Annotated in this window: 56 protein-coding genes, 5 tRNA genes and 1 pseudogene (2 of these 62 only partly in view); 34 read left to right on the forward strand and 28 right to left on the reverse strand. The window is 58.1% G+C overall.

Going from position 1 to position 55,824, the window contains the following annotated elements:
* Window positions 1-1,432, reverse strand: the 5' portion of a protein-coding gene (ascF, locus tag N037_RS10980) for a PTS cellobiose/arbutin/salicin transporter subunit IIBC (protein WP_032640842.1). 20 nt of this gene lie to the left of the window's left edge; only the first 1,432 of its 1,452 coding nucleotides appear in the window; its start codon is at window positions 1,430-1,432; its stop codon lies beyond the left edge, outside the window.
* Window positions 1,433-1,646: 214 nt separating this feature from the next.
* On the opposite strand from ascF, the gene N037_RS10985 reads away from it, so the two are divergent.
* The 4 genes from N037_RS10985 (at window position 1,647) to N037_RS11000 (ending at window position 6,587) form a co-directional block, all read left to right on the forward strand.
* The gene (locus N037_RS10985; protein WP_032640844.1) at window positions 1,647-2,660 is read left to right on the forward strand and encodes a LacI family DNA-binding transcriptional regulator; all 1,014 of its coding nucleotides are present in this window, start codon (window positions 1,647-1,649) and stop codon (window positions 2,658-2,660) included.
* 134 nt (window positions 2,661-2,794) lie between these two features.
* Window positions 2,795-3,340: an electron transport protein HydN gene (gene hydN / locus N037_RS10990; protein ID WP_023308960.1), complete on the forward strand. Its 546-nt coding sequence runs from the start codon at window positions 2,795-2,797 to the stop codon at window positions 3,338-3,340.
* 6 nt (window positions 3,341-3,346) lie between these two features.
* Window positions 3,347-5,563, forward strand: a complete 2,217-nt coding sequence (gene hypF, locus N037_RS10995; RefSeq protein ID WP_032640846.1) for a carbamoyltransferase HypF — start codon at window positions 3,347-3,349, stop codon at window positions 5,561-5,563.
* Between the two features lies 1 nt (window position 5,564).
* Window positions 5,565-6,587 (forward strand): HoxN/HupN/NixA family nickel/cobalt transporter, encoded by a 1,023-nt coding sequence (locus tag N037_RS11000; RefSeq protein WP_032640848.1) that lies wholly within the window; start codon window positions 5,565-5,567, stop codon window positions 6,585-6,587.
* A gap of 112 nt (window positions 6,588-6,699) precedes the next feature.
* Here N037_RS11000 and norW read toward each other — a convergent pair whose 3' ends face one another.
* The gene (gene norW / locus N037_RS11005) at window positions 6,700-7,815 is read right to left on the reverse strand and encodes an NADH:flavorubredoxin reductase NorW (protein WP_032640850.1); all 1,116 of its coding nucleotides are present in this window, start codon (window positions 7,813-7,815) and stop codon (window positions 6,700-6,702) included.
* Between norW and N037_RS11010 the strand changes: the two are divergent.
* Window positions 7,780-8,103 (forward strand): annotated as a pseudogene (locus tag N037_RS11010) (nitric oxide reductase transcriptional regulator NorR); the annotation flags it as partial. The gene norW and the pseudogene N037_RS11010 overlap by 36 nt on opposite strands.
* On the opposite strand, the gene gutQ reads toward N037_RS11010, so the two are convergent.
* The 7 genes from gutQ to srlA all read right to left on the reverse strand — a co-directional run bounded on the left by gutQ (window position 8,100) and on the right by srlA (window position 13,036).
* Entirely contained in the window at window positions 8,100-9,065 is a 966-nt protein-coding gene (gutQ, locus tag N037_RS11015; protein WP_023333193.1) for an arabinose-5-phosphate isomerase GutQ, read from the reverse strand. The pseudogene N037_RS11010 and the gene gutQ overlap by 4 nt on opposite strands.
* On the reverse strand, window positions 9,058-9,831 hold the full coding sequence (srlR, locus tag N037_RS11020) for a glucitol operon DNA-binding transcriptional repressor SrlR (RefSeq protein ID WP_032640855.1): 774 nt from the start codon (window positions 9,829-9,831) through the stop codon (window positions 9,058-9,060). Before srlR ends, gutQ begins: the two co-directional genes overlap by 8 nt.
* Window positions 9,832-9,894: 63 nt before the next feature.
* Window positions 9,895-10,254, reverse strand: a complete 360-nt coding sequence (gene gutM / locus N037_RS11025; protein WP_032640857.1) for a transcriptional regulator GutM — start codon at window positions 10,252-10,254, stop codon at window positions 9,895-9,897.
* A 93-nt stretch (window positions 10,255-10,347) separates the two neighbouring features.
* On the reverse strand, window positions 10,348-11,127 hold the full coding sequence (srlD, locus tag N037_RS11030) for a sorbitol-6-phosphate dehydrogenase (protein ID WP_032640859.1): 780 nt from the start codon (window positions 11,125-11,127) through the stop codon (window positions 10,348-10,350).
* Window positions 11,128-11,141: 14 nt separating this feature from the next.
* Window positions 11,142-11,504 carry a PTS glucitol/sorbitol transporter subunit IIA gene (gene srlB, locus N037_RS11035; RefSeq protein WP_023308951.1) on the reverse strand — a complete coding sequence of 121 codons (363 nt, stop codon included), beginning with the start codon at window positions 11,502-11,504 and terminating at the stop codon, window positions 11,142-11,144.
* A gap of 12 nt (window positions 11,505-11,516) precedes the next feature.
* Window positions 11,517-12,476 (reverse strand): PTS glucitol/sorbitol transporter subunit IIB, encoded by a 960-nt coding sequence (srlE, locus tag N037_RS11040; RefSeq protein WP_032640861.1) that lies wholly within the window; start codon window positions 12,474-12,476, stop codon window positions 11,517-11,519.
* Window positions 12,473-13,036 (reverse strand): PTS glucitol/sorbitol transporter subunit IIC, encoded by a 564-nt coding sequence (srlA, locus tag N037_RS11045; protein ID WP_023333189.1) that lies wholly within the window; start codon window positions 13,034-13,036, stop codon window positions 12,473-12,475. Before srlA ends, srlE begins: the two co-directional genes overlap by 4 nt.
* Before the next feature lie 253 nt (window positions 13,037-13,289).
* Here srlA and mltB point away from each other — a divergent pair, with 253 nt between their 5' ends.
* The 19 genes from mltB to N037_RS11140 all read left to right on the forward strand — a co-directional run bounded on the left by mltB (window position 13,290) and on the right by N037_RS11140 (window position 27,908).
* The gene (gene mltB / locus N037_RS11050; RefSeq protein WP_197278575.1) at window positions 13,290-14,390 is read left to right on the forward strand and encodes a lytic murein transglycosylase B; all 1,101 of its coding nucleotides are present in this window, start codon (window positions 13,290-13,292) and stop codon (window positions 14,388-14,390) included.
* A gap of 313 nt (window positions 14,391-14,703) precedes the next feature.
* The gene (locus N037_RS11055) at window positions 14,704-15,357 is read left to right on the forward strand and encodes a metal ABC transporter ATP-binding protein (RefSeq protein WP_023333187.1); all 654 of its coding nucleotides are present in this window, start codon (window positions 14,704-14,706) and stop codon (window positions 15,355-15,357) included.
* On the forward strand, window positions 15,354-16,214 hold the full coding sequence (locus N037_RS11060) for a metal ABC transporter permease (protein WP_023333186.1): 861 nt from the start codon (window positions 15,354-15,356) through the stop codon (window positions 16,212-16,214). Before N037_RS11055 ends, N037_RS11060 begins: the two co-directional genes overlap by 4 nt.
* A gap of 14 nt (window positions 16,215-16,228) precedes the next feature.
* Window positions 16,229-17,107, forward strand: coding sequence for a metal ABC transporter substrate-binding protein (locus N037_RS11065; protein WP_032640865.1), 879 nt, complete (start codon window positions 16,229-16,231; stop codon window positions 17,105-17,107).
* Window positions 17,108-17,236: 129 nt separating this feature from the next.
* Complete coding sequence (gene pncC, locus N037_RS11070; protein WP_032640867.1) at window positions 17,237-17,734, forward strand: nicotinamide-nucleotide amidase; 498 nt, start codon at window positions 17,237-17,239, stop codon at window positions 17,732-17,734.
* An 89-nt stretch (window positions 17,735-17,823) separates the two neighbouring features.
* Window positions 17,824-18,882 carry a recombinase RecA gene (gene recA / locus N037_RS11075; protein ID WP_023308943.1) on the forward strand — a complete coding sequence of 353 codons (1,059 nt, stop codon included), beginning with the start codon at window positions 17,824-17,826 and terminating at the stop codon, window positions 18,880-18,882.
* A 68-nt stretch (window positions 18,883-18,950) separates the two neighbouring features.
* Entirely contained in the window at window positions 18,951-19,451 is a 501-nt protein-coding gene (gene recX / locus N037_RS11080; protein WP_032640869.1) for a recombination regulator RecX, read from the forward strand.
* A gap of 131 nt (window positions 19,452-19,582) precedes the next feature.
* Window positions 19,583-22,210 carry an alanine--tRNA ligase gene (gene alaS / locus N037_RS11085; RefSeq protein ID WP_032640871.1) on the forward strand — a complete coding sequence of 876 codons (2,628 nt, stop codon included), beginning with the start codon at window positions 19,583-19,585 and terminating at the stop codon, window positions 22,208-22,210.
* A 241-nt stretch (window positions 22,211-22,451) separates the two neighbouring features.
* Entirely contained in the window at window positions 22,452-22,637 is a 186-nt protein-coding gene (csrA, locus tag N037_RS11090; protein WP_000906486.1) for a carbon storage regulator CsrA, read from the forward strand.
* Window positions 22,638-22,979: 342 nt separating this feature from the next.
* Window positions 22,980-23,072 (forward strand) — tRNA-Ser (locus N037_RS11095).
* A 4-nt stretch (window positions 23,073-23,076) separates the two neighbouring features.
* A tRNA-Arg gene (locus N037_RS11100) sits at window positions 23,077-23,153 on the forward strand.
* 64 nt (window positions 23,154-23,217) lie between these two features.
* Window positions 23,218-23,294, forward strand: a tRNA-Arg gene (locus N037_RS11105).
* Between the two features lie 29 nt (window positions 23,295-23,323).
* Window positions 23,324-23,400, forward strand: a tRNA-Arg gene (locus tag N037_RS11110).
* Between the two features lie 65 nt (window positions 23,401-23,465).
* Window positions 23,466-23,542 (forward strand) — tRNA-Arg (locus N037_RS11115).
* Between the two features lie 258 nt (window positions 23,543-23,800).
* Window positions 23,801-24,367, forward strand: a complete 567-nt coding sequence (gene yqaB, locus N037_RS11120) for a fructose-1-phosphate/6-phosphogluconate phosphatase (protein WP_032640873.1) — start codon at window positions 23,801-23,803, stop codon at window positions 24,365-24,367.
* Entirely contained in the window at window positions 24,364-24,792 is a 429-nt protein-coding gene (locus N037_RS11125; protein WP_008499541.1) for a YqaA family protein, read from the forward strand. The genes yqaB and N037_RS11125 overlap by 4 nt, the downstream gene beginning before the upstream one ends.
* Before the next feature lie 83 nt (window positions 24,793-24,875).
* Window positions 24,876-26,420, forward strand: coding sequence for a glutamate--cysteine ligase (gene gshA, locus N037_RS11130; protein ID WP_032640875.1), 1,545 nt, complete (start codon window positions 24,876-24,878; stop codon window positions 26,418-26,420).
* Window positions 26,421-26,573: 153 nt separating this feature from the next.
* Window positions 26,574-27,089 carry an S-ribosylhomocysteine lyase gene (gene luxS / locus N037_RS11135; RefSeq protein ID WP_008499539.1) on the forward strand — a complete coding sequence of 172 codons (516 nt, stop codon included), beginning with the start codon at window positions 26,574-26,576 and terminating at the stop codon, window positions 27,087-27,089.
* Between the two features lie 54 nt (window positions 27,090-27,143).
* Window positions 27,144-27,908, forward strand: coding sequence for an AraC family transcriptional regulator (locus N037_RS11140; protein ID WP_032640877.1), 765 nt, complete (start codon window positions 27,144-27,146; stop codon window positions 27,906-27,908).
* Here the strand turns inward: N037_RS11140 and leuA are convergent.
* From leuA to N037_RS11205, 13 genes are all read right to left on the reverse strand, one after another.
* Window positions 27,895-29,550, reverse strand: a complete 1,656-nt coding sequence (leuA, locus tag N037_RS11145) for a 2-isopropylmalate synthase (protein ID WP_032640879.1) — start codon at window positions 29,548-29,550, stop codon at window positions 27,895-27,897. The two genes, N037_RS11140 and leuA, sit on opposite strands and share 14 nt — an antisense overlap.
* A gap of 182 nt (window positions 29,551-29,732) precedes the next feature.
* Window positions 29,733-31,280, reverse strand: coding sequence for a multidrug efflux MFS transporter permease subunit EmrB (gene emrB, locus N037_RS11150; protein ID WP_032640881.1), 1,548 nt, complete (start codon window positions 31,278-31,280; stop codon window positions 29,733-29,735).
* 16 nt (window positions 31,281-31,296) lie between these two features.
* Window positions 31,297-32,469, reverse strand: a complete 1,173-nt coding sequence (emrA, locus tag N037_RS11155) for a multidrug efflux MFS transporter periplasmic adaptor subunit EmrA (protein WP_029742047.1) — start codon at window positions 32,467-32,469, stop codon at window positions 31,297-31,299.
* A gap of 126 nt (window positions 32,470-32,595) precedes the next feature.
* On the reverse strand, window positions 32,596-33,126 hold the full coding sequence (gene mprA, locus N037_RS11160) for a transcriptional repressor MprA (RefSeq protein WP_023333174.1): 531 nt from the start codon (window positions 33,124-33,126) through the stop codon (window positions 32,596-32,598).
* Between the two features lie 313 nt (window positions 33,127-33,439).
* A complete protein-coding gene (locus tag N037_RS11165) occupies window positions 33,440-34,624 on the reverse strand; it encodes an MFS transporter (RefSeq protein ID WP_023333173.1) in 1,185 nt (394 codons plus the stop codon).
* A 208-nt stretch (window positions 34,625-34,832) separates the two neighbouring features.
* A complete protein-coding gene (gene proX, locus N037_RS11170) occupies window positions 34,833-35,828 on the reverse strand; it encodes a glycine betaine/L-proline ABC transporter substrate-binding protein ProX (RefSeq protein ID WP_023333172.1) in 996 nt (331 codons plus the stop codon).
* 9 nt (window positions 35,829-35,837) lie between these two features.
* Window positions 35,838-36,908, reverse strand: a complete 1,071-nt coding sequence (gene proW / locus N037_RS11175; protein ID WP_023333171.1) for a glycine betaine/L-proline ABC transporter permease ProW — start codon at window positions 36,906-36,908, stop codon at window positions 35,838-35,840.
* Window positions 36,892-38,103 carry a glycine betaine/L-proline ABC transporter ATP-binding protein ProV gene (gene proV / locus N037_RS11180; RefSeq protein WP_023333170.1) on the reverse strand — a complete coding sequence of 404 codons (1,212 nt, stop codon included), beginning with the start codon at window positions 38,101-38,103 and terminating at the stop codon, window positions 36,892-36,894. The genes proW and proV overlap by 17 nt, the downstream gene beginning before the upstream one ends.
* Window positions 38,104-38,434: 331 nt before the next feature.
* Window positions 38,435-39,394 carry a class 1b ribonucleoside-diphosphate reductase subunit beta gene (gene nrdF, locus N037_RS11185; protein WP_032640885.1) on the reverse strand — a complete coding sequence of 320 codons (960 nt, stop codon included), beginning with the start codon at window positions 39,392-39,394 and terminating at the stop codon, window positions 38,435-38,437.
* Window positions 39,395-39,403: 9 nt separating this feature from the next.
* On the reverse strand, window positions 39,404-41,548 hold the full coding sequence (gene nrdE, locus N037_RS11190) for a class 1b ribonucleoside-diphosphate reductase subunit alpha (RefSeq protein WP_032640887.1): 2,145 nt from the start codon (window positions 41,546-41,548) through the stop codon (window positions 39,404-39,406).
* Window positions 41,521-41,931: a class Ib ribonucleoside-diphosphate reductase assembly flavoprotein NrdI gene (nrdI, locus tag N037_RS11195; RefSeq protein WP_021241965.1), complete on the reverse strand. Its 411-nt coding sequence runs from the start codon at window positions 41,929-41,931 to the stop codon at window positions 41,521-41,523. Before nrdI ends, nrdE begins: the two co-directional genes overlap by 28 nt.
* Window positions 41,928-42,167: a glutaredoxin-like protein NrdH gene (gene nrdH, locus N037_RS11200; protein WP_032640889.1), complete on the reverse strand. Its 240-nt coding sequence runs from the start codon at window positions 42,165-42,167 to the stop codon at window positions 41,928-41,930. The genes nrdI and nrdH overlap by 4 nt, the downstream gene beginning before the upstream one ends.
* 251 nt (window positions 42,168-42,418) lie before the next feature.
* Entirely contained in the window at window positions 42,419-42,745 is a 327-nt protein-coding gene (locus N037_RS11205) for a DUF883 domain-containing protein (RefSeq protein WP_023333166.1), read from the reverse strand.
* 160 nt (window positions 42,746-42,905) lie between these two features.
* Between N037_RS11205 and N037_RS11210 the strand changes: the two genes are divergently transcribed.
* Window positions 42,906-43,250 (forward strand): DUF2002 family protein, encoded by a 345-nt coding sequence (locus tag N037_RS11210; RefSeq protein WP_023333165.1) that lies wholly within the window; start codon window positions 42,906-42,908, stop codon window positions 43,248-43,250.
* 32 nt (window positions 43,251-43,282) lie between these two features.
* Here N037_RS11210 and alaE read toward each other — a convergent pair whose 3' ends face one another.
* Window positions 43,283-43,732: an L-alanine exporter AlaE gene (alaE, locus tag N037_RS11215; RefSeq protein WP_032640891.1), complete on the reverse strand. Its 450-nt coding sequence runs from the start codon at window positions 43,730-43,732 to the stop codon at window positions 43,283-43,285.
* A 494-nt stretch (window positions 43,733-44,226) separates the two neighbouring features.
* Here alaE and stpA point away from each other — a divergent pair, with 494 nt between their 5' ends.
* Window positions 44,227-44,631 carry a DNA-binding protein StpA gene (stpA, locus tag N037_RS11220; protein ID WP_032640893.1) on the forward strand — a complete coding sequence of 135 codons (405 nt, stop codon included), beginning with the start codon at window positions 44,227-44,229 and terminating at the stop codon, window positions 44,629-44,631.
* A 38-nt stretch (window positions 44,632-44,669) separates the two neighbouring features.
* Here the strand turns inward: stpA and N037_RS11225 are convergent, their stop codons facing one another.
* From N037_RS11225 to N037_RS11235, 3 genes are all read right to left on the reverse strand, one after another.
* A complete protein-coding gene (locus tag N037_RS11225; protein WP_023333163.1) occupies window positions 44,670-44,849 on the reverse strand; it encodes a hypothetical protein in 180 nt (59 codons plus the stop codon).
* 79 nt (window positions 44,850-44,928) lie between these two features.
* Window positions 44,929-45,450, reverse strand: coding sequence for a rhodanese family protein (locus N037_RS11230; protein WP_032640895.1), 522 nt, complete (start codon window positions 45,448-45,450; stop codon window positions 44,929-44,931).
* Between the two features lie 9 nt (window positions 45,451-45,459).
* Window positions 45,460-45,759: an ArsR/SmtB family transcription factor gene (locus tag N037_RS11235; RefSeq protein ID WP_032640897.1), complete on the reverse strand. Its 300-nt coding sequence runs from the start codon at window positions 45,757-45,759 to the stop codon at window positions 45,460-45,462.
* Window positions 45,760-45,938: 179 nt separating this feature from the next.
* Between N037_RS11235 and N037_RS23825 the strand changes: the two genes are divergently transcribed.
* A complete protein-coding gene (locus N037_RS23825; RefSeq protein ID WP_023308917.1) occupies window positions 45,939-46,097 on the forward strand; it encodes a YqaE/Pmp3 family membrane protein in 159 nt (52 codons plus the stop codon).
* Here N037_RS23825 and N037_RS11240 read toward each other — a convergent pair.
* On the reverse strand, window positions 46,094-47,023 hold the full coding sequence (locus N037_RS11240) for a LysR substrate-binding domain-containing protein (protein ID WP_032640899.1): 930 nt from the start codon (window positions 47,021-47,023) through the stop codon (window positions 46,094-46,096). The genes N037_RS23825 and N037_RS11240 overlap by 4 nt on opposite strands.
* 320 nt (window positions 47,024-47,343) lie before the next feature.
* Here N037_RS11240 and N037_RS11245 point away from each other — a divergent pair, with 320 nt between their 5' ends.
* The 7 genes from N037_RS11245 to N037_RS11275 all read left to right on the forward strand — a co-directional run bounded on the left by N037_RS11245 (window position 47,344) and on the right by N037_RS11275 (window position 55,768).
* A complete protein-coding gene (locus tag N037_RS11245) occupies window positions 47,344-47,949 on the forward strand; it encodes an ankyrin repeat domain-containing protein (RefSeq protein ID WP_032640901.1) in 606 nt (201 codons plus the stop codon).
* Window positions 47,950-48,056: 107 nt separating this feature from the next.
* Window positions 48,057-49,598 carry an acyl-CoA synthetase FdrA gene (fdrA, locus tag N037_RS11250; RefSeq protein WP_032640904.1) on the forward strand — a complete coding sequence of 514 codons (1,542 nt, stop codon included), beginning with the start codon at window positions 48,057-48,059 and terminating at the stop codon, window positions 49,596-49,598.
* Complete coding sequence (locus tag N037_RS11255) at window positions 49,598-51,013, forward strand: DUF1116 domain-containing protein (protein ID WP_032640907.1); 1,416 nt, start codon at window positions 49,598-49,600, stop codon at window positions 51,011-51,013. Before fdrA ends, N037_RS11255 begins: the two co-directional genes overlap by 1 nt.
* Window positions 51,014-51,024: 11 nt before the next feature.
* Window positions 51,025-52,575 carry a hypothetical protein gene (locus N037_RS11260; protein ID WP_032640909.1) on the forward strand — a complete coding sequence of 517 codons (1,551 nt, stop codon included), beginning with the start codon at window positions 51,025-51,027 and terminating at the stop codon, window positions 52,573-52,575.
* Entirely contained in the window at window positions 52,572-53,528 is a 957-nt protein-coding gene (locus N037_RS11265; protein ID WP_032640911.1) for a carbamate kinase family protein, read from the forward strand. The genes N037_RS11260 and N037_RS11265 overlap by 4 nt, the downstream gene beginning before the upstream one ends.
* Window position 53,529: 1 nt before the next feature.
* Entirely contained in the window at window positions 53,530-54,909 is a 1,380-nt protein-coding gene (locus tag N037_RS11270; RefSeq protein WP_032640913.1) for an amidohydrolase family protein, read from the forward strand.
* A 124-nt stretch (window positions 54,910-55,033) separates the two neighbouring features.
* Complete coding sequence (locus N037_RS11275) at window positions 55,034-55,768, forward strand: class I SAM-dependent methyltransferase (protein ID WP_032640915.1); 735 nt, start codon at window positions 55,034-55,036, stop codon at window positions 55,766-55,768.
* Here the strand turns inward: N037_RS11275 and N037_RS11280 are convergent.
* Window positions 55,762-55,824, reverse strand: the final stretch of a protein-coding gene (locus tag N037_RS11280; protein ID WP_032640917.1) for a short chain dehydrogenase. 540 nt of this gene lie beyond the right edge of the window; 63 of the gene's 603 nt are visible here — the last part of the coding sequence; the start codon falls outside the window, past its right edge — the gene reads right to left on this strand; it ends in the stop codon at window positions 55,762-55,764. The two genes, N037_RS11275 and N037_RS11280, sit on opposite strands and share 7 nt — an antisense overlap.

Here is a 55,824-nt window from a genome sequence, read left to right on the forward strand (position 1 = left end):
TCTGTACCGGTGCGGTCTGCAGGGCGCGCGCTTTTTCGGCCTCGTCTTCGACAGGAATATCCTCAAACCCTAAAAGCAGGGTCAGAACAAACGACAGCACCACTGCCAGCCCCATCACGCCGAACACCCAGACGATGGTCATCGGGTTGGCCGGATCGAAGAACTGCACGCTGGTGAACAGCCCCGGTGCCGCCATCGAGTGGCTGGCAAGACCGGCCATGCCGGCCACCGCGCCGCAGATAAAGCCGCTGATCAGGCTCGCAATCAGCGGACGCTTCAGGCGTACCGCCACGCCATACAGGGCCGGTTCAGAGATCCCTGCCATGATGGCCGAGGCCGCCGCGGCCAGCGCCGTCTGGCGCAGCTCCGGGTTTTTGGTTTTCCACGCAACCGCCAGCGACGAGCCGCCGAGCGACAGGTTGGCGCCGATTTCCGACGGCATCACCATCCCTTCTTTGCCCGTTTCGGCAATCGTCTGAATGATGGTCGGCGTAAAGACGCGGTGCATCCCGGTCATCACCAGCAGCGGCCAGAGCGCGCCCATGATGGCGACGGAGAGCCAGCCCAGGTAGCCGTGAATGGTGTAGACCAGCGCGGAGATGGCGCTACCGATCCAGATCCCCAGCGGGCCAATCAGCACGATGGCGAGCGGGGCGGCAATCAGCACGATCAGCATCGGCTTGAGGAAGTTTTTCGTCACCGCCGGGGTAATGCGATCCACCCAGCGTTCGATGTACGACAGGCACCAGGTCATCACCAGCGCGGGGATGACGGTGTAGGTGTATTTCACCGCCGTCACCGGAATAAAGGCGAACTCAACGTGCTCGCCCTGCGCGGCTTTCGCCATCAGCTCGATAAAGCTCGGGTGCACCAGCACGCCCGCGATGGCGATCGCCAGCGACATGTTGGTTTTGAACTTCACCGCCGCAGAGGCTGCCACCATCAGCGGCAGGAAGAAGAACGCGCCGTCGCCGATGACGGTCAAAATGGTGAGCGTCGGCGCGCTTTTTGGCAACACGCCGGTCATCTCGAGGATCATCGCCAGCAGCTTGACCATCGAACCGCCGATGATCGCCGGGATCAGCGGGGACATGGTGCCGATCAGCGCGTCGAGGATCCCGGCGCCAATGCGGCGCAACGTCATCTTCTGCGGACCTTCCGGCACTGCGGGCTGCAGGTCCGTGGGCAGCAGGCTCACCACTTCGCGGTACGCCTGTGAAACCGTGTTGCCAATAATGACCTGGCACTGGTTGTCGTTGCGCACCACGCCGAGGACGCCGCTGATGCCTTTCAGGCGTGCAGCGTCGGTCAGGCTTTCGTCTTTCAGTACGAAACGCAGACGCGTCATGCAGTGGGTGACGGCGACGATGTTCTCTTTGCCGCCCAGCGCGCTGATAACGTCGTTCGCCAGCGCAGCGTAATTTTTGGCCATCGGATGTGATCCTGTTATTGTTGTGAGACATGTAGGAAACCGGTTCCACATAATCATCATGAGTTTTTACCAATGAAACAAGATCGCTTTTTGACCATTTTTTCGTTTCGTGACGCGGATCGCAATGGGGTATCGAAAGCGTGATTTCACCGCTACGACAATTTCCCTGCGGTGCAGTACACTGCGCTCCATCAGATTCAGACGGAATAACAACATGACCACGATGCTTGAAGTGGCGAAGCGGGCAGGCGTTTCGAAAGCCACGGTGTCCCGGGTGCTGTCGGGAAATGGCTACGTCAGCCAGGAGACCAAAGACCGGGTATTTCAGGCCATAGAAGAGAGCGGCTATCGTCCGAATTTACTGGCGCGCAATCTGGCAACCAAACGTACCCAGACGCTGGGGCTGGTGGTGACAAACACGTTGTATCACGGCGTTTACTTTAGCGAACTGCTGTTTCACGCCGCGCGTATGACGGAAGAAAAGGGGCGGCAGCTGATCCTCGCGGACGGCAAGCACAGCGCGGATGAAGAGCGCGAGGCGATCCAGTACCTGCTCGACATGCGCTGCGACGCGGTGATCATCTATCCGCGTTTCCTGAGCGTGGAAGAGATGGATGAGATCGTCGAGAAGTGCGAGCAGCCCATAATGGTGCTCAACCGCCGCCTGCGGAAAAACAGCAGCCACAGCGTCTGGTCCGATCATAAAGCCTCCAGCCAGGACGCGGTGTCGCAGCTGATTGCGAAAGGGCACCGGGAGATTGCGTTTATCACCGGCTCGCTGGATTCCCCTACCGGGGTTGAGCGTCTCTCCGGCTACCGGGACGCGCTGGCGCAGCACGGTATTCCGCTGCGCGAGGGGCTGATTGCGCAGGGGAAGTGGAACCCCGCCAGCGGCGCGGCGGCAGTAGCCGAACTGCTTGCGCGCGGTGAGCGCTTTACGGCGCTGGTGGCGAGTAATGACGACATGGCAATCGGCGCGATGAAGCAGCTGCACGACAGCGGCGTTGCCACCCCTGACGCGGTGTCGGTGATCGGTTTCGACGACGTGGCCATCGCGCCTTACATCGTGCCGTCGCTTTCCAGCGTGCGTATTCCGGTGACGGAGATGATCAAAGAAACCATCAGCCGCCTGATCTTCATGCTCGACGGCGGTGAGTTTAAATATCAGCAAACCTTCTCCGGCGAGCTGGTGCTTCGCGACTCCGTTATTGACGGCCCGCACCGCTGATGTCGACAGCTGTCATCGTCATAAGTGACGATGACAGCACCGCCGTGATGTTTAAATTCATTTAAAATCAATGTGTTAATTATTGGCACGGTTTGTGAATATCTCCGCGCATAACTGTAATGCTGGAGAAGCAGATGAACCGTTTTATTATGGCCGATGCCAGTAAGTGTATTGGCTGCCGTACCTGTGAAGTGGCGTGCGTGGTTTCCCATCAGGCGGAGCAGGACTGCGCGTCGCTCACCCCTGACACCTTCCTGCCGCGTATCCACGTCATCAAAGGCGTGAATATTTCCACCGCCGCCATCTGTCGCCAGTGCGAAGACGCACCGTGTGCGAACGTCTGCCCGAACGGGGCGATTAAACGCGAGAAAGGCTTTGTGCACGTCATGCAGGAGCGTTGCATTGGCTGCAAAACCTGCGTGGTCGCCTGCCCGTACGGCGCGATGGAGGTGGTGGTCCGTCCGGTGGTCCGCAACAGCGGCATGGGGCTGAGCGTGCGCGCGGAGAAAGCCGAAGCCAACAAATGCGATCTTTGCTACCACCGTGACGCCGGTCCGGCCTGCATGGAAGCCTGCCCGACGCACGCGCTGGTCTGCGTGGATCGCGACAAGCTTGAGCAGATGAGCGCGGAAAAGCGCCGTCGTGCGGCGTTCGACACGTCGTCATCACTGCTGTTCTGATCCGCCATGAGCAGTAACGGCGTACAGCTGCGCGTGCGCGGCAAGGTGCAGGGCGTGGGGTTTCGGCCCTTCGTCTGGCAACTGGCGCAGGCGCTTCAGTTGACCGGTGACGTCTGCAATGACGGGAAGGGCGTGCTGGTGCGCCTCGCGGGTAATGGGGGGGCCTTTACCGCGAGGCTGCATCAGGACTGCCCACCGCTGGCACGCATTGACCACGTTGAAACGCAGCCGTTTACCTGGGCACAGGTGCCGGAGGACTTTACCATCCGCCACAGCGCGGGCGGGGCGATGGACACCCAGATAGTGCCCGATGCCGCGACCTGTCCGGCGTGTCTGGCTGAAATGCGCGACCCCGGCGAGCGCCGCTATCGCTACCCGTTTATCAACTGCACCCACTGCGGGCCGCGGTTTACCATTATTCGCGCCATGCCCTATGACCGTCCTGCCACGTCAATGGCGCCATTCCCGCTCTGCGTGCCGTGTGAGACGGAGTACCGCAATCCTGCCGACCGACGTTTTCACGCCCAGCCGGTAGCCTGCCCGGACTGCGGGCCCGCGCTGGAATGGCGCGCGGGCGACATCACCGCAGACCGTGAGCCTGCGCTGAGCGCGGCGGTGGCGATGCTGAAAAGCGGCGGCATAGTCGCGGTTAAAGGGCTGGGCGGCTTTCACCTCGTCTGCGATGCGCGTAATCCGCAGGCGGTCGCGACGCTTCGGGCACGCAAGCAGCGTCCCGCGAAGCCGCTGGCGGTGATGATCCCAAATGCGGACGGCGTGCCGGAGGCGATTCAGACGCTGCTCGGCTCACCCGCTGCACCCATCGTGCTCACGCCAAAAGCCTGGCTGCCTGACTTCCCTGAGGCTATCGCGCCGGGTCTGGATAGCGTGGGCATCATGCTGCCCGCTAACCCGCTGCAGCATCTTCTGATGATGGACTACCAGCGCCCGCTGGTGATGACCTCCGGCAACCTCAGCGGCAGACCGCCTGCCATCACCAACCGGCAGGCACTGGATGAGCTCAGCGGTATCGCGGACGGCTTCCTGCTGCACAATCGCGATATTCTTCAACGGATGGACGATTCGGTGATGGATCGGGACGGCGCGATGCTTCGCCGCGCGCGCGGTTTTGTGCCCGATGCCATTACGTTGCCCGCGGGCTTTGAGAATATCCCCGCCATGTTATGCACCGGCGCGGAGATGAAAAACACCTTCTGCCTGGTGCGTGGCAGCCAGGCGGTGCTGAGCCAGCATTTTGGCGATCTCGGTGACGAGGGTTCCGAAGCGCAGTGGCGCGGCGCGCTCTCGACGATGCAGGACATCTACGCCTTCCAGCCGGAGCGCGTGGTGTGCGACGCCCATCCGGGGTACCGGGTGCGCCAGTGGGCGCAGGCGCAGGGGCTGCCCGTTGAAACCGTGCTGCATCATCACGCCCACGCGGCGGCATGCCTCGCGGAAAACGGCTGGCCGCGGGAGGGCGGAGACGTTATCGCCCTGACGCTGGACGGGATCGGCATGGGCGAGAACGGCGCGCTGTGGGGTGGGGAGTGCCTGCGGGTGAGCTATCTCGCATGCGAGCGTCTGGGCGGACTGCCTGCCGTTGCGCTGCCGGGCGGCGATCTGGCGGCGCGGCAGCCGTGTCGCAATCTGCTCGCCCACTGCCTGGCGTTTGTCCCTGACTGGCAGCAGTACCCGGAAACGCGCGCGGTTCAGCGTCAAAACTGGCCGCTGCTGGCAACGGCGATCCGGCGCGGCATCAACGCGCCGCAGGCCTCGTCCTGTGGTCGCCTGTTTGATGCGGTCGCCTGTGCGCTGGGTATTGAAACCCAATCCTGGGAAGGTGAAGCGGCCTGCCGGCTGGAAGCGCTGGCCTCGCAGTGCGCGGGCGTCGACCATCCGGTGACGCTGTCTGTCGACAACCTCGCGCTTTTCTGGCAGAAGTGGCTGGCCTGGCAGGCGGAGCCCTGCGCGCGCGCGTGGGCGTTTCACGACGCGCTGGCAAAAGGGCTGGCGGAACTCGCCGCGCGCCATGCCCGCCACCTGTCGCTGTCGACAATCTGTCTCAGCGGCGGCGTGCTGCACAACCGTCTGCTGCGCGCGCGCCTGCGTCATTATCTTTCTGACTTTATGCTTCTTTTTCCTTCGCGCCTGCCCGCAGGTGACGGAGCGATCTCCTTCGGGCAGGCGGCGATCGCCGCAGCCCGGTCATGTTCACAAAGGACTTAAAATGTTACGACTCTTACGCAATGAACCTCGCGCCGCGCTTCTGCTGCTGGCTCTGGTAATGGCCAACCTGCTGGCCTGGGGATGGGCATGGCACGCATTTAGCGGCAGCACGGCGCTGATGGCCGCCAGCCTGCTGGCGTGGTGCTACGGGCTGCGTCACGCGGTGGACGCTGACCACATCGCGGCCATTGATACCGTGACGCGTAAGATGATGCAGCAGGGCAAACGCCCGTCCGGCGTAGGGGCGTGGTTCTCGCTCGGGCACTCCACCATCGTGGTACTGGCCTCGATTGCCATCGCCGCGACCACGACGGCGTTTCAGAAAAACATGGAATGGTTCCACGAAACCGGCAGCGTGATTGGCACCGCCGTTTCCGCCACCTTCCTGCTGGCGATGGCGCTGGTGAACATGGTGATCCTGCGCGGCGTCTGGCGCAGTTTTCAGGCGCTGAAAAACGGCAGGCCCGTGCAGGGCGACATGACGCTCCCTGCCCACGGGGGCGCCATGAACTGGCTGTTTGGCAAAACCTTCCGCCTGGTGAATAAAAGCTGGCAGATGTACCTGGTCGGTTTCCTGTTTGGCCTTGGCTTTGACACGGCCACCGAAATTGGCGTGCTGGGGATCTCTGCCGCCAGCGCCTCCAGCGGGATGTCGGTGTGGTCAATCATGATCTTCCCGGCGCTCTTCGCCAGCGGCATGGCGCTGGTGGATACCCTCGATAACCTGCTGATGGTCGGTGCCTACGGCTGGGCGTTTAACAAGCCGCAGCGCAAGCTTTACTACAACATGACCATCACCGGCACCTCCGTGGTGGTGGCGCTGTTTATCGGTGGGCTGGAAGCGCTGGGTCTGCTGATGGACAAATTCGCCCTCAGCGGCGGCGTCTGGGATCTGATTGCCGCGGTAAACGACAACCTGGGCAACGCCGGGTTTGTGGTGGTTGGGCTGTTTGTCGCCTGCTGGCTGATCTCCATGGTTAACTACCGCTGGCGCGGCTACGACGCGCTGGTGATGCGTTCCTGAACTACCCAGCCCTGTTTTTGCCCGGCGGCGCTACGCTTGCGCGGGCCTACAAGGTTTGCGTTTTGTTGTTGAGTCGGCCGGGTAAGCGGAGCGCCACCCGGCAAGACGAGGGTTAAGCAGGTAGCGATTTCAGCAGGGCGAAGACCTCCTTCATCCTGTCTTCGCTGACGACAAAGGCGCGCATCTGACCGTCAGTATCGGTGCCGCGCGCCACCATGCCCTGAGGCGAAAGGGCTATCTCCCAGTTCAGATCCTGACGCTGCGTTTCGCCCGCAAGATGCAGCGGCAATTCCGGCGTTTTGACCTTCACCAGCATGGCGGGTAATGTCAGCGGCGCGCTGCCGCCGAGCAGGTTTTTCGCCAGATACATCGCGCTTAATTGAATCGGCTGTAAAAAGGGCAGCACCTGACCGTTAATTTCAGCGCAGTCGCCCAGCGCGTAAATATCGGGTTGCGTGGTTTGCAGGTAGCTATTTACCTTCACGCCACGGCCTGTTTCGACCCCGGCGCGATGCGCCAGCGCGGTTTCCGGGCGCAGGCCCGTCGCCGCGATAACCGCATCCACCTCAACGCTGCGGCTGCGGTCGAGCGTGGCACGAATACCGCCTTCGGTTTTGGTCAGACTCAGCAGCTGCGATTTGAGCAGCAGATGCACCCCCATGTCGGTCAGGCGATGCTGTAAGCGACTGCTTACTTCTGCGGGCATCAGCGACGACAGAATACTCGCCGCGTGGTCAACCAGGGTGACGGATTTGCCCGCCCGGCAGAAATCCATCGCCAGCTCGGTGCCGATCAGCCCGCCGCCGATAATCATCACCCGCTGCGCGTCGCGAAGCGCCGTTTCGCTGGCCTGATACGCCTGCTGGCTGTTGAGGGTGAGCATCAGCTCGCGCCCCTCAATCGGCGGTACGAACGCAGAGGCACCCGTGGCGAGCACCAGCCTGTCGTACTGCCAGGTCTTCTCTTTTGCTTTCACCACGCGGCCGGCGGCGTCGATATCGGTGACCCAGGTGTAAGGGAACAGGCGCAGGTTAAACTGCTCTGCGAACGCCCCCGCCTTCTGGCGGGTGAGGTCTTCGGCGCGCTGATTCTGGCTGATGACGTGGCTTAAGTCAGGCTTGTTGTACTCGTCCATGCTGTCGGCGGCAATCACCGTCAGCGGCACGCTGGCATCCTGCTTGCGGATGTTTTTCACCAGCTGGCGGGCAACGTGCGCGAGCTGGAGCATGCGATCCACCGCGCGGTGGTGCTGGCGCGGGCGACGCGTTCGGGGAATGAGGTGGTGATTCACGCCCGGCACTTTGCGCTGTATGAGGAAAGCGCCCCGGCCGTGAAGGCTGCTGCGCCTGAGAGCGTAAACGAGAACCTGCGCGAGGCGACGGAAGAATTTCAGCGTCAGATGATTACCCGCGCGCTGGAGCAGAATAACCGCAGCTGGGCGGCGTGCGCCCGGGCGCTGGAGATGGACGTCGCCAACCTGCATCGGCTGGCGAAGCGTCTGGGACTGAAGGGTTAGATAATCCCGGCCTGATAGAAATCCTGCAGGTTGATGGCGCCGCACAGCCTGCCGGCGTCATCCACCACCGGCGCGGCGGTGATTTTGCGCTTCATCAGCACCTCTTTGGCTTCAATGGCGCGGCTTTCGGCGTTAAGCGTCAGCCCGCCTTTGGTCATGGCGTCCGACACGTTTGTTTCCAGCCTGCCGCCGCCCACCAGCCAGCGGCGCAGGTCGCCGTCGGTGAACACGCCCTTGACGCTCCCGCTGTCGTCGCACACCGCAACCAGCCCCAGGCCGGTGCGGCTCAGCTCCAGCATCGCGTCCATGACGCTGGTATCAAGTTTAACCTGCGGAATGGCATCGTCGGTGCGCATCAGGTGGTGAACTTTGTTGAGCAGGCGTGCCCCGAGCGCGCCCGCCGGATGCGAACGGGCGAAATCTTCTTCGTTAAAGCCGCGCGCCTGCATCACCGCCATGGCCAGCGCGTCGCCCATCATCAGGGTGTTAACGGTGCTGGAGGTCGGGGCGAGGTGCATCGGGCAGGCTTCACGCTCAACGGAAATATCCAGCGTCGCTTTGGCGGCCAGCGCCAGCGGCGAGCGGGATTTCCCGGTCATCGCCAGCAAGGCGACCGATTTTTCCTGCAGACGCGGAATAATGAGATCCAGCTCTTTGGCCGAACCGGAGTAGGAGATAAACAGCATCACGTCGCGGCTTTCTATCATCCCCAGATCGCCGTGCAGCGCCTCTGCCGGATGCACGAAGAACGCCGGGGTGCCGGTGCTGGCGAGCGTCGCGGCAATCTTTTTACCGATATGGCCGGATTTACCGATGCCCGCCACGATCACTTTGCCTTCGCAGTGAATAATGGTGTTGGCGGCGCGGACAAAATCCTCGCCCAGACGTTCCGGCAGGCGGCTGGCTTCCTGCAGTTCCAGCATCAGCGTCTGGCGGCCCGTTTCTAACAGAAAATCACTCATCTCTTTCTCCGGTTACGATCACGTCGATGCCTTTCTCTTCCAGCGCTTTTTTGAACGCCGGGTCGATACCCGCGTCGGTAATCAGCTTATCAACGCTTTCAAGGCTACAGACAATGTTGGGGCTTTTGCGGCCAAACTTCGACGAGTCTGCCATCAAAATCACTTCCCGCGCGGCGTTGCACATGGCTTTACTGACGCTGAACACCTCGTTGAAGGTGGTGACGCCCGCGTTCAGGTCGATGCCGTCGGTGCCCATAAAGAGTTTATCGAAGCTGAAGTGGTCGAAGGCATTCTCCGCCAGCTGGCCGTGAAACGACGCCGATTTTTTGCGGAAGGTGCCGCCGGGCATCAGGATAGTCTGCTCGCTGTCGAACTCCGACAGGGCGTTGACGATGTGCAGGCTGTTGGTCATCACCGTGATGTTGTTAAAGCGGCTGAGCAGCGGGATCATCTGCAGGACGGTGCTGCCTGCATCCAGAATGATGGAATCGCCATCGTGGATAAATTTAACGGCGGCTTCGGCAATCAGCGCTTTCTGGTGGGTATTGATCAGCGTTTTGTGATCGATAGGCGGGTCGGCTTCGTCCTTATTGAGCACCACGCCGCCGTAGGTTCGAATGACGGCGCCAGAGTTTTCGAGCAATACCAGGTCCTTGCGTATTGTCGTGCCGGTGGTGTCAAAGTAGTGGGCCAGATCCTCTACCGAACATTTTCCCTGCTTTTGCAGATGTTCGAGAATGGCCGCCTGCCGCTGACGAGGTTTCATAGGCGCTTCGTTCCTTAGGTTGCGAAATGATAATTTCGCAAGTCTATAGCTTTCACAACGAAATTATCCATGTTTCAGATTAAGCGCTAATGATAGTGCATTCTGACAGAGTGGATCATGGGGAAAGATCACATCAGGCCGTAATTCCTGCAGCGAAATGCCGTTGATTGCCTGGATCTTCACCGGACGGGCGAAGACGGTCATACCGCGCATGATGAGGGAATCGCAGACGTTATTGTTTTCATCCAGCGCAACGGCGACGACCACGCGCGGTTTGAAGCGTCCGCCGGAACGCCCGACCCCGACGCGACCTTTCCGGCACAGGGCATCAAACGCGCGGTTAAACTGGTGGATCTGCCAGCCGCCAAACGCCATCTGGCACAGCCATGCGAGGGCGGCGACGGTGATGAGTGCGGTTACCATATTTCACTCCTTAATTGCCGGGTGGCGGCTGCGCCTTACCCGGCCTACGGGGTTTTGTAGCCCCGGTAAGCGCAGCGCCACCGGGGAGTGAACTCAGAACATGACCTGCCCGCCGGTGACGTTAATCGACTGCCCGGTGCAGTACGAGGCTTTCGGGCTGGCGTAAAACAGCAGCATATTCAGCACGTCCTGATAATCGCACCCGCGCTTCAGCGGCACTTTATCGATGTAGTACTGCTCCACTTCTTCAGCCTTGATGCCGAGCTTGGTGGCATACTGCGGCAGCAGGGACTGGAACATCGGCGATTTCAGCAGGTTGCCCAGCATCAGCGAGTGAACGGTAATGCCGTACTCGGCCAGATCCAGCGCCAGAGACTGCGTCAGCCCCACGCCGCCAAACTTCGCCGCGCTGTAGCCGGAGTTATGCTTGCTGCCCACTTTCCCTGATTTTGAGTTGATCTGAATGATGCGTCCCTGAATGCCGTCGCGGATCATCAGGCGGGAAAACTCGCGGGCACAGAGGAAATAGCCCACCAGGTTCACCTGCAGCGAACGGTCAAAATCCCCCAGCTCGAAATCGCTGATAAAGGCCGCTTTCGCAATCCCCGCGCTGTAGACCAGCAGGTCAGTACGCCCGAAGATTTCGTCCACGCCGCGGGCCAGCGCCATCACGCTCAGCTCGCTGGTGGCGTCGGCACCAAACCCGTACGCCATCCCTTCACCAAACTCGGTGTTGATGGTGTCCGCCACGCGGGCGGCTTTTTCACTCTGAATGTCCACTACCGCCACGCGGTAACCCTCTGCGGCAAGCCCACGGCAGAGGAACTCGCCTAAGGTTTGTCCCCCACCAATGACAACGGCAACCTGACTCATGTGTTTCTCCTTAATTACGCAACAAATTTTAACGTGCAGCCTGGGGTGACAGCCTGCGGAACCGGGCCCGCTACGTGAACCGTACCGGGATACTCGGCCTGCGGCTGGCCGTCGAAACGCAGGGTGATGTGCCCCAGCTCGCGCAGGTTTTGCTCGGCCACGTCGCCGACGGCGGTGACGGCATAGCGCGCCTCGCCCAGCTCCAGCTGGCTTCCTGCCTTCAGCTCGCCCTTCAGCTCGCCGTGGCAGTGGATAAAACAAAACTCTTCGATATCCGCAGGCGCCCCTTCGCGGAAGGTGATCAGCATCTGGTCGCTCAGCGCGTCGGCTGCGCTTTGGCCGATGCGGGTAATGGTGGTCTGGTAAATGACGGTCATCGCAGGAACCTCTTATTGATAAATAAAGCCGGAGACAAACCAGGCAATCAGCACCGTCGGTGCGCCCGTCAGGAAACGGCTCACCAGCACGGACGGCACGCCCACGCGCACGGTGTCCTGGCGCGCTTCGGCCAGCGACAGCCCAACGGGGATGAAGTCGCACGCTGCCTGAGCGTTAATGGCAAACAGGGCGGGCAGGGCGAGGTGCGGAGGGATGTTCCCCATACCGATCTGCACGCCAATCAGCACGCCGATGACCTGGGCAATCACCGCGCCCGGGCCAAGGAACGGCGACAGCAGCGGGAAGGAGCAGATCAGCGCCAGCGTGACCAGCCCGAGCGGGTGGCTGGCGAGCGGGGCGAGGCCGTGGGCAATCCAGTCCCCCAGGCCGGACGCCATGATGATGCCGATCAGCGCCGAGACGAACGCCATAAAGGGCAGGATGGTTTTCAGCACCGTGTCGATGGTGTCGCGCCCGGACTGGAACAGCACCGCCACGGCGGAACCCATGCCCATCCCGACCTTCGCCAGCAGGCCGTCGCTCTGCTCGGTGATTTTCTTGCTGGTGTCGTACTCGCGCGGGGCCGCTTTTTGCGGCGCGGCAGTGCCATTCACCAGCGTGATGTTGTCCTCCTTCACGCCTGAAACATAAATGTCCTCAAGGATGTACTGCGCCAGCGGGCCGGATTTTCCGGTGGCGTGAATATTCACCGTCGGAATGCGGCGCTTCGGATAGATGCCGCAGCGCAGCGTGCCGCCGCAGTCGATCACCGCCACGCCGATTTCCGCTTCCGGCGGTTCGCCTTCTTTGAAGCCGTCGACCGCTTCCCAGCCGGTCAGCTCGCGCAGCCTGTCGACGATCGCCGGGCGCGTCCCTGCGGTGATGTAGACGATCTTTTTGCCTTCGGTGGCCTCGAACTCCAGCGGGCCGCCCCAGCCGCCCGTGCCTTTCTCAATGCGGATCCGGTTCATGCTGTGGCTCCTGAAAGATGGACTTTTTGTTCAAGCTGGATGCCCATTTTTTTCTCGAAAATGGCGGTGGTGAGGTCGGTCACCCAGCCGCGGAAGAAGTTGGTGACCAGGCCGACCAGCAGGTAGCTCACTGCGAGCGGGCCGAGCGGCAGGCCAAGGGTGGTGAGGCCGCTGGCAATACCGAGATAGACAAACAGCTCGCCGGGGTTGATGTGCGGGAACAGGCCGTTCATGGAATGGCAGCTGTAGGAGGCGGCGGCGTAGTAGCTCGGCTTGTACTTTTCCGGCATGAAGCGACCGAGGCTTAAGGTCATCGGGTTGCAGAACACGAAGGTGCCGATGAAGGGTAAAACCAGGTAGCGGGACAGCGGGTTTCCGGCGCAGCGCTGGGCGAAGCGTTCAATGCGCTGCTGGCCGATAAAGTTGATCAGCGCGTTCATGATCACCAGCAGGCTGATCAGCAGGGGCAGGATCCCGGTCACCATGCCGGTGAACACTTCTCCGCCTTTCTGAAACAGCCCGATGAACCACTCGGCGCCGTGGGTGATGGTTTCTATCATTCTTCTCTCCTGTGGGGCTTTTTTGTTTTTGTCTGACTGCGGTTAATAATAATCACTTTGAAAGATTTTAAAGTGTTAGTTAGATCTCACAATGAAAGAAAAATGGATTATTTTGAAAGTTTATTGATGGAGTGAATGGTTTTCGGTGGAAAAAAGCGCGGATTTGCGTGGAGGAGGTGCGTACCGCTTCCTTGAGGTGTCGCGGATGCTTTACCATACTGGGTTCTTATCGAACCCGTTAAATGGATGTCTCATGTTCAAGCGTCGTTATGCAGCGCTGTTGCCTGCGCTTATCCTGCTGTCTGCCTGTAGTAGCAAACCAAAGACCGAAGCCGTTCAGCAAACGGCGGGCGCGCCTTCCGGAGGATTCCTGCTGGAGCCGCAGCACAATATGATGCAGATGGGCGGCGACTTCGCGAATAACCCGGCGGCCGAGCAGTTCATTGATAAAATGGTGAGCAAACACGGCTTTGACAGGCAGCAGCTGCACGAAATTTTGTCTCAGGCCAGGCGGCTGGACTACGTGCTGCGCCTGATGGACAGGCAGGCGCCAACGGCCCAGGTGCCGAGCGGGCCGAACGGCGCGTGGCTGCGCTACCGCAAACAGTTTATTACCCCGGACAACGTGCAAAACGGCGTAGCGTTCTGGAATCAGTATGAAGATGCGCTCAACCGCGCGTGGCAGGTCTACGGCGTACCGCCTGAAATCATCGTCGGGATCATCGGCGTGGAAACCCGCTGGGGCCGCGTGATGGGTAAAACCCGCATCCTCGACGCGCTGGCGACGCTCTCCTTTAACTACCCGCGCCGCGCGGAGTACTTCTCTTCCGAGCTGGAAACCTTCCTGCTGATGGCGCGCAGCGAGCAGGACGACCCGCTGGATCTGAAAGGGTCGTTTGCCGGCGCGATGGGCTACGGCCAGTTTATGCCGTCCTCCTATAAGCAGTACGCGGTCGACTTTAACGGGGATGGTCACATCAACCTGTGGGATCCGGTGGATGCCATCGGCAGCGTGGCGAACTACTTCAAAGCGCACGGCTGGACGCCGGGCGGCCAGGTTGCCGTGCAGGCGAACGGCGAGGCGTTTGGTCTGGAAAACGGCTTCAAAACCAAATACAGCGTTGCGCAGCTGACGGCGGCAGGCTTAACGCCAACGCAGCCGCTGGGCAATGTCGATCAGGTGAGCCTGCTGCGTCTGGACGTGGGAACCGGCTATCAGTACTGGTACGGCATGCCGAACTTCTACACCATCACCCGCTATAACCACAGCACTCACTATGCGATGGCCGTATGGCAGCTGGGGCTGGCGGTATCGCAGGCCCGCGTGCCGGCAGCGTCGCCGTTTAGTCAGTAAGTTGCTCAGACGGGTAGGCCGGGTAAGGCAACGCCGCCACCCGGCATGGCTGCACGCACGGTGCGGCCTGATGCCCTCACCCTGACCCTCTCCCACGGGAGAGGGAAATTCTTCAGAAACATTTCGCCACACTCCCTTTTCAAACCCGCCATTTACATCTTAGCCGCCTTTCATTATTGTTATGTTATAACATTTATTTTGGTGTCGACATGTCAACGTCCCTTTTTTCTCTGTCTGCTCTGGTTCGGCTTTTGCTGGCGCTGGTGCTGGTTGTCTTTATCGGGCTGGCCGTGCGCTGGGCGGTGGCATTGCCATGATCGTGATGAACGAACTGGTCGCGGGCTATGACCGCCAGCCCGTTACGCGTCCTCTTTCGGGGGTGATCGAACGGGGGAGCATGACCGCCATTATCGGCGCTAACGGCTGCGGGAAATCGACGCTGCTGAAAACGCTGGCGGGGTTTATTCCTCCCGTCAGCGGCGGTTTCCGCTGGCGGGGGAAGCGCCCGGTAATCGGCTGGCTGGCACAGCGTCACGCGCTGGAGGCACAGTTTCCGCTGACCGTACAGGACGTCGTCAGCATGGGCTGCTGGCCGGGCATTTCGCTTTTTTCCGGGTTTCGTCGCGAAACGCGGCTGCGCATTGCCAGCGCGCTTGAGCGCGTCGGGCTTGAGTCCATGGCGTTATCCACCATTGATGAACTCTCCGGCGGTCAATTTCAGCGCATGCTCTTTGCCCGCGTCCTGGTGCAGCAGGCGCCGCTGGTGATGCTGGATGAACCCTTTACCGGCGTCGATGAGGGCACCTGCAACGTGCTGATGGATTTGATGCTGGAGATGTATAGGCAGGGGCAAACGCTGCTCGCGGTACTGCACGACAGCGAGCGCGTGTCGCGCCACTTCCCGCAGACGCTGCGGCTGGATGCTGACGTTCCCCAGTGGAAAACCGAGCGAGTGAGGGTGGCATGATCTGGCATCTCTTTTTTCAGCCGTTTATTGAGTACGGCTTTATGCGTCGCGCGCTGGTGGTTTGCCTGGCGCTTTCCGTTAGCACCACCGCGCTCGGCGTGTTTCTTCAGCTGCGTCGGATGAGCCTGATGGGCGATGCCCTTTCTCACGCCATTTTGCCGGGTGTCGCCGTGGGGTATTTGCTCAGCGGGATGTCGCTGCTGGCGATGAGTATTGGCGGTTTTATCGCGGGCATTACCGTGGCGCTGCTGGCCGGTCTCGTCAGCCGACGCACGCCGCTGAAAGAAGATGCCAGCTTTGCCGGGTTTTATCTTGGCTCACTGGCGTTGGGCGTCACGCTGGTGTCGCTGCGCGGGTCGAATGTTGATCTGCTGCATCTGCTGTTTGGCTCCATCCTCGCCGTGGATAACGACGCCGCGCTGTTTGTCACGGGCGTTTGTATGTTCACCCTTATCACGCTGGCGCTGCTTTATCGCGGGCTGGTCACTGAAGCGTTTGATACCGCCTGGCTGCAGGTGAACGCCCGCTGGCTGCCTGGCCTGCTGCACGGACTGTTTCTGGCGCTGCTGGTGCTCAACCTGGTGGCCGGTTTTCAGGTGCTCGGCACGCTGATGGCCGTCGGGCTGATGATGCTTCCGGCGGTGGCGGCGCGCTGCTGGGTGCGCACCTTACCCGGCTTGCTGTTGATGGCAGGAATTAGCGGCGTTATCTGCGCGTGGCTCGGGCTAAGCCTCTCCTGGGCGGCGAGTTTACCGGCCGGGCCATCCATCGTGCTCACCGCCAGCGGGCTGTTCTTTATTTCCATTTTACTGGGGACGCGAAGCAGGCTCGCTGGCAGCCTGCGGGCGTATTTTTAACGCAAGGGGAAACGATGAAACGTACAGGATTAGCAGTGGCGCTCGCGCTGGGGATGATGTCGCACGGCGTGATGGCGAAAACGCTGAATGTGGTCACCAGCTTTTCGATACTGGGGGATATCACGCAGGAGGTAGGCGGTGACCATGTGAACGTGACGACGCTGGTCGGGCCGGACGGCGATCCGCATACCTTCGAACCGTCGCCGAAAGACAGCGCGGCGCTGAGCAAGGCCGATGTGGTGGTGGTAAACGGCCTGGGGCTGGAGGGCTGGCTTGACCGCCTGGTGAAAGCCTCCGGATTCAAAGGACAGCTGGTCGTCGCCTCTACCGGGGTGAAAACCCACACGCTTGAGGAAGATGGAAAGACTGTGACCGATCCGCACGCGTGGAACAGCGCGGCGAACGGGGCGCTCTATGCACAAAATATTTTGACCGGGCTGGTGAAAGCCGATCCGGATGACAAATCCACGCTGGAAGCCTCTGGCAAAACGTATATCGCGCAGCTTAACCAGCTGGATAACTGGGCCAAAACGCGCTTTAGCGCAATCCCGCAGGAAAAACGTAACGTGCTGACCAGCCATGACGCGTTCGGCTATTTCAGCCGCGCCTACGGCGTGACGTTTATGGCGCCGCAGGGGCTGTCGTCTGAGAGCGAAGCCAGCGCGGCGCAGGTCGCTGAGATTATCAATCAGATCAAAGCCGACGGCGTGAAAACCTGGTTCATGGAGAATCAGCTCGATCCGCGTCTGGTGAAACAGATTGCGTCGGCGACGGGCGCGCAGCCTGGGGGCGAGCTTTACCCCGAAGCGCTGTCGGCAAAAGGTGGGGTGGCTGACACCTACGTTAAGGCGTTTCGCCACAATGTGAACACCCTCGCTGAGAGCATGAAATAACCTTTCCACCGCCGGTACGTCCGTACCGGCTTTTTTCTGAAGCCCCCTCGTAAAACCTGAAGTGCATCCCCACATCTGACGAGAAAGTGCTATCTTGTGCAGCACGTTTTTCTGATGCCTGGAGCGAGAATGACTGACCATGAATTGATGCAGCTTAGCGAGATCGTTGGCCTTGCGCTGAAGCAGCGTGGCGCGACCATCACCACTGCGGAATCCTGCACCGGCGGCTGGGTGGCGAAAGCGATTACCGATATTGCCGGGAGTTCCGCCTGGTTTGAACGCGGTTTTGTGACCTACAGTAACGAAGCTAAAGCCCAGATGATTGGCGTGCGTGAATCCACGCTGGAACAGCATGGCGCGGTCAGCGAACCGGTGGTGATCGAGATGGCCATTGGTGCGCTCAAAGAGGCGCGCGCAGATTACGCGATTTCCATTAGCGGCATTGCGGGCCCGGACGGCGGTAGCGACGTGAAGCCTGTCGGCACCGTCTGGTTTGGGTTCGCCACGTCCAACGGGAAAGGGATCACCCGCCGGGAGTGCTTCAGCGGCGATCGCGAAAGCGTGCGTCGTCAGGCAACCGTTTATGCGTTAAAAACGCTCTGGCAACAATTTCTACAAAACACTTGATACTGTATGACCATACAGTATAATTGCACCAACAGAACAGAAATCCACGGTGAAGCACAGTCGCTTCTCCCGGCATGACAGGAGTAATAATGGCTATCGACGAAAACAAACAGAAAGCGTTGGCGGCAGCACTGGGCCAGATCGAAAAGCAATTCGGTAAAGGCTCCATCATGCGCCTGGGTGAAGACCGTTCCATGGATGTGGAAACCATCTCCACCGGTTCGCTTTCTCTGGATATCGCGCTGGGCGCTGGCGGTCTGCCTATGGGCCGTATCGTAGAAATCTACGGGCCAGAGTCCTCCGGTAAAACCACCCTGACGCTGCAGGTGATTGCTGCGGCACAGCGCGAAGGTAAAACCTGTGCGTTTATCGATGCCGAGCACGCGCTGGACCCTGTTTATGCTCGCAAGCTGGGCGTGGATATCGACAACCTGCTGTGTTCTCAGCCGGACACCGGCGAGCAGGCGCTGGAAATTTGTGACGCGCTGGCGCGTTCTGGTGCCGTTGACGTTATCGTGGTCGACTCCGTTGCCGCACTGACGCCAAAAGCCGAAATCGAAGGTGAAATCGGCGACTCTCACATGGGCCTCGCGGCACGTATGATGAGCCAGGCGATGCGTAAGCTGGCGGGTAACCTGAAGCAGTCCAATACGCTGCTGATCTTCATCAACCAGATCCGTATGAAAATTGGCGTGATGTTCGGTAACCCGGAAACCACTACCGGTGGTAACGCACTGAAATTCTACGCCTCTGTCCGTCTGGATATCCGCCGTATTGGCGCGGTGAAAGAGGGTGAGAACGTGGTCGGTAGCGAAACCCGCGTGAAGGTTGTGAAGAACAAAATCGCCGCGCCGTTCAAACAGGCTGAGTTCCAGATCCTCTACGGCGAAGGGATCAACTTCCTCGGCGAGCTGGTTGACCTGGGCGTGAAAGAGAAGCTGATTGAAAAAGCGGGCGCCTGGTACAGCTACAACGGTGACAAGATTGGTCAGGGTAAAGCGAACGCGATCTCCTGGCTGAAAGAGAACCCGGCTGCGGCGAAAGAGATTGAGAAGAAGGTGCGTGAGCTTCTGCTGAACAACCAGGACTCCAAACCTGATTTCGTGGTGGATGCCGCGGATGCTGAAGAAACCAACGAAGACTTTTAATTCTTTCGTTTAAAAATGAAGGGCTGCTGATGCGGCCCTTTTTGCATTTCTGAATCAGCAGGTTTTTTATGAGTGAACCGACAACACGTCGACCCGCGTATGCACGCTTACTGGACCGCGCGGTGCGCATCCTTGCCGTTCGTGACCACAGTGAACAGGAGCTGCGGCGAAAACTGTCGGCACCGGTGATGAGTAAAAACGGGCCGGAAGAGATTGATGCCACGGCGGAAGATTATGACCGCGTCATCGCCTGGTGCTATGAGCATCGCTATCTTGATGACGAGCGTTTCGCCTCGCGGTTTCTCGCCAGCCGGGGCCGCAAAGGATATGGGCCCGCGCGCATCCGGCAGGAGCTGAACCAGAAAGGGGTGGCCCGGGAATCCATCGAAAAAGCGATGCGCGAATGCGACATTGACTGGTGCGAGCTGGCAAAAGAGCAGGCCATTCGTAAGTACGGCGAACCGCTGCCGCGTGAATTTTCAGAAAAAGTTAAAATCCAGCGCTTTTTGCTCTACCGCGGCTTCCTGATGGAAGATATTCAGGATATCTGGCGTAATTTTGCCGATTGAACGCATGCGGGATTTTACTTCCCACTAAAGAAAACTTATCTTATTCCCACTTTTTCCAGTAGCTGGTCTGTCCAACGGTTTACCGATACAGGCTGGCTACGACATTTCGTTAGCTTGATTTCAGGATAATTATGAGCAAGAGCACCGCTGAGATCCGTCAGGCGTTTCTCGATTTTTTCCATAGTAAGGGACACCAGGTTGTTGCCAGCAGCTCCCTGGTACCGAACAACGATCCGACTCTGCTGTTTACCAACGCCGGGATGAACCAGTTCAAGGATGTGTTCCTTGGTCTCGACAAGCGTAATTATTCCCGCGCCACAACCTCACAGCGTTGCGTGCGTGCGGGCGGTAAACACAACGACCTGGAAAACGTCGGTTACACCGCGCGTCACCATACTTTCTTCGAAATGCTGGGTAACTTCAGCTTCGGCGACTACTTCAAACACGATGCTATTCAATATGCGTGGGAACTGCTGACCGGTGAAAACTGGTTCAACCTGCCGAAAGAGCGTCTGTGGGTTACCGTCTATGAAACCGATGACGAAGCCTACGAAATCTGGGAAAAAGAAGTCGGGATCCCGCGCGAGCGCATTATTCGCATCGGTGATAACAAAGGCGCGCCATACGCGTCTGACAACTTCTGGCAGATGGGTGACACCGGTCCTTGCGGTCCGTGCACCGAGATCTTCTACGATCACGGTGACCACATCTGGGGCGGCCCTCCGGGCAGCCCGGAAGAAGACGGCGATCGCTACATTGAGATCTGGAACATCGTCTTCATGCAGTTCAACCGTCAGGCTGACGGTACCATGGAGCCGCTGCCGAAACCTTCCGTTGATACCGGTATGGGCCTGGAGCGTATTGCCGCGGTTCTGCAGCACGTTAACTCCAACTACGAGATTGACCTGTTCAGCACCCTGATCAAAGCCGTTGCCGAAGTGACCGGCGCGACCGATCTGAACAACAAATCGCTGCGCGTTATCGCGGACCACATCCGTTCCTGTGCGTTCCTGATTGCCGACGGCGTTATCCCGTCGAATGAAAACCGTGGCTACGTGCTGCGTCGTATCATTCGTCGCGCCATCCGTCACGGCAACATGCTGGGCGCGAAGGACACCTTCTTCTATAAACTCGTTGGGCCACTGATTGGCGTGATGGGTTCAGCCGGTGACGAGCTGAAACGCCAGCAGGCGCAGGTTGAGCAGGTTCTGAAAACCGAAGAAGAGCAGTTTGCCCGTACGCTGGAGCGCGGTCTGGCGCTGCTGGACGAAGAGCTGGCGAAGCTTAAGGGCGACACGCTGGACGGCGAAACCGCTTTCCGCCTGTATGACACCTACGGCTTCCCGGTTGACCTGACGGCTGACGTTTGCCGCGAGCGCAACATCAAAGTTGACGAAGCGGGCTTTGAAGCCGCGATGGAAGAGCAGCGTCGTCGTGCGCGTGAATCCAGCGGTTTCGGTGCGGACTACAACGCGATGATCCGCGTTGATAGCGCGTCAGAATTCAAAGGCTATGAGGCGCTGGAACTGACCGGCAAAGTGACCGCCCTGTTTGTTGACGGTAAAGCCGTGGACAGCATCAGCGCGGGTCAGGATGCGGTTGTCATTCTGGACAAAACGCCGTTCTACGCGGAATCCGGCGGCCAGGTTGGCGATAAAGGCGAACTGAAAGGCAACGGTTTCAGCTTCAGCGTCAGCGACACCCAGAAATACGGTCAGGCGATTGGTCACCAGGGCAAACTGGTTTCCGGTTCTCTGAAAGTGGGCGAGGGCGTACAGGCTAACGTTGATGAAGCACGCCGCGCGCGCATTCGTCTGAACCACTCTGCAACCCACCTGATGCACGCTGCCCTGCGCGACGTGCTGGGTACCCACGTTGCACAGAAAGGTTCTCTGGTTAACGACAAAGTGCTGCGTTTCGACTTCTCGCATTTTGAAGCGATGAAGCCGTCTGAAATCCGCGCGGTGGAAGATCTGGTGAACGCGCAGATCCGTCGTAACCTGCCAATCGAGACCCATATCATGGATCTCGAGGACGCGAAGAAAAAAGGTGCGATGGCGCTGTTTGGTGAGAAATATGACGACCGCGTTCGCGTGCTGAGCATGGGCGACTTCTCTACCGAGCTGTGCGGCGGTACGCACGCATCGCGCACCGGTGACATCGGCCTGTTCCGCATTGTTTCCGAGTCGGGTACGGCGGCAGGTGTGCGTCGTATTGAAGCGGTGACCGGTGAAGGTGCGATTGCCAGCCTGCATGCGCAGAGCGATCAGCTGCACGACATCGCGCAGCTGCTGAAAGGCGATAGCCAGAACCTGGGCGAGAAAGTGCGCGTTGCGCTGGATCGCACGCGTCAGCTGGAAAAAGAGCTGCAGCAGCTGAAAGAGCAGGCTGCGGCGCAGGAGAGTGCAAACCTCTCCAGCAAGGCTGTAGACATTAAGGGCGTCAAACTGCTGGTCAGCGATCTGGCGGGCGTTGAGCCTAAGATGCTGCGTACTATGGTCGACGATCTCAAGAACCAGCTTGGTTCTACCGTTATCGTGCTGGCGACAGTGGCAGAAGGTAAGGTTTCTCTGATTGCGGGCGTCTCTAAGGATGTGACCGACCGCGTAAAAGCAGGGGAACTGATTGGTATGGTCGCTCAGCAGGTGGGCGGCAAAGGTGGCGGTCGTCCGGACATGGCGCAAGCCGGTGGTACGGATGCGGCGGCACTTCCGCAAGCTTTGGCCAGCGTTGAAAGCTGGGTAAGCGCGAAACTGTAATAACTACAAAGCACAAGCAGACGCCATAGCGGTAACGTTGTGGCGTCTTGTTCACTGTGCTATCGATAACGATAAAGTCAGGTTGAGTTTGTGTATATCGGCTAAACTTACGTTTAACAGAATGTGATGCCGTGACTGCTTACACTTTACGTGTTTGTCATCGCTTACTTTTTGGCGTTATATGATGGATAATGCCGGGATACAAGAGACCCGACTCTTTTAATCTTTCAAGGAGCAAAGAATGCTGATTCTGACTCGTCGAGTTGGTGAGACCCTCATGATTGGGGATGAGGTCACCGTGACAGTTTTAGGGGTAAAGGGTAACCAGGTACGTATTGGTGTTAACGCTCCTAAAGAAGTATCTGTCCACCGTGAAGAGATCTACCAGCGTATCCAGGCTGAAAAATCCCAGCAGTCCAGTTACTGATATTGTCGCGTCTCGCTGTCGGGCGAGACGCAACCCTCCTGTCATTTTTCCTGCTCAACGTTACCGTTTAATTTCAAACGCTCTCTTTTTAACCACTCCGTTACCCTAAACTCGCCCTTACGCTGCCATTTCTGCAAAGGTTTTCTGTGAAGATGCCTACAAAATCCGCTTATAAAACACCCTCTTTGCGGCTTTTACATGCGAATTGCGTGTGATTTGTGCAAACGATAAAAGCTTTTGGAAAATTGTTTGACTTATAAGTCCCAGAAAGTAATATATGCGCCACGCAGCGACGAGAAGCTCTTAACGAGTCACTCGAAGCACTCGAAAGAGGCGTTGTGTGGTGAGGTGGCCGAGAGGCTGAAGGCGCTCCCCTGCTAAGGGAGTATGCGGTCAAAAGCTGCATCCGGGGTTCGAATCCCCGCCTCACCGCCATTTTGCATCCGTAGCTCAGCTGGATAGAGTACTCGGCTACGAACCGAGCGGTCGGAGGTTCGAATCCTCCCGGATGCACCATCTATTACTTCATATTGCTTTAGAAGTGATATGAATATCGAGCAGTACAGTAGTAAATCCCGATGCATCCGTAGCTCAGCTGGATAGAGTACTCGGCTACGAACCGAGCGGTCGGAGGTTCGAATCCTCCCGGATGCACCATTTACTATTTCTGAAAGCAGTACCCTGATGCATCCGTAGCTCAGCTGGATAGAGTACTCGGCTACGAACCGAGCGGTCGGAGGTTCGAATCCTCCCGGATGCACCATCTTTTACTTTGTGTTGCTTTTGAAGTGATACCGAGTATCAGCAGTAACAGTAGTAAATCCCGATGCATCCGTAGCTCAGCTGGATAGAGTACTCGGCTACGAACCGAGCGGTCGGAGGTTCGAATCCTCCCGGATGCACCATATTCTCCGAGATAATAGCAACGCTGTTGTTTCAAGGTCTGCGAGTTAATCGCAAGCACCAGGGAGGATAACGTTGCTTCAGCAACGGCCCGCAGGGCGAGGCGTAAGCCGAGTAATCCTCCCGGATGCACCATCTCTTCTGTTATTCCCTTCGATGTTTAGTTCTTAATCACTCTCGTAGTTATCACTTCGCAATCAGCGACAAAAATCACCATTTACGATAAAGTAATGCTTTGTTAATCGTTTAGCGAGAGCACGATGTACGCACAGTATGATGGTTTGATCTTCGATATGGATGGCACCATCCTGGATACCGAACCCACGCATCGTCAAGCCTGGACTGACGTCCTGAGCCGCTACGGTATGCGTTTCGATCTTCAGGCGATGATTGCCCTCAACGGATCCCCTACCTGGCGTATTGCGCAGGCCGTGATTGAACTGAATCAGGCCGATCTCGACCCGCACCTGCTCGCGCGCGAAAAAACCGATGCGGTAAAAGCCATGCTTTTAGATACCGTACGCCCTCTGCCGCTGATTGATGTGGTAAAAGAGTGGCACGGGCGTCGCCCGATGTCGGTAGGAACGGGCAGTGAAAGCGCGATTGCAGAAGCTTTACTCAACCATCTTGGCCTGCGCCACTATTTTTCTGCCGTGGTCGCCGCCGATCATGTTAAACATCACAAGCCCGCACCGGACACCTTCCTGCTTTGCGCAGAGTTAATGGGCGTCCCGGCGGCAAAATGCGTTGTGTTTGAAGATGCCGATTTCGGTATTCAGGCCGCGCGTGATGCCGGCATGGCCGCGGTGGATGTGCGCTTACTGTGAGTGACGCGCTGTCACTCGCCTCATTATTCGCCAGCAGTTTTTTAAGCGCCACGCTGTTACCGGGAAATTCGGAAGTGGTGCTGGTGGCGATGCTGTTGTCCGGCGTGAGTCAGCCCTGGCTGCTTGTATTAATAGCAACAATGGGTAATAGCCTTGGAGGGCTGACTAACGTTATTCTTGGGCGTTTCTTTCCGCTGCGCGAAAAATCGCGCTGGCAGGAAAAGGCAGTCGGCTGGCTAAAACGCTATGGCGCTGCCACGCTGTTATTAAGCTGGATGCCTGTAATAGGCGATTTACTGTGTCTGCTGGCGGGATGGATGCGCATCTCCTGGGGACCGGTGCTCTTTTTTTTGTGCCTTGGCAAGGCGTTGCGCTATGTTCTCGTGGCGTGGGCAACACTACAGGGTATGACGTGGTGGCACTAATTGGTGGAATGAATACGCGACCTTCAATCGTCAACCATTACAATTATGCTGAGTAACATTACTTTGACAGGCGGGAGGTCAATTTGATCCCGGACGTATCTCAGGCGCTGGCCTGGCTGGAAAACCACCCTCAGGCATTGAAGGGTATTCAGCGTGGTCTTGAGCGTGAAACGCTGCGCGTTAACGCGGACGGTAGCTTAGCGACGACGGGTCACCCGAAGGCGTTAGGCTCGGCGCTGACACATAAATGGATCACAACCGATTTCGCTGAGGCACTGCTGGAGTTCATCACGCCAGTAGAGGGTGATATTGATCATATGCTGACGATCATGCGCGATATCCATCGCTACACCGCGCGCAACATGGGCGACGAACGTATGTGGCCCCTCAGCATGCCGTGCTATATCGAGCAGGGCAAGGAGATTGAGCTGGCGCAGTACGGCACGTCAAATATCGGTCGGCTGAAAACGCTCTATCGAGAAGGGCTGAAAAACCGCTACGGCGCGTTGATGCAGACGATTTCGGGCGTGCATTACAACTTCTCGCTGCCAATGGCATTCTGGCAGGCGAAATGCGGTGAAACGGATAAAGACGCGATATCTGAAGGCTATTTCCGCCTGATCCGCAACTATTACCGTTTCGGCTGGGTGATCCCGTATCTGTTTGGTGCCTCCCCGGCGATCTGTTCTTCGTTCCTGCAGGGGAAACCGACCACGCTGCCGTTCGAGAAGACCGAGTGCGGAATGTACTATCTCCCGTACGCCACCTCTCTGCGCCTGAGCGATTTGGGTTATACCAATAAATCGCAAAGCAATCTCGGTATTACGTTTAACGAATTGCACGAATATGTGGCAGGATTGAAGCGGGCGATCAAAACTCCGTCGGAAGAGTACGAGAAAATCGGCCTCGAAAAAGACGGCAAGCGCCTGCAAATCAACAGCAATGTGCTGCAGATTGAAAACGAGCTGTATGCGCCTATTCGTCCTAAGCGCGTAACTCGCAGCGGTGAAACCCCGTCGGATGCGCTTCAGCGCGGCGGGATTGAATACATTGAAGTGCGCTCGCTGGATATCAACCCGTTCTCACCGATTGGCGTTGATGAACAGCAGATTCGCTTCCTGGATCTGTTTATGGTCTGGTGCGTGCTGGCGGATGCGCCAGAAATGAGTTCAGACGAGCTGCTCTGTACCCGTACAAACTGGAACCGCGTGATTCTGGAAGGGCGTAAACCGGGTCTGACGCTGGGTATCGGCTGCGAAACGGCACAGTTCCCGCTGACCAAAGTCGGCAAAGATCTGTTCCGCGATCTGAAGCGTGTTGCCCGCACAATGGACAGCATCGACGGCGGCGACGCGTATCAACAGATTTGCGACCAGCTGGTGGAATGTTTTGATAATCCGGAACTGACGTTCTCAGCGCGTATTCTGCGTTCTATGATCGATCAGGGCATTGGTGGCACGGGGCGTTCACTCTCAGCGGAGTACCGTGAGATGCTGATGCAGGAGCCGTTAGAAGTGCTGAGCGAAGCGGATTTTGTAGCGGAACGCGATGCGTCCGTTGTGCGTCAGAAAGAGGTTGAAGCGGCGGATACCGAGTCGTTTGAGGCGTTTCTGGCGAAGCAGGCTTAAGCAGAAAAGAAAAAGGCCACATCGCTGTGGCCAAAATATACATCTCTGAATTCAGGGATGATGATAACAAATGCGCGTCTTTCATATACTCAGACGCGCATTCTGTCGAAGAGTTCAGTTTATTTTAAAAAAAATCACTATCGGAGGTGACGTATGCCGTTATTAGATAGCTTTACTGTCGACCATACCCGTATGGAAGCACCTGCAGTACGCGTGGCGAAGACCATGCACACCCCGCACGGCGACACGATCACCGTCTTCGATCTGCGTTTCTGCGTGCCAAATAAAGAAGTGATGCCAGAGAAAGGCATTCATACCCTGGAGCACCTGTTCGCCGGTTTCATGCGTGACCATCTGAACGGCAACGGCGTTGAGATCATCGATATCTCTCCGATGGGCTGCCGTACCGGGTTCTACATGAGCCTGATTGGCCAGCCGGAAGAGAAACGCGTCGCAGATGCGTGGAAAGCGGCGATGGAAGACGTGCTGAAGGTGAAAGAGCAGAACCAGATCCCTGAGCTGAACGTTTACCAGTGCGGTACTTATCAGATGCACTCTCTGGAAGAAGCGCAGGAAATCGCGCGTCACATCATCGAGCGTGATGTTCGCGTGAACAGCAACGAAGAGCTGGCCCTGCCAAAAGAAAAACTGCAGGAACTGCACATCTAGTGCACCTTTTCCCTCTCCCTCAGGGAGAGGGTAGGGTGAGGGTGGTTTAATCCCATGACCACAACCGCAACCTTCTGCTTTACCCATCGTCCCCTCGTTCCGTTTGCCCATGATTACGTTCATGGCGACAGTGAGCCGTGGCATCAGCACGACTGCGCGCAGCTGTTGCACACCCTGAGTGGTGTGGTACGGGTGGATACCGCATCGGGCTGCTGGGTTGTTCCTCCGGGTCGCGGCGTCTGGCTGCCGGCGGGGACCCGCCACTCGCTTCGTATCACCGGCAACGTCGCAGCGCGAACGCTGTTCATCGATCCGCTGGCGCGGGCCGATCTCCCCGCAACCTGCCAGATCGTGCAGATCGCGCCGCTGCTGCGCGAGCTGATCCTCGTCTCCCTTGCTTTACCTGAATCGTACGCACCCGGAAGCCGGGATGAGCGCGTCTATGAGCTCATTCTCGATGAAATCCGCACTATGGCGGTGCTGCCGTTTCATCTGCCCGAGCCGGAAAGTGAGGCATTACGTCACCTGTGTCTGCAAATCCGGCAAAACGCGGGGGAAAGCTGGAGCGGCGCGCAGGCCGCGAGCCTGATGAACATGAGCGAGCGCACCCTGAACCGCCATTTTCAGCAGCAGACGGGATTAAGCTACGGCGAGTGGTTGAGAAGGGCGCGCCTGCTGGAAGCCTTAGTGCGGCTGGCGCAGGGCCAGCCCGTATTGCGCGTGGCGCTGGATCTGGGTTACGGCAGCCACAGCGCCTTTACGGCAATGTTCCGCCGGGTGATGGGCGTCTCCCCCAGCGATTACTTTAAGAACGACTGACGGCGTTTAAGAGCGCCTGAAGCGACGCGCGCGCCACGTCGCTGTCAATGCCCACGCCCCAGCGGCTGCTGCCGTCCTGGAACAGGCAGCGGATGTAGGCCACCGAGCGGCTGTCGCTGCGTTCGCCTAACGTATGCTCGTGATAATCCTTAATTACGAACGGGGCGTTGACCCAGCGGCTTAAGCCTTGAGCGGCGGCGGAGAGCAGACCGTTACCCTGACCTTCCAGCTGGCGCGTTCCCCCCTGCGTAGCGATGCTTGCCGTCAAACGCAGCTGGCCGTCCTGCTGGCTGTCGCTGCGGTAGGATTGCAGCGCAAACGGCGGCGTGGCTACCAGGCCGTAGCGGGTGCGGAACAGGTGCCACAGCGCATTCTGCGTCATCTCTTTTCCGTGGCGATCGGTTTCCTGCTGTACGTGCTGGCTGAAATCCTGCTGCAGGGCGCGGGGTAATTTCAGACCATGATTCTGTTCGATGAGCCACGCGCTGCCGCTTTTCCCTGACTGGCTGTTCACGCGGATCACCGCTTCGTAGGTGCAGCCGATATCCTGCGGATCGACGGGCAGGTAGGGCATCTCCCAGCGCTCGCCAGGCCTGCGGGCATCAAAGCCTTTTTTGATCGCGTCCTGGTGCGAGCCGGAGAAGGCGGTATAGGCCAGCCGACCCGCCCAAGGATGGCGCGGATGCACCGGCAGTTGGTTGCAGGCTTCCACCACTTCCACCACCCGGTTCATGTCGCTAAAGTCCAGATTCGGGCTCACGCCCTGGCTGTAGAGATTCATTGCCAGCGTCACCAGGCAGACGTTGCCCGTGCGCTCCCCGTTGCCAAACAGGCAGCCCTCCACGCGGTCTGCGCCCGCCATCACGGCCAGCTCGGCGCTGGCGACGCCGGTACCGCGGTCGTTATGCGGATGCACGCTGATGCAGACGTCGCGGCGGCGGCTGAAGTGGCGACAGAAATACTCGATCTGGTCGGCATAGACGTTCGGCGTGCTCACTTCGACGGTGGCCGGTAAGTTGATCACCATGGGCCGTTGGTCGCACGGCTGCCAGATCTCCGCCACGGCTTCACAAATCTCCAGCGCAAACTCTGGCTCGGTAAAGCAGAAGGTTTCCGGGGAATACTCATACTGCCAGCGGGTGTCCGGATTCTCTTCACACAGCTGACGAATAAGCCGCGTGGAGCGCGTCGCCAGCTCGACGACCTGCGCTTTCTCCATGCCGAACACCAGGCGGCGGAACAGCGGGGCGGTGGCGTTGTAGAGATGGACGGTGGCCTGTTTCGCACCGCGCAGGGATTCGAAAGTGCGATGAATGAGATCTTCCCGCGCCTGGGTTAACACCTGAATCGTGACGTCATCCGGGATGCGGTTCTCTTCAATCAGCTGACGAACAAAGTTGAAGTCCGTCTGCGAGGCGGAGGGAAAAGCGACCTCGATCTCTTTGAATCCGCAGCCCAGCAGCAGATCCCAGAACTGCAGCTTGCGGGTGCTGTCCATCGGCTCGGCAAGGGCCTGGTTGCCGTCGCGGAGGTCGGTTGAGAGCCAGCGCGGCGCGCGGGTGATGCGCTGCTCCGGCCAGCGGCGGTCGGGCAGGGAGAGGATCGGATAGGGTTGGTACTTGTCGGCGGGTGTGTTCAGCATGATGCGCTCCTGTTGTCTTTTCACTATCGTGAATTGATTTCAGGCGCGCTGCTTTATCGGAACTGACAACCGCTGTCGCGTTCTGGACACGGTGCGGTTTTTTGCCGGATGGCGGCTACGCCTTATCCGGCCTACGTTCGTAGGCCCGGTAAGCGCAGCGCCACCGGGCAACTGTCACAGGACTAGTGCGCCCCACCGCCGCCGCTACCGGCACCAAACGGGGGTTTAGCAAACCACACCAGCCCCAGCAGGACGATAAAGATCCCTGCCGATATCCAGAAAATCTCGTTGGCCGAGATAATCAGCCCCTGGTTGGTGATCTGCTGGGCAATCCACCCTGACGCCTGTTGCTCCGTCATGCCCATTCCCTGCAGCTGGTTGTACATCTGCTGAGAGTTCGGGTTGAACGGGTTCACCGCTTCGGTCAGCTGCGCATGGTGCATCGATTCACGGTTCGTCCACAGGGTGGTGGTGATCGACGTACCAATCGAGCCCGCCAGCGTTCGCGTAAAGTTCGACAGGCTCGATGCCGCCGCCATGCGCTCAGGCGGTAAACCGGAAAGCGTAATGGTGGTCAGCGGCATAAAGAAACACGCCACGGCAAAGCCCTGAATAAACTGCGGCCACGCGGACGCGCCAAAGTCCATTCCCGGTTCGAACGTATACGCGCGCCAGTAGAAGCACACGGCGTACATGATAAAGCTGAACGTCACCAGCCTGCGCATGTCGAGCTTGTGGGCGAAGCGGCCAATAATCGGCGACAGCAGAACCGGAATCAATCCAACCGGTGCCGAGGCTAAACCTGCCCAGGTTGCGGTATAGCCATATACCTCCTGCAACAGCTGCGGCAGCAGAACGATCGCGCCGAAGTAGAGCATGTAGGCGAGGCTGATACACAAACAGCCGATGGTGAAGTTTCGCGACTTAAACAGCGACAGGTCGACTATCGGATTGTCGTCCGTCAGCTCCCAGACAATCAGGAAGCTCAACGACACCACCGCGACAATCGTCAGGATGATGATCTCCCGGGAGTTGAACCAGTCCAGCTCTTTGCCCTGGTCGAGCATGACCTGCAGGCTACCGATGCCGACAACCAGCAGTGCCAGACCAATGGCGTCGATACGCCGCTGTTCCGTCCGGGTTTCTCTGCCGCGCAGCGTCTGGAGCGTCAGCATTACCACGATGGCACCAATCGGTACGTTGATGAAGAAGATCCAGCCCCAGTGATAGTTGTCGCTGATATAGCCGCCTAAGATAGGCCCGCAAATCGGGGCGACAATCACGGTCATCGACCACAGCGCCAGCGCAATCGAGCGCTTGGCGGGCGGGTAGTTGTTCAGCAGCAAGCTCTGCGACAGCGGGATCAGCGGCCCGGCGACAATCCCCTGAATAACGCGGAAGAAGATCAGCATCGTCAGGCTGCTGGACATGCCGCACGCCCAGGAGGCAAGAACGAACAATACCGTCGACCAGAGGAACAGCTTCACTTCACCGACGCGCTTTGCCAGCCAGCCGGTAATCGGAATGGAGATGGCATTTGCCACCCCAAACGAGGTAATGACCCAGGTCCCCTGGCTCAGCGACGAGCCAAGGTTACCAGCGATGGTCGGGATCGCCACGTTCGCGATGGTGGAGTCCAGCACCTGCATGAATGTCGCCAGCGACAGCGCGATGGTCATAATGACCAGCTGCGCGCCTTCCAGCGGTTTTTGCGGCTTTTGCTGTTGCATAACGCTCACCTTCGGATTAACCGGCGTTTGCCTTCACGATGTCATCGATCAGCTTGTTGACCGGATCGAGGCTAATTTCACGGGCGTTACTTTCATAAGCCGGGCTGCTGCGAACCTGGCTTGCCAGGATCTGACCGTCGCGGTTGGCGGTGTCGACCGTCACCAGCGTTGACAGGCCGATACGCAGCGGGTGATCCGCCAGCTGTTTGGCATCCAGCTCAATACGCACAGGCAGACGCTGAACCACTTTGATCCAGTTACCGGTGGCGTTTTGCGCAGGCAACAGGGAGAAGGCGCTGCCGGTTCCCATATCCAGGCCGACCACTTTACCGGTGTACTTCACGTCATCGCCGTAGATGTCGCTGACAACCGTCGCGGTCTGGCCGATACGCATATGGGCAAGCTGCGTCTCTTTAAAGTTGGCGTCTACCCACAGATTGTCTGCCGGCACGACTGCCATCAGCGGCGTGGTTGGGCTAATCTGCGCCCCTGGCTGGACGGAACGACGGGAGACGTAGCCGGTCATCGGGCTGACGATTTTGGTACGCTGCAGGGCAAGCCACGCGTTGCGCACTTCGGTCGCCGCCTGCTGTACGGCGGGCTGGTTTTCCAGGCTGGTGCCCAGCACCATCGCCTGGTTGGCGTTGTACTGTTGAATGGCTACATCCAGCTGTGCCTGAGCGCTGGCAACGGCGTCGCGGGCGTGCTGCAGCTCTTCACGGCCAATCAGGTTGGCGGTGCCGAGCGGAACGCGGCGGTTCAGGTCGCTCTGCGCCTGCGCCAGCGCCGTTTTCTGCACGTCGATGTTGGCCTGCAGCTGTTTGCTGTTGATCATCAGCTGGCGGGTCTGACGAACGCTGGAGGCCAGCGCGGTCTGTGCTTTTTCAAACGCCTGCTGGGCGTCGGTTGGATCGAGGGTCACCAACACATCGCCTTTTTGCACAAAGTCGGTATTGTCAGCCCAGACTTTCGTCACGCTGCCCGACACCTGCGCCATAATTTGTACCTGGTTTCCTGCCACGTACGCGTCGTCAGTCTCTTCAGCATGACGCAGTACTAAAAACCAATAGATCCCATATGCCACGGCAATAATGATAAAGAGCAAGGTCAACAGAAGAAGGGCGCTCTTACGTTTGCCTTTCTTGTTGCCCGGTTGCTGCGGGGTAGTGCTCTCCGCATTTGCGCTCATTGTTGTTCTCCACGATCTTCTTATTTTCACATCGGCTGAGCCGACCTGTTGTCAGAAAGGCCAGCAGTGTGACGTGCTGGCCTGTCGGTTTTCTTATAAATCTGGAATGGTGAGCGTGTCGTCGCGTTAGCGCAGCGCCTCAAGAACGGCGCCGTCTTCATCCATCTGGTCCAGACGGGTGAGCAGCTTGCGAGTGATGTGCTCAAGCTGGTCGCGCTCGGCGGTGCTGAGGACAGACCAGAGTTTGTGCAGGCAGTTGTGCTGTGGTGGCAGCACCTCGCGCAGGAACTGGTGACCTTTGTCGGTCAGTTGCAGATGCAGGCAGCGGCGATCGTTGTCACTTTCACGGCGCTCAATCCAGCCGCGCTTTTCGAGTTCATCGGCAATACGGGTCGCATTGGTACGGGAGGAGCCCAGTGCGCAGCTCAGTTCGGAAGGCTGAATGCTGTGATTTTCCTGAGACTCCAGCGTGATCAACGCCATAAACAACGTCTCGTTAATCCCTTGAGCTTTCAGCATTTTATTACGGTTTTCCAGTAGCTTACCCTGCATGTGCATGCACAGGCGAGTCAGCAGGATTTCCTGGTACGGGAAGTCCTCATGGCGACTGGCGCGGAATTTAAGCATTTGTTCAATGGGCGTAAACGAACTATCCATTTGGGCATAACCTCATTAATTACAGCCGATATAGTAACGATAGTGACAAATAATGTAAATGAATTATTTGTGCGGTTATATCCGCCAAACTTATGTCACCATCAGAAAGCGCCGGGTAAGTCCGTGACCCGGTGAGCACAGAAAGCGTAGGGGGTAAACCCGCTGAAGAGAGGATGTGAGGACGGGGGTCTGAACTATTCATGCCGATTGTAAATATGTCACCCACATTAAAATTTCTGGGATAAATGATTACGTTTACATTAACAGAGTGAAGGGCCTCTTAACACCCTAAGAGGCCAACGCAATGTAAAACTTAGTGAATTGCATCCTGACGATGGTAGCCGCGCCACCATACTAGCAGGTTAAGGGTGGCGACGATGGCCCCGATCGCGCATACCCCCGACCAGCCTGCATGCTGCCACGCCGACGCTGAAATAAGTGAACCCGCAGCGCCGCCGATGAAGTAGCTGGTCATGTATCCGGCCGTCAGGCGGTTACGCGCCTCTGGCTTCACGCGATAGATGACGGTCTGATTGGTGATGTGAACGCCCTGTACGGTGAGATCGAGTACCAGGATGCCGACGATCAGCGCCAGCACCGAGAGATGTCCGTACCAGATCGCCGCCCAGGAGAGCAGAAGTAAAACCAGCCCAGCGGAGGTGGTCAGGTGGGATTTGCCCTTGTCGGCCAGCCCGCCTGCGGGACGCGCGCCCAGTGCCCCTGCGGCACCGGCCAGGCCGAACAGGCCAATCACCCCTTCGGAATAATTGAACGGCGGGGCGGCCAGCAGAAACGCCATCGACGTCCAAAGAATGCTGAAGTTGGCGAAGGTGAAGCAGCCCAGCAGGGCGCGGGTGCGCAGAAGCTTATCCTGGGTGAACAGACTAAAAACGGAGGCCAGCAGCTGCGGATAGTTCAGGTGGTTTTCCTGCTTAACCTTTGGCAGCCCGCGCCACAGCGCCAGCGCCATGACGACCATCAGCACGCTCGCCACCCAGTATACGGTGCGCCAGCCGCCGAGGCTTGCCAGCAGCCCGGCAACGGTTCGCGCCAGCAAAATCCCCAACAGCAGGCCGCTCATGATAGTGCCCACTACCTTGCCGCGTTTTTCCGGGGAGGCGAGGGTCGCGGCGAGCGGGACCAGGATTTGCGCCACCACGGAGAACAGCCCCGTGAGCGCGGTACCGACGATCATCATCGTCAGCGACTGGCTGCTGGCGGTGATCAACATCCCACCGGCGGCCAGCAGGGTCATGGAGACGATCAGCATTCGGCGTTCAAACATATCGCCGAGCGGCACCAGGAACAGCAGCCCGGCGGCATAGCCCAGCTGTGCTGCGGTAACGATAAAGCCTGCGGAGCTGGCGGAGAGATTGAACGCGCGGGCGATAGTGTCGAGAAGAGGCTGCGCGTAATAGTTGCTGGCGACTGCCAGACCCGTTGCCACGGACATTAAAAGGATGAGCGCGGGGCTAAGCCCCTGAGGTGTTTTGGTCATTAGTTTCAGGAATCGTTAGTTGAGTGATTATTTTTCCGGAAACCATAATAGCGAATGATTGTGAAAGTTGGGGGATTGTTGGGTGATGTATTGTGCGGTTTAGGGGGATTGTGCGGTTTGATCCCCTCACCCCGGCCCTCTCCCTGTGGGAGAGGGAGGTCATCGTCCCCTCTCCCTTTGGGAGAGGGTTAGGGTGAGGGAAAATGTTTTACTTCTGCGCCGCAAGCGCCTCTTTCACCCAGCCGTCAAACTGCTGCTGGTGGGCTTTGATCCAGCCGTCCACGTGGCCTTTCACATCCGCTTCAGACGATTTGCCCGCATGCATCATCGCGTTCTGGGCGTTAATGTCAGCCAGCGGGAGCTTCATCACCGAGAACAGCTTCGCCGCCGCCGGGTTTTTCTCCGCCCAGGCTTTGTTGGCCACGATATGCATGGTGTTCACCGGGAAGCCGTAGTTCATGCCGTTCGGCAGCTTGGTGTCGATATCTTTCTGCTCGCCCGGCAGGGAGGAGAACGGCACCTGCAGCCACACCACGTCTTTACCCGGCTTCAGCACGTCGCTCACCCAGTACGGCGTCCAGGTGTAGTAGATCACCGGTTTACCCTCTTTGAAGCGGGCAATGGTGTCGGCCATCATCGCGGAATAGTTGCCGTGGCTCACGTCGACCGTTTTCGCCAGATCAAACGCTTTGTTCTGGTGGTTAATCACCGCTTCACAGCCCCAGCCCGGCGAGCAGCCCATCATGTCAGCCTTGCCGTCACCGTTGGTGTCAAACAGCTTGGCGATCTTCGGATCCTTCAGCTGTTCAATGTTGGTGATGTGATACTTATCGGCGGTTTTCTTGTCGATCAGATAACCCTGCGCCGCACCCGTCACGAAGGTACCCTCGCGATAGAATTTCTTGTCGCCACCGGCGGCGGCATACATATCGTCATGCAGCGGCTGCCAGTTCACCGCGGTAAAGGTGGCGTCACCGGAGGCAATCGAGGTATAGCCCACGTTGTAATCCACTTCGCTCGGCGTATTGACCGTATAGCCCAGCTTCTCCAGCGCGCGGCTGACGATCAGGGTCTGGAAGCTCTCTTCCGAAATGGTGCTCTGCACCGGCTGTACGGTAATGCCTTTGCCAGGCAGCTCAGCCGCAAACGTGCTGGTGGAGACAAGGGTGGCAAACGCTGTGGCAAAAAGTACGTTATGTCGCATCGTTTTTCCTTATTTTGACTTCGTGAAAGGGCGGGTGAGTAACCCGACAGGGCCGGTGGTATACCAGCGACGGTTGCCGCGACTGCGTGAATCACGACCGACGGCCTGGGTCAGGCGGTCAAGAATAATGGCGAGGATCACGATGCCCACGCCGCCGACGGTGGCCAGCCCCATGTCGAGACGGCCAATGCCGCGCAGCACCATCTGGCCCAGACCGCCCACGGCGATCATTGAGGCGATTACCACCATCGACAGGGCCAGCATCAGCGTCTGGTTAACGCCCGCCATGATGGTCGGCATCGCCAGCGGGAGCTGAACTTTGAACAGCATCTGTCGCGGGCTGGCACCGAACGAGCGTGACGCTTCGATCAGGTCCGCAGGCACCTGGTTGATCCCAAGGATGGTCAGACGAATAATCGGCGGCAGAGCGAAGATAATGGTCACCACCACGCCCGGCACGTTGCCGATGCCGAACAGCATCACGATAGGCACCAGATAGACGAACGCCGGGGTGGTCTGCATCGCATCCAGCAGGGGACGAATAATCTTCGCCGCCCGCGGGCTGCGCGCCAGCCAAATCCCCATTGGTAAGCCGATGACAATGCAAAAGAGCAGGGCGGTCAGCACCAGCGCCAGGGTGATCATCGCCTGCGACCAGGCCCCAATCGCGCCGATGGCAATCAGCGAGATCAGCGTGGCGATCCCCATCCCCGCGCTACCAAACTGCCAGGCGATCAGGGAGAACAGGATAATGGCGACCGGTGCCGGCATGCCCAGCATCAGCTGCTGGAAGCCGTTCAGGATGTAATCCACCGGGACGCGGATCCCCTGGAAGACTGGACGGAAGTGCGTGACCACCCAGTCGATCCCCTCTGTGACCCAGCTGTCCAGCGGGATCAGCGTTTTGTGGAACGGATCCATGATGTTGAAATGTTCTGGCGCAGGCGCGGGTGCGCTGTTGAGCCAGTCTGCCGCGCCGCCGCCATCGGTCGGCGCTGGCGTGGAACCCCACGCGTCGGCGGATTGCGCAGCGCTGTCCGCTGCCTCAGTGGCGCCCCACGGGTTAGATTGATCGGTCATTGTTTGCCCCCTCGCGATCTAAAGCCTGCAGCAGCATCCGTTTTGAGATGATGCCGACGTACTGTTGTTCCTCACCCACGACCGGCACGGCGCACGGCGCCTGGCCCACGTGAGAGAGCAGCTCGCTGAGCGGCGTTTCGGCATCCACGGCAAGCGGAGCGTCAATTAACGCCGCATCGATTCCCTGGTTCTCAGTGAGAGCCGTTTTCAGGGAGTCGATGGAGACAATGCCAACAAATTTATTGCCGCGTTCAACCAGATAACCGTATTCACGGTCTTCGTCCTGCAGCAGCTTCAGCGCCGAGCGCGGGCCGAAGCCTGGCGTTTTACGGATAATGCCGTTTGGCGCTCGACGGGCAATATCTTTAGCGCTAAAGACCTGGCTAATATCCACGCCGCGGAAGAAGGTGCGGACATAATCATTCGCCGGATTATTGAGAATTTCATCCGGCGTGCCGACCTGTACCACTTCACCGTTTTGCATAATGGCAATACGGTCGCCAATACGCATGGCTTCATCCAGATCGTGGGAAATAAAGACAATCGTTCGCTGATGTTTAGCCTGTAATTTTACCAGCTCATCCTGCATCTCGGTGCGAATTAACGGATCGAGGGCGGAGAAGGCTTCATCCATTAATAATATGTCTGGATTAATGGCTAATGCACGGGCTAATCCCACGCGCTGGCGCATACCGCCGGAAAGTTCATCCGGGTACGCATGCGCATAATTTTCCAGCCCGACCTGACGCAGTGCATCAAGGGCTTTTTCCTGACGTTCCTGAGCGGGCGTGCCGGCTAATTCCATCCCGAAAGCGGTATTATCCAGCACCGTCATGTGCGGCATCAGCGCGAATGACTGGAACACCATTGCGATCTTCTTTCTGCGCACCTCGCGAAGCTCAGCGTCTGATATTCTGGCGATATCCACGCCGTCAATCAGCACCTGTCCGCGGGTGGGTTCAATCAGGCGATTGAGAAGGCGAACCATAGTGGATTTACCCGAACCGGATAATCCCATGATGACAAAAATCTCGCCTTCTTCAATGGCCAGACTGGCGTCTTTAACGCCAAGCGATAGCCCGGTTTTTTCCAGAATTTGCTCTTTCGTAAGGCCTTTCTCAATATATTTGAATGCGCGCTGCGGATGCTCGCCAAATACTTTATAAAGATTTTTCACTTCTAATTTAATTGCCATGCAATAGAGAGTGTCCTGTTATTTGTTTATGCCGATATGATTACCATGGTAAATTGTTAACGGGCATAACCCTAACATACTGAGAATCTGAGACAACCCTGAGTCGGGCTGAGGGGGGAATTTTGACGCAAGCGAAACGGCTGAATTTCCCATGAATAAAGGGCTGAGGGTGGTTTGAATTTTTCTCAATTTTTTGCTGCTGCATAGGGAAATTTCGCCTGAATCGGAATAATTCAGGCGAATATGACGTGGGAATTACAGTGTAGTTGTTTTGTAAATATTAGAGTGGGAATTGTTGGGTTTATATTAAATTAACGAACGTTAGCGTTCATTAAAAATCCCAGTCTCCATCCTCGGTTTCCACCGCTTTGCCCATCACATACGATGAGCCCGATCCGGAGAAGAAATCGTGGTTCTCGTCGGCATTGGGCGATAGCGCGGCCAGAATCGCCGGGTTCACCTCCGCCATTTCCGGCGGGAACAGCGCGTCGTAACCCAGGTTCATCAGCGCCTTGTTGGCGTTGTAGCAGAGGAAGGCCTTCACGTCGTCCTCCCAGCCGGTGCCGGCGTAGAGTTCCTCGGTATAGCTCAGCTCGTTGTCGTACAGATCCATCAGCAAATCGAGCGCGAAGCCTTTAAGCTCCTCGCGCTTTGCCTCGCTGACTTTCTCCAGCCCCTTCTGATACTTATAGCCAATGTAATACCCGTGTACCGCTTCATCACGAATGATGAGCCGAATCAAATCGGCGGTGTTGGTGAGCTTGCCCCGGCTCGACCAGTACATGGGCAGCCAGAAGCCGGAATAGAAGAGGAAGGATTCCAGGAACACGCTGGCAATCTTCTTCTTCAGCGGCTCGTCTGCGCGGTAATATTCCAGCACCAGCTCCGCCTTTCTCTGGAGTGACTCGCTCTCTTCGCTCCAGGCGTAGGCCGCGTCCACGTCTTTGGTCTGGCACAGGGTGGAGAAAATCGAGCTGTAGGAGCGGGCATGCACCGCCTCCATAAAGCTGATGTTCGACATCACCGCCTCTTCATGCGGCGTTAGCGCGTCGCTCATCAGCGCCGGAGCACCGACGGTATTCTGAATGGTGTCCAGCAGCGTCAGGCCGGTAAAGACGCGGATCGTCAGCTGCTGCTCGGCGTGGCCGAGCGTTTGCCAGGCCGGAATATCGTTGGAGAGCGGGACCTTTTCCGGCAGCCAGAAGTTGCTGGTCAGGCGGTTCCACACCTCCAGGTCTTTATCGTCCTGGATTTTGTTCCAGTTAACGGCACTCACGCGTGACAGTTTCATCCTTTCTCCTTACAGCGCGCAGGACACGCAGCCTTCGATTTCGGTGCCTTCCAGCGCGAGCTGGCGCAGGCGAATGTAGTACAGCGTTTTGATGCCTTTCTTCCAGGCGTAGATCTGCGCTCGGTTGATATCCCGCGTGGTGGCGGTGTCCGGGAAGAAGAGCGTCAGCGACAGCCCCTGATCCACGTGTTTTGTCGCCTCCGCGTAGGTATCGATGATTTTTTCCGGGCCGATCTCATACGCGTCCTGATACAGCGCCAGGTTCTCATTGGTCATAAACGGGGCAGGGTAGTAAACGCGTCCGGTTTTGCCTTCCTTACGAATTTCAATTTTCGAGACGATCGGGTGAATGCTCGACGTGGCGTGGTTGATGTAGGAGATCGATCCGGTCGGCGGGACGGCCTGCAGGTTCTGGTTATAAATGCCGTAGCGCATCACGTCATCACGCAATTGCTGCCACATCTCGCGCGTGGGCAGAACGATCCCGGCGCGGGCAAACAGCTCACGTACTCGCGCCGTTTTCGGCTGCCAGTCGCCTTCGAGATACTGGCTGAAATACTCTCCGCTGGCGTAGCGGGAGTGCTCAAAGCCCGCGAACCGCTGGCTGCGCTCGCGCGCCAGCATCATCGAGGTGTGCAGCGCGTGCCAGGTAATGGTGTAGAAATAGAGGTTGGTGAAATCCAGCCCTTCCGGGCTGCCGTAGGCGATGCCCTCCCGCGCCAGATAGCCGTGCAGGTTCATCTGCCCCAGTCCGATGGCGTGCGACGCGGCGTTGCCCGCCTCAATGGACGGCACGCTGCGGATGTGGCTCATGTCCGACACCGCCGTCAGCCCGCGAATGGCGGTCTCCACCGTGCGGCCAAAGTCGGGGGAATCCATGGTATGGGCGATATTCAGCGACCCAAGGTTGCAGGAAATATCTTTGCCGATATCCGCGTAGTCCAGGTTTTCGTCGTAGGCTGACGCGCTGTTGACCTGCAGAATCTCCGAGCACAGGTTGCTCATGTTGATGCGCCCGGCAATCGGGTTCGCGCGGTTCACCGTGTCCTCGTACATGATGTACGGATAGCCGGACTCAAACTGAATTTCGGCAAGCGTCTGGAAGAAATCGCGGGCGTTGATGGTCTTTTTGCGAATACGATTGTCGGCCACCAGTTCGTCGTACAGCTCGCTGATGGCCACGTCGCCAAAGGCTTTGCCGTAAATTCGCTCGATGTCATACGGCGAGAAGAGCGCCATCTCGGCATTCTCTTTGGCAAGCTTAAAGGTGATATCCGGGATCACTACGCCGAGCGACAGGGTTTTGATGCGGATTTTTTCATCGGCGTTTTCGCGCTTGGTATCGAGAAAACGCAGAATATCCGGGTGGTGCGCATGCAGGTAAACCGCGCCCGCGCCCTGGCGCGCGCCAAGTTGGTTGGCATAGGAGAACGCATCTTCCAGCATCTTCATCACCGGGATCACGCCGGAGGACTGGTTTTCGATGCGCTTGATCGGCGCGCCCGCTTCACGCAGGTTAGAGAGCAGAAACGCCACGCCGCCGCCGCGTTTGGAAAGCTGCAGCGCAGAGTTCACCGCGCGGCCAATCGACTCCATATTGTCTTCAATACGCAGCAGGAAGCAGGAGACCAGCTCGCCGCGCTGGGCTTTGCCGCAGTTGAGGAAGGTCGGCGTGGCGGGCTGGAAGCGTCCGGCGAGGATCTCATCGGTGAGCTGCTCCGCCAGCGCTTCATCGCCCTGGGCCAGCGTCAGCGCCACCATCACGGTACGATCCTCAAAGCTCTCTAAGTAGCGTTTGCCGTCAAAGGTTTTCAGGGTGTAGCTGGTGTAGTACTTCCATGCGCCGAGAAACGTCTGGAAACGAAAACCGCTGGCGTGCGCGCGCTCAAACAGTCTTACCACGAAGAGGCGATCGTAGCGGGCCAGAACGCGCTCCTCGTAGTAGCCCTCGTTAACCAGATAGTCGAGACGCTCATTCTGGCTCGCGAAGGTCACGCTGTTGGGCCGCACGTGGGCAGCAAAAAAGGCGTCCACCGCCTCACGGTCTTTATCAAACTGAATGCGTCCCTCGCGGTCATAGAGGTTAAGCATGGCGTTTAATGCGTGGTAATCCGGCGTCGCCTGCATTACCCGTTCTGCGGTTGTCGTTGCCAAAATTCGTTCACTCCTTTACGCACGTTTTCGACGTCCTGCTGCGTCCCCATCAGCTCAAAGCGATAGAGATACGGCACGCCGCATTTTTGAGAGATGACATCTCCGGCGCGGCCAAAGGCATCGCCGAAATTACGATTCCCCGCCGCGATCACGCCTCGGATTAGCCCGCGGTTATGAGGATCGTTGAGAAAGCGAATCACCTGGCGAGGCACCGCGCCCGCCGTGCCGCCTCCGCCATAGCTGGGCACCACCAGAATGTACGGTTCCTCTACCCGGATCCGCTCCCGCTCGTTCAACGGAATGCGCACCGCAGGCAGCCCGACGCGCTCAATAAAGCGGAGCGTGTTTTCCGAGCTGCTGGAGAAGAAAACCAGCCCACTCATGCCCGGGCGGCCTGCGCGCTCAGGCGGTTAATCATGTCCGGGCGGAAGCCAGACCAGCTTGTCTCCCCGGCGACCACCACCGGAAGCTGACGAAAACCCTGCTTGCGCAGGATATCGGCGGCCTCGGGGACCTGGTCGATATTCACCATCTCAAACGCCACGCCACGGCTTTCCATCGCCCGTTTGGTCGCGTGGCACTGAACACAATCGTTACGAGTGTAAATAATAATGCTCATGATTCGTATTTCCATTTAAAATGAGAGTGCGGCGCGAGTTATCGCGTCAGGTTGTGTGTGTCTTGCTAAAAGGAATACTAGATGTAGTTGTCTTAAGTTTCAACCATACAAGATATGGGAAATTTAGATTGATGTTGCCCTGATGATGAGCACAACGGGGCAGGGTAGGCTATGCGGGTTTTACAGGCGAGAAGGCAAAGAAAAGCCCCGACAGCCATTGGCCACCGGGGCAGAGATGCGCGCGCGAGGGGTTATTTACGCAGGCTAAGCAGGGCGCCGACGAAGATCCCGACCGCCGCGACCGTGCCGAGCGTGCAGAGCGGTTTTTCGCGCACGAAGGTCGTTGCGCAGCTGACCGCATCGCAGGCAGCCTGAGTCGTTCGCGTACGCCCGTTCAAGCGCGCGCGGGTTTCACGGAGCAGAGACTGAGCCTTACGTTTTGCGGCATCCGCTTCGTCCTTCGCGTCAGTTCCCCAGGACTTCAGCACCTCTTCCAGCGTGTCCGCTAATTGGCTGACATCATTACGAATATCCTGAGCGTCGTCATTAATATCGTTTCGGTTCGGTCTGTTAAACATACGATCCTCCGTAATTTTGTGTTCCCGTTCAGTTTAGTTCAGAAATTTAATATCTGAAGCGCGTCACGCGTTATCCGGCAGTTTATGGATTATTCTGAAAGCCCTGCTAATGCTGAATACTGTAAGGTTGCCGGGCAGGAAAAGATAACGAGGAAAAGATATGTATTTACGACCTGATGAGGTGGCACGCGTTCTTGAAAAAGAAGGATTCACCATGGATGAGGTGACATCAAAAGCGTATGGATATCGCCGTGGCGAGAATTATGTTTACGTTAATCGCGAAGCAAGAATGGGACGTACCGCTCTCATTATTCACCCGACGCTGAAAGACAGAAGTTTGTCATTTGCTGAGCCTGCCTCGGATATTAAAACCTGCGATCACTATCAGCAATTTCCGCTCTATTTAGGCGGCGAACGGCATGAGCATTATGGTATTCCGCATGGCTTCAGCTCACGCATGGCGCTGGAGCGGTTTTTGAAGGGACTGTTTGGCGACGTACAGTAAATTCGCGACTGGCGTGCGCCAGTCGCTTCACATCACGCTTTTGCCTGGCTGTACTGGCTGACCTTAAACAGGCGGCGGCAGTAGTCGAGGAAATAGCCGTATACCGCACCCATCAGCATTGAAATCACAATATTCGAACTGACGGCCGCAGCGATCTGGTGCCAGTCGGCACCCACCGTCAGCAGAATGGCCACGTAAACCGGCGACTGGAACGTCACATACGCCAGAACGTCCGCCAGGTTTTTCAACCAGCCTGCGGGGCTGATACGACGCGCAAAGCGCATTACCGCATCGCGGTATAACCCGTAAGGCCATGCAATAATAATATTGACCGGGATCGCCACCAGGCGAGAAGAAAGTGACTGCTCGAAGGACATTCCGGAGAGGAATATTTCGATCAGCATGTTCACAACGGAACAGTAGACAACCATCGCGAAAGTATCCGCCACGGCATGGCGAAGGCGTGATTGCGGTGAGAACATGTCTGAACTCCTTCAGAAGAACACAAAAGAAACGATTTTCCCGAAGCGATTAGTGCTTTAGGTTGGTTTGTTTGATGTGTATAGCGTATATCTCTGGGTTTTAACTAACAACTAGTGATTAATTTTTATTTAATCGCCTTTTGTCCACAAAATTCTCTAAAATTGGTTGTTTTTTGCTCGGCTCGTTATAATCTGTCTCGTCTGGTAATTTTTGCATGAAAATCAGTCGGTTGATGTTTATGGCGTTGAGGCGGGATTTGCTGCCTTTTCGTGTAGCGTAGGATGCTGAAATTTTGATTAAGGTTGACCATTTATATTGATGTGATGATTGAATCTCTGCGTATTCCACATTCGTCATAAGTTAATATTTACGGTGGAATTTAACTATATTTACACTACTGGCAGGACGGCCCCGTGGGTAGATATTTCTATGGAAATGAATTATTCTGTCGGCGATTTATCTATTTACCCTAAAGAGAAGGTTTGCAAATAATATGTCTTTGACGTTACAGAATCTTAATAATATCCGAACTCTGCGCGCCATGGCGCGTGAATTAACCCTGGACGTTCTTGAGGAAATGCTGGAAAAGGTCAGGGTCGTTACTGAAGAGAAACGGAGTGAACAGACAGAATTAGAGCAGCAGCGTGCTGAGCAGCAGGAGAAAATTAATGCCCTGCTGGAACTGATGAAAGCCGATGGAATTTCACCGACCGATCTGCTGGGCTCTGAACTGGCGCAGGTGGGTAAATCCGCGAAAAAGCGCAAGCCGCGTGAAGCAAAATATCGTTTTATTGACCAGAACGGCGAAGAGAAAACGTGGACCGGCCAGGGCCGCACGCCGAAGCCCATTGCCATCGCGCTGGCAGACGGTAAATCGCTGGATGATTTTCTGATCTAACGTATGAGCCGGGCGGAACACGCCGCCCGGCTGGCTGTTCAGCAGACGCCGAAATCGCCTTCCTCGGTATAAGGCGCCACATCGGCCGCTTTCAGCGTATATTTCTCGCCTTGCTCATTGCTGGCCTGGACCGCCACAATGCTGTCACCGTTCACTTCAATCACTTTCAGTTTCGGGCCGCCTTTACGCGGTTGCACATAATCACCGACAGAAAACATATTACCTCCTCATCGTTTTAGCGATCTTCACCTTAGCCCACGTATGACGCCGGGTACAGCGTATTTCACCGATTACTGCTTATGAGGTACGCCGGTTCCAGGGCATCACCTTGAGCAATCGCGCCATGCCGCAGAAGCCCGTCACACCGGCGAACAGCAGCCCGGCGCCGACAAAACCGCTGAGCAGGAAAAAGCCGCTGGAGACGCTATAGCCCAGCACCACGCCGCAGAGTATCAAGAGCCCGGCAGCAATTTGCACCTGGCGCATCAGCGGCAGCGGCTGGGTTTTGTCTTCGACGGTCGGCAGCCCGGCCTGCTTCCAGCCCTGCATGCCCCCCTCGACGACAAAGGCCTGTGCGGGCGCGGCGGCCTGAGCAAGGCGGTAGGCATTCCCCGACGTCCGGGCGCCGGACTGGCAGTGAAAAATCACCGTATCCCCCGCCTGCGCGTTAAGAGCGCCGGGTAAGGTATCCAGCGGCACGGACCGCGCGGCGGGAATATGCTCGCGGGCGAACTCATCGGCATCACGAATATCAATCAGTTTTGCGCCTTCAGCGACGCGGGCACTGGCCTGGCGCGGTGAAAGAAGAGGAAGTGACATGGCGGCTCCTTACGGGCAATAAAGGGTTTTCAGGGTGCTGATCAGCTGATGTACCGCATCGTTTTTAATGAAATAGAGAATGCGCTGCGCGTTGCGGGTGCTGTCGATAAGCCCTTCCTCACGCATGCGCGCCAGATGCTGTGACGTAGCGGACGCGCTAAGCCCCGTGGCTCGCGCCAGTTCCCCCGCGCTGGTGCCGGGCGCTCCGCACAGGGTGCAGAGGATCAGCAGCCGGCGCGGGTTGCTCATCGCTTTTAAGAGTGCGGCGGCCTGCCCGGCGCTGGCCTGAAGCTGTTCAAGTTCGGTCATAATAGTTTAGTATTTACTTAATTAAGTAAATGCTAAACTAATTCGGTGCTTTACACCAGCGTCAAAAGCGTAAAAGAGGGTAAACGCGAGGTTCGGAGCTGGTACAGACGGGTAAACGGGCTATGCTTAGAGAGTTCTCTTTATTATTTTCAATGGATTAGCTTGCACGGAGTATTTATATGGGATTTTGGCGCATTGTTTTTACCATCCTCATACCGCCGCTGGGCGTGCTGTTGGGCAAAGGGTTTGGCTGGGCGTTTATTATCAACATTCTTCTGACGCTGCTGGGCTACTTCCCCGGCCTCATTCACGCGTTTTGGGTACAGAGCAAAAGCTAAGCGCGGCTCAGTAAATCGCTATAGATATCGGTCAGCACCCCCGCAGGGCCAAACTGCTGTTTGATCCACCGCGTGACCTGACCGGTCGCGGCATGCTGCGTGGCGAGCAGCATGCGCGAATCCTGGCGCGGGTTGTTAATGCGTCGCGTCGCCAGGAGTCCATCCTCCACCGCCTCTCTCGCCATGTATTCCGGCAAAAAGCCAATCCCTTCCCCCAGGATCTGACACTGGCATTTGGTGTTAAAGTCCGGCACCAGAATGGCCTCCTGACCGTGCAGCAGCCAGCCGACCTTTTTGTTAATGGTGTGCGCGGTATCTTCCACCATGATGTTGGGATACAGGCGCAGCTGGCTTTCCGCTATCGGCTCCGGGGTGAAGGCCAGCGGGTGTTCCGGCGCGATGGCAAAGACCCAGCGGATGGCGCCGATCTCGGTGTAATCAATCCCGCCGCCGTCGAGCAGCGTGTCCGGCGCGCCAATCGCGATATTGGCCTGGTTGTTGATGATGGAGTCCCAGACGCCGTTGTACACTTCGGTGGTGACGGTGATCTGACAGGTCGGAAACTGTTTTTTCAGCACCTGCAGCAGCCGCGCCGTGTGGCGTGGGGTATACAAAAGCTGGTTGATACAGATGCGCACCCGCGCCTCAATGCCCTGAGAAATGGTATCTATGCCGCGCTTGATGGCGTGGAAGTCGTTAAGCAGGTCGGTGGCCTTACGGTAAAAATAAAACCCGGACTCGGTCAGCTCAATGCTGCGCGTGCTGCGGACAAACAGCACCACGTCCAGCCCGGTCTCCATGCGCTTAATGGTGTAACTGATGGCGGAGGTCGTCACGCCCAGCTCGGCGGCGGCTTTGCTGAAGCTGCCGAAGCGTGCGGCGGTAGTAAAGGCCAGCAGGTTCTCTTCGGTAAAGATGGAATTCATATCTCACTCCCTTCAGCCATCAGTTTTGAACATATTTTAACAGCGTTGTTACAACGCATTTGAAGCCGATCACAGTTCTGACTCTTTGTCGAAACCCCCGAACAGTAAGGCTTCATCAGGTATAAGCATAATGCAGCCTTAAGCGCTAAAACGCGGGGAAACATAAGAAAAAGGTTGCACAGACGCACGTTTTGACCGGTTTGTTGAATTTAACTCAACAATGAATTGACTGTCGATGAATCATTTTTAAGCGGATTCTTTTATGACCAGGCTGTTGCTATTCTCAGGTCAACAGAAATAAAAACATCGGGAGTCTGAATATGTCTGCGAACGAACTCGTTACTGAATTTCTGCTGGCGGCAGAAGAGGGCAATAGCGATGCGCTAAAAGCCTGCCTGGAAAAAGGCGTGGATATTAACGCCACTAATCGACAGAAAAGAACCGCCGTTATTATTGCCAGCCTGAAAAAGCATTATGCCTGCGTGGAGTTATTAATTGCCGCCGGTGCGGATATTGATAAACAGGACCAGACCTGCTTTAACCCTTTCCTGATTAGCTGCCTGACCAACGATATTACCCTGCTGCGCCTTGTGCTTCCGGCAAATCCCGATCTCGACCGCCTGACGCGTTTTGGCGGCGTGGGCATTACGCCAGCCAGTGAAAAAGGGCACGTGGAGATCGTCCGCGAGCTGCTGGAAAAAACCGATATCAACGTTAACCACACCAACTTTGTCGGCTGGACGCCGCTGCTGGAAGCGATCGTGCTCAACGACGGCGGCGCGAAGCAGCAGGCGATCGTCAAGCTGCTTCTGGATCACGGCGCAAACCCGCACATGACCGATAAATATGGCAAAACCCCGCTCGAACTGGCGCGGGAAAAAGGTTTCGATGCGATAGCCGACCTGCTGCTGGCGGCGGGCGCATAACGTATTCGGCCAGCCTTTTCCGGCTGGCCGTTAATTCAAAAGTATTTTTTACCGACGTGCATTTTGCACGACGGCGGCCCCCTTTTATCCGCTTTCAGGAGAAAATAATGCCAACGAAAATCGTCATAAAAAAGAACACCTATTTTGACTCCGTCTCATTAATGTCCGTTTCCACCAAAGCCAATAAATTGCCGGGCGTCGATCAGGCGTTTGTGGCCATGGCGACGGAAATGAATAAAGGCGTCTTAAAAAACCTCGGGCTATTAACGCCGGAATTAGCAGAAGCTAAAAACGGCGACCTGATGATCGTGATTAAAGGCGACGCGGCGAATGATGAAACGCTGGCCGCTATTGAAGCGCTGTTCACCCGTAAAGAGAGCGCAGGCTCCCATGAGGCGCGCTACGCCACGATTGCCAGCGCCAAAACCCATCGCCCGGACAGCAACCTCGCTGTGATTTCCGTCAACGGTACTTTCGCCGCCCGCGAAGCGCGCCAGGCGCTGGAAAACGACCTTAACGTGATGCTCTTCTCCGATAACGTATCGCTCGACGACGAGCTGGCGCTGAAGCAGCTGGCGCACCAGAAAGGGCTGCTGATGATGGGGCCGGACTGCGGCACCGCCATCATCAACGGCGCGGGACTGTGCTTTGCTAACGCGGTGCGCCGCGGCTCGATTGGCATCGTCGGCGCTTCCGGCACCGGCAGCCAGGAGCTGAGCGTGCGCATTCACGAATTCGGCGGCGGCGTGTCGCAGCTGATTGGCACCGGCGGGCGCGATCTCAGCGAGAAAATTGGCGGCCTGATGATGCTCGACGCCATCGACATGCTGGAAGCCGACGAGGGCACTCAGGTAATTGCACTCATCTCCAAGCCGCCGGCCCCTGCGGTGGCGGAGAAAGTGCTGACTCGCGCCCGCGCCTGCCGCAAGCCTGTGGTTGTTTGCTTCCTCGGCCGCAGCGAACCGCCCGCCGATGAAGATGGCCTGCAGTTTGCGCGCGACACCAAAGAGGCGGCCCTGAAGGCGGTCCTGCTTACCGGCATCAAAAAAGAGTCCCTGGACCTGCATCCGCTCAACTGGCCATTGATTGAAGAGGTGCGCGCCCGTCTGACCCCGCAGCAGAAGTACATTCGCGGCCTGTTCTGCGGCGGCACCCTGTGCGACGAGGCGATGTTCGCAGCGCTTGCGAAATTCGACGACGTCTACAGCAACATCCAGCCGGATCCGGCCAGGCGTCTGAGCGACATCAGCGTCAGTAAAGCCCACACCTTCCTCGACTTTGGCGACGACGACTTCACCAACGGCAAGCCGCACCCGATGATCGACCCGACCAACCGCATCAGCCGCCTGCTGCAGGAGGCGCGCGATCCGGAGGTGGGCGTCATCGTGATGGACTTCGTGCTGGGCTTCGGCGCGCATGAAGATCCGGTGGGGGTGATGCTTGATGCCATTAAGGAGGCGCAGGCCATCGCGAAGGCGGATAACCGTCCTCTGGAAATTCTCGGCTACGTGCTCGGCACAGACCAGGATCCGCAGTCGCTGGCGCAGCAGTGCCAGCTGCTGACCGACGCTGGCGTTATCTGGGCCAGCAGCAGCACCAACACCGGATTACTGGCACGCGAATTTGTTTGCAAAGGGGAGAAAGCATAATGACCACCTTATTCAACCAGCCGCTGAACGTCATTAACGTCGGCATTGCGATGTTCAGCAATGACCTCAAAAAACAGCACGTTCCATTCACCCAGCTCGAATGGACGCCGCCGGGGCAGGGCAATATGCAGGTCGTTGAGGCGCTCGACCAGCTGGCGGAAAAACCGCTGGCGGAGAAAATCGCCGCCGCCAACAAGCTTGCGCTTGAGCGCATTATTCAGTCCCATCCGGTACTGGTGGGCTATGACCAGGCCATTAACGTGGTGCCGGGCATGACCCGCACCACCATTCTGCACGCCGGTCCGCCCGTCTCCTGGGAAAACATGTGCGGGGCGATGAAGGGCGCGGTCACCGGGGCGCTGGTGTTTGAAGGGCTGGCGAAAGATCTGGACGACGCGGCAAGGCTCGCCGCCTCGGGAGATATTACGTTCTCGCCGTGCCACGAGCACGACTGCGTGGGCTCGATGGCGGGCGTCACCTCCGCGTCGATGTTTATGCACATCGTTGAAAACAAAACCTACGGCAACCGCGCGTTCACCAACCTCAGCGAGCAGATGGCGAAGATCCTGCGCATGGGGGCCAACGACCAGAGCGTCATCGACCGCCTGAACTGGATGCGTGACGTGCTCGGCCCGATGCTGCGCGACGCGATGAAGATTATCGGCGAAATCGACCTGCGCCTGATGCTGGCCCAGGCGCTGCACATGGGCGACGAGTGCCACAACCGCAACAACGCGGGCACCACGCTGCTGATCCAGGCGCTGACGCCGGGGCTGATCCAGGCGGGCTATCCGGTTGAGCAGCAGCGCGAGGTGTTCGAGTTTGTCGCCAGCAGCGACTACTTCTCCGGCCCGACGTGGATGGCGATGTGTAAGGCCGCGCTGGACGCCGCTCACGGCGTTGAGTACAGCACCGTCGTCACCACCATGGCGCGCAACGGCTACGAGTTCGGCCTGCGCGTTTCCGGCCTGCCCGGGCAATGGTTCACCGGCCCGGCGCAGCAGGTGATCGGCCCGATGTTCGCGGGCTATAAGCCGGAAGACTCGGGGCTGGATATCGGCGACAGCGCGATTACCGAAACCTACGGCATCGGCGGCTTTGCGATGGCGACGGCCCCGGCCATCGTGGCGCTGGTGGGCGGCACGGTGGAGGAAGCCATCGACTTCTCCCGTCAGATGCGCGAAATCACCCTCGGCGAAAACCCGAACGTCACCATTCCGCTGCTCTCGTTTATGGGCATCCCGACCGCCATCGACATTACCAGAGTCGCGGGCAGCGGCATTTTGCCGGTCATTAACACCGCCATTGCCCACAAAGACGCGGGCATCGGCATGATTGGGGCGGGCATCGTTCATCCGCCGTTTAGCTGTTTTGAAAAGGCGCTGTTGACCTTCCGCGATCGCTACTTTTTATAAGGCAAGCATCCATGAAAAACATGAAACTGGAGTGGAAAAGAGGTGACTGGGCGGCCTATTTCGGGTTGATGACCAACAACCTGACCAATTTGCTGACCATGATGGGGCTGCTCATTTATGTCGTCGGCATCCCGAAGGAGATTGTTTATGGACGCATCGCGCCGGCCTTCGGGCTGGCGGTGCTGGTCGCGAGTATTTGCTACGCCTGGTTCGGCATGCAGATGGCGCGCGCCACCGGGCGTACGGATGTGACTGCGCTGCCGTCCGGCCCGAGCGCGCCGTCGATTTTTACCGTGACCTTCCTGGTCCTGATGCCGGTTTATCAGCAAACGGGCGATGCGGAGTTCGCGATCCAGATTGGCCTGGTATGGTGCTTCGTGGAGGCGATGATCCTCGCGGGCGGTTCGTTTTTAGGGGAAACCATCCGCAAGATGATCCCGCGTACCGTGCTGCTGTCGTGCCTCTCCGGCCTGGGCCTGCTGCTGCTGGCGATGAACCCGATGCTGCAGGCGTTCGAAGCGCCGACCGTGTCGTTCATCGTCTTGCTGCTGATCTTCATCAACTGGTTTGGCAAAAAGCCGATTTTCGCTCGTATTCCGACCGGCCTGCTGCTGCTGATAGCCGGTACCGCACTGGCGTGGATCTCCGGCCTGCAAAGCCCGGAAGCGATTAAAGCGTCCATGTCATCCTTCGGCTTTAACCCGCCGGAAGTGCATGTGGACAGCTTTATGCAGGGGCTGCCGCACGCGCTGCCGTACCTGGCATCGGCCGTTCCGCTGGGGCTGGCGAACTACATCTTTGACCTGGAGAACATCGAAAGCGCCCACGCGGCGGGGGATGCGTACCCGACGCGTAAGGTGATGCTGGCGAACGGTCTGGCGTCGATGCTCGGCTGCCTGATGGGGAACCCGTTCCCGGTGACGGTCTACGTCGGCCACCCAGGCTGGAAAGCGATGGGGGCCAGCATCGGCTACACCCTGGCCTCGGGCGTGACCATGTTCATCGTGCCGCTTTTCGGGCTGGGGGCCTTTATGCTCGCTATCATACCGATGACCGCCATCGTGCCGATTCTGGTGTTTATCGGCGTCGTCACCGCCAACCAGGTGGTGAGGGAAACGCCCAAAGTGGAGGTGCCGGTGATCTTCATCTGCCTGTTCCCGTGGATCGCCAACTGGGCGCTGACCATGATGAACAGCGTGATGGGGGCGGCGGGCACCAGCGCGGCGAAGATCGGCACCGACGTGCTGCACAGCAAAGGGATCTACTACGAGGGATTAGTCCATCTTGGGAACGGCGCGCCGCTCGCCAGCATGCTGTGGGGCTGTATCGCCATCTTCGCCATCATCAACAAACCGTTGCGCGGGGCCGTTGCGGCCGCGGGTGGGGCGCTGCTGGCGCTGTTTGGGGTGATCCACGCGCCGGTGGTGGGTTTTGCCGAAGGCAGTTCGCTGATGTTTGTCACCGCGTATCTGATGATGGGCGGCATGTTTGTGGTGAAGCATTTCCTCGATAGCCGGGAAGCGGCGAGCGCTGAAATTACTGTTGCGAAGGAACACGTATGAAAGAGCTTATGGTCGTCGCCATCGGCGGCAACAGCATTATCAAAGACAACGCCAGCCAGTCGGTTGAACATCAGGTGCAGGCGGTGAAAGCGGTGGCAGAGTCGGTGCTGGAAATGCTGGCCTCTGACTATGACATCGTGCTCACCCACGGCAACGGCCCCCAGGTGGGGCTGGATCTGCGCCGTGCCGAAATCGCCCACGAGCGGGAAGGGCTGCCGCTGACTCCGCTGGCAAACTGCGTGGCGGATACCCAGGGCGGCATCGGTTACCTGATCCAGCAGGCGCTCAACAATTGCCTGGCCGCACGCGGGGAGCAAAAAGCGGTCACGGTCGTCACGCAGGTGGAGGTGGATAAAAACGATCCCGGCTTTACGCACCCGACAAAACCGATCGGCGCGTTCTTCAGCAAGGCGCAGCGCGATGAGCTGCAGCGCACACACCCGGACTGGCGTTTTGTTGAGGATTCCGGCCGGGGATATCGTCGCGTGGTGGCTTCACCCCAGCCGCTGCGGATTGTCGAGGCGGATGCCATTAAGGCGCTCACCCAAAAAGGATACGTGGTGATCGGCGCGGGCGGCGGCGGGATCCCCGTTGTTCGCAGTGAGCAGGGCGATTACCAGAGCGTCGACGCGGTGATTGATAAAGATCTCTCCACCGCGCTGCTGGCGCGCGAGATCCGCGCCGACGTGCTGGCGATCACCACCGGGGTGGAGAAGGTGTGCGTCAACTTCGGCAAGCCAAACCAGCAGGCGCTGGACACCGTTAACGTGGCGCAGATGACGCGCTACATGGACGAAGGTCACTTCCCGGCGGGCAGCATGCTGCCCAAAATCGTCGCCTCGCTGGCATTTTTAAAACACGGCGGCAAGCGCGTGATTATCACCTCGCCGGACTGCCTGCCCGCGGCGCTGCGCGGAGAAACCGGTACCCATATTGTGAATGAAGGAAGATAAGATGAGTGAAAATAAAAGCCGCCGCGAGTTTATCAGCCAGAGCGGCAAAATGGTCACCGCCTGCGCGCTGTTTGGCGCGACCGGTTCCGTCGCGTATGCTGCTGACTCCGCGAAGCCAACCTGCGAGACCGGCAAGCCGATGAACATCACCGCGAAACATTACTATCTGGACAACGTGCTGCTCGAAGCCGGGTTTAACGTTGACGGCGGCGTGGCGACGAGCACCCGCACCGAGCTGAAAACGCTGGAAATCAAAGACGGCAAGATCGTCGCCCTGCGCGACAATAAAAGCCATGCCGACGCCACGCTGCCGCACTATGACGCGGGCGGAAAGCTGATGCTCCCGGCGATGCGCGACATGCACATTCACCTGGATAAAACCTTTTACGGCGGTCCGTGGCGCTCCCTGAATCGCCCGGCGGGCACCACGATTCAGGACATGATCCGCCTTGAGCAGAAGCTGCTGCCGGAGCTACAGCCCTACACCCAGGAGCGCGCGGAAAAGCTGATCGACCTGATCCAGTCGAAAGGCTCTACCATCGCCCGCAGCCACTGCAATATCGAGCCGACCTCCGGCCTGAAGAATCTGGAAAACCTGCAGGCGGTTTTATTGCGCCGTAAGCCCGGCTTTGACTGCGAAATCGTCGCTTTTCCGCAGCACGGACTGCTGCTGTCAAATGCCGAAAAGCTGATGCGCGAGGCGATGCAGGCCGGGGCACACTACGTGGGCGGGCTTGACCCCACCAACGTCGACGGTGCGATGGAGAAATCCCTCGACACCATGTTCCAGATTGCGCTGGATTACGACAAAGGGGTGGACATCCATCTGCATGAAACCAGCCCGGCGGGCGTGGCGGCGGTGAACTATATGGTCGAAACCGTGGAGAAAACGCCGGAGCTCAAGGGCAAGCTGACCATCAGCCACGCCTTCGCGCTGGCGACGCTCAACGAGCAGCAGGTGGATGAGATAGCCACCCGCATGGCGGCGCAGCAGGTGACCATCGCCTCCACCGTGCCGATTGGCACCCTGCACATGCCGCTGAAGCAGCTGCGGGACAAGGGCGTGTTTGTGATGACCGGTACCGACAGCGCGATCGACCACTGGTCGCCGTACGGTCTGGGGGACATGCTGGAGAAAGCGAATCTTTATGCTCAGCTCTACATCCGCCCGAACGAGCAGACCCTTTCCCGCGCATTAGGTATCGCCACCGGCGACGTGCTGCCGCTGAACGACAAGGGCGAACGCGTGTGGCCCAAAGCGCAGGACGACGCCAGCTTTGTGCTGGTGGATGCCTCCTGTTCCGCTGAGGCCGTGGCGCGCATTTCACCGCGCACCGCGACGTTCCACAAGGGCAACCTCGTCTGGGGCTCGGTGGGCTAATGTGGTGCCGGGTGGCGCTGCGCTTACCCGGCCTACGGTTCACGGTTTTGTAGGTCGGGTAAGGCGAAGCCGCCACCCGACAATGCAGTATACTGCTATGCACGTTCTTAAAGAGGGATCTGCCATGGCACAAAACATCTACGATAACCCGGCATTTTTCGAAGGCTACGCCCAGCTTCCGCGCTCGGTTCAGGGGCTGGACGGCGCGCCGGAGTGGCCCGCGCTTAAGGCCATGCTGCCGGATTTAACCGGCAAATCGGTTGTCGATCTCGGCTGCGGCTACGGCTGGTTCTGCCGCGCAGCCCGCGAGCTGGGCGCAGCTGATGTCACTGGGGTCGATATCTCAGAAAAGATGCTCGCCCGCGCAGCGGAGCTTAACGCTGACCCACAGATTCACTATCAGCGTAGCGATCTGGAATCTCTTACGCTCAATGAGAATAGCCTCGATCTGGTCTATAGCTCCCTGGCGCTGCACTACCTGCCGGAACTGGATACGCTATTCGCCAGGGTTCAGCGCGCGCTCAAGCCCGGCGGCAGCCTGGTCTTTTCGATGGAGCACCCGATATACACCTGCGCCACCCGTCAGGGCTGGCTGACCGACGATAATGGCGAGCGGTTCTGGGGCGTGAACCACTATCAGGACGAAGGCAGGCGCGTCAGCAACTGGCTGGCAGACGGGGTGATCAAGTATCACCGCACGCTGGGCACCACGCTTAACGCGCTGATCAGGGCCGGATTAACAATAAGCGAGGTCAACGAGTGGGGGCCAACGCAGGCGCAGATTGACGCCTGGCCTGCGCTTGCCGAAGAGGCTGAACGCCCGATGCTGGTGCTGATCTCCGCGCGTAAGGCTCAGTAACCCACCTTATACACCCGACCGCTCTGCACCCCTTCCACGCTGCGGCGGTAGGCCTG

The organism is Enterobacter sp. EGD-HP1, from assembly GCF_000733275.2.
GTDB lineage: Bacteria > Pseudomonadota > Gammaproteobacteria > Enterobacterales > Enterobacteriaceae > Enterobacter.

Excerpts from the sequence above, each read along its gene's own strand:
- N037_RS10985 (WP_032640844.1), top strand. The coding sequence starts at position 1,647 with ATGACCACGATGCTTGAAGTGGCGAAGCGGGCAGGCGTTTCGAAAGCC.
- hydN (WP_023308960.1), top strand. The coding sequence starts at position 2,795 with ATGAACCGTTTTATTATGGCCGATGCCAGTAAGTGTATTGGCTGCCGT.
- hypF (WP_032640846.1), top strand. The coding sequence starts at position 3,347 with ATGAGCAGTAACGGCGTACAGCTGCGCGTGCGCGGCAAGGTGCAGGGC.
- N037_RS11000 (WP_032640848.1), top strand. The coding sequence starts at position 5,565 with ATGTTACGACTCTTACGCAATGAACCTCGCGCCGCGCTTCTGCTGCTG.
- norW (WP_032640850.1), bottom strand. The coding sequence starts at position 7,815 with ATGCTCCAGCTCGCGCACGTTGCCCGCCAGCTGGTGAAAAACATCCGC.
- gutQ (WP_023333193.1), bottom strand. The coding sequence starts at position 9,065 with ATGAGTGATTTTCTGTTAGAAACGGGCCGCCAGACGCTGATGCTGGAA.
- srlR (WP_032640855.1), bottom strand. The coding sequence starts at position 9,831 with ATGAAACCTCGTCAGCGGCAGGCGGCCATTCTCGAACATCTGCAAAAG.
- gutM (WP_032640857.1), bottom strand. The coding sequence starts at position 10,254 with ATGGTAACCGCACTCATCACCGTCGCCGCCCTCGCATGGCTGTGCCAG.
- srlD (WP_032640859.1), bottom strand. The coding sequence starts at position 11,127 with ATGAGTCAGGTTGCCGTTGTCATTGGTGGGGGACAAACCTTAGGCGAG.
- srlB (WP_023308951.1), bottom strand. The coding sequence starts at position 11,504 with ATGACCGTCATTTACCAGACCACCATTACCCGCATCGGCCAAAGCGCA.
- srlE (WP_032640861.1), bottom strand. The coding sequence starts at position 12,476 with ATGAACCGGATCCGCATTGAGAAAGGCACGGGCGGCTGGGGCGGCCCG.
- srlA (WP_023333189.1), bottom strand. The coding sequence starts at position 13,036 with ATGATAGAAACCATCACCCACGGCGCCGAGTGGTTCATCGGGCTGTTT.
- mltB (WP_197278575.1), top strand. The coding sequence starts at position 13,290 with ATGTTCAAGCGTCGTTATGCAGCGCTGTTGCCTGCGCTTATCCTGCTG.
- N037_RS11055 (WP_023333187.1), top strand. The coding sequence starts at position 14,704 with ATGATCGTGATGAACGAACTGGTCGCGGGCTATGACCGCCAGCCCGTT.
- N037_RS11060 (WP_023333186.1), top strand. The coding sequence starts at position 15,354 with ATGATCTGGCATCTCTTTTTTCAGCCGTTTATTGAGTACGGCTTTATG.
- N037_RS11065 (WP_032640865.1), top strand. The coding sequence starts at position 16,229 with ATGAAACGTACAGGATTAGCAGTGGCGCTCGCGCTGGGGATGATGTCG.
- pncC (WP_032640867.1), top strand. The coding sequence starts at position 17,237 with ATGACTGACCATGAATTGATGCAGCTTAGCGAGATCGTTGGCCTTGCG.
- recA (WP_023308943.1), top strand. The coding sequence starts at position 17,824 with ATGGCTATCGACGAAAACAAACAGAAAGCGTTGGCGGCAGCACTGGGC.
- recX (WP_032640869.1), top strand. The coding sequence starts at position 18,951 with ATGAGTGAACCGACAACACGTCGACCCGCGTATGCACGCTTACTGGAC.
- alaS (WP_032640871.1), top strand. The coding sequence starts at position 19,583 with ATGAGCAAGAGCACCGCTGAGATCCGTCAGGCGTTTCTCGATTTTTTC.
- csrA (WP_000906486.1), top strand. The coding sequence starts at position 22,452 with ATGCTGATTCTGACTCGTCGAGTTGGTGAGACCCTCATGATTGGGGAT.
- yqaB (WP_032640873.1), top strand. The coding sequence starts at position 23,801 with ATGTACGCACAGTATGATGGTTTGATCTTCGATATGGATGGCACCATC.
- luxS (WP_008499539.1), top strand. The coding sequence starts at position 26,574 with ATGCCGTTATTAGATAGCTTTACTGTCGACCATACCCGTATGGAAGCA.
- N037_RS11140 (WP_032640877.1), top strand. The coding sequence starts at position 27,144 with ATGACCACAACCGCAACCTTCTGCTTTACCCATCGTCCCCTCGTTCCG.
- leuA (WP_032640879.1), bottom strand. The coding sequence starts at position 29,550 with ATGCTGAACACACCCGCCGACAAGTACCAACCCTATCCGATCCTCTCC.
- emrB (WP_032640881.1), bottom strand. The coding sequence starts at position 31,280 with ATGCAACAGCAAAAGCCGCAAAAACCGCTGGAAGGCGCGCAGCTGGTC.
- emrA (WP_029742047.1), bottom strand. The coding sequence starts at position 32,469 with ATGAGCGCAAATGCGGAGAGCACTACCCCGCAGCAACCGGGCAACAAG.
- mprA (WP_023333174.1), bottom strand. The coding sequence starts at position 33,126 with ATGGATAGTTCGTTTACGCCCATTGAACAAATGCTTAAATTCCGCGCC.
- N037_RS11165 (WP_023333173.1), bottom strand. The coding sequence starts at position 34,624 with ATGACCAAAACACCTCAGGGGCTTAGCCCCGCGCTCATCCTTTTAATG.
- proX (WP_023333172.1), bottom strand. The coding sequence starts at position 35,828 with ATGCGACATAACGTACTTTTTGCCACAGCGTTTGCCACCCTTGTCTCC.
- proW (WP_023333171.1), bottom strand. The coding sequence starts at position 36,908 with ATGACCGATCAATCTAACCCGTGGGGCGCCACTGAGGCAGCGGACAGC.
- proV (WP_023333170.1), bottom strand. The coding sequence starts at position 38,103 with ATGGCAATTAAATTAGAAGTGAAAAATCTTTATAAAGTATTTGGCGAG.
- nrdF (WP_032640885.1), bottom strand. The coding sequence starts at position 39,394 with ATGAAACTGTCACGCGTGAGTGCCGTTAACTGGAACAAAATCCAGGAC.
- nrdI (WP_021241965.1), bottom strand. The coding sequence starts at position 41,931 with ATGAGTGGGCTGGTTTTCTTCTCCAGCAGCTCGGAAAACACGCTCCGC.
- nrdH (WP_032640889.1), bottom strand. The coding sequence starts at position 42,167 with ATGAGCATTATTATTTACACTCGTAACGATTGTGTTCAGTGCCACGCG.
- N037_RS11205 (WP_023333166.1), bottom strand. The coding sequence starts at position 42,745 with ATGTTTAACAGACCGAACCGAAACGATATTAATGACGACGCTCAGGAT.
- N037_RS11210 (WP_023333165.1), top strand. The coding sequence starts at position 42,906 with ATGTATTTACGACCTGATGAGGTGGCACGCGTTCTTGAAAAAGAAGGA.
- alaE (WP_032640891.1), bottom strand. The coding sequence starts at position 43,732 with ATGTTCTCACCGCAATCACGCCTTCGCCATGCCGTGGCGGATACTTTC.
- stpA (WP_032640893.1), top strand. The coding sequence starts at position 44,227 with ATGTCTTTGACGTTACAGAATCTTAATAATATCCGAACTCTGCGCGCC.
- N037_RS11225 (WP_023333163.1), bottom strand. The coding sequence starts at position 44,849 with ATGTTTTCTGTCGGTGATTATGTGCAACCGCGTAAAGGCGGCCCGAAA.
- N037_RS11230 (WP_032640895.1), bottom strand. The coding sequence starts at position 45,450 with ATGTCACTTCCTCTTCTTTCACCGCGCCAGGCCAGTGCCCGCGTCGCT.
- N037_RS11235 (WP_032640897.1), bottom strand. The coding sequence starts at position 45,759 with ATGACCGAACTTGAACAGCTTCAGGCCAGCGCCGGGCAGGCCGCCGCA.
- N037_RS23825 (WP_023308917.1), top strand. The coding sequence starts at position 45,939 with ATGGGATTTTGGCGCATTGTTTTTACCATCCTCATACCGCCGCTGGGC.
- N037_RS11240 (WP_032640899.1), bottom strand. The coding sequence starts at position 47,023 with ATGAATTCCATCTTTACCGAAGAGAACCTGCTGGCCTTTACTACCGCC.
- N037_RS11245 (WP_032640901.1), top strand. The coding sequence starts at position 47,344 with ATGTCTGCGAACGAACTCGTTACTGAATTTCTGCTGGCGGCAGAAGAG.
- fdrA (WP_032640904.1), top strand. The coding sequence starts at position 48,057 with ATGCCAACGAAAATCGTCATAAAAAAGAACACCTATTTTGACTCCGTC.
- N037_RS11255 (WP_032640907.1), top strand. The coding sequence starts at position 49,598 with ATGACCACCTTATTCAACCAGCCGCTGAACGTCATTAACGTCGGCATT.
- N037_RS11260 (WP_032640909.1), top strand. The coding sequence starts at position 51,025 with ATGAAAAACATGAAACTGGAGTGGAAAAGAGGTGACTGGGCGGCCTAT.
- N037_RS11265 (WP_032640911.1), top strand. The coding sequence starts at position 52,572 with ATGAAAGAGCTTATGGTCGTCGCCATCGGCGGCAACAGCATTATCAAA.
- N037_RS11270 (WP_032640913.1), top strand. The coding sequence starts at position 53,530 with ATGAGTGAAAATAAAAGCCGCCGCGAGTTTATCAGCCAGAGCGGCAAA.
- N037_RS11275 (WP_032640915.1), top strand. The coding sequence starts at position 55,034 with ATGGCACAAAACATCTACGATAACCCGGCATTTTTCGAAGGCTACGCC.